The sequence below is a fragment of the Corynebacterium kozikiae genome (assembly GCF_024580965.1).
Taxonomy (GTDB): Bacteria; Actinomycetota; Actinomycetes; order Mycobacteriales; family Mycobacteriaceae; genus Corynebacterium; species Corynebacterium kozikiae.
Map to the genome: position 1 here is coordinate 1 of NZ_JANIKJ010000004.1, position 57,671 is coordinate 57,671.

Genomic DNA, 57,671 nt, shown 5'->3' on the forward strand with positions numbered 1-57,671 from the left:
AGATTCTCCGCCAGAATACGATCCTCAACCAAGCGGACCACACGGTCCTTCGCATCCTGATCAAACTTCTTTGGCATGTTCCAGATTTTCCCATCTACTCAAACGGAACAAAACCCGGGACACTTCAAAACACCACAGACAAAAACGCTAAAAGGCGTCGATATTTCACCATCGTTTTCACAACTTTCCCCAAATTAAATGCGAGACAATGCCCTGCCTCCTGCCATTAGCCAGTGACCTTAACCGACCTACACAAATCCTGCTCGGCGAGGAAGAAAAAAATTACAGGCCCTACCTAAAACGGAGGTAATCCCCGGTTCCGGCAGCGCTCCGCAGAGAGGAGCTGCAGCAGGGGTCCTGGATCAAATGCAGGGAAGCCGAACGGGGGCAATATTCAACCACCCCCATAAGGGTGAGTAAAACCCTCGTGAACTGGCCAAATAAAGTGTGTGATCACTCACCTATCATATGACCGAATTTATCCTTGTTTCTTTTGAGATTTTGGCTCTATACTTTCGCTCAACCTCAACGGTTTTTCACTCAATAACTTCCCTGGAAAGGCAGACGGTATTGCACCTCTTCCGCTCCAGCACCCGGCACGTCTCTGACCGCCCACCGGTGCTGTAAAGAACTCCCCATCACTCCTCGCCACCGTGTCCATGAGTGCCCATCGGCATTGCCGATGGGCAACATCCGGTAGAGCGCGGAGCCGCGGCGGCATGTTCGAGCGCAGCCAAAATCCAGGCAGCCATTCAGGAAGCAAACGAAGCAGCAAATCAGGCAGTACCTCTTGCTGCTCGTCACTGCACGCTCATGTTCACCACCTTAGGTGGCCCTTCTGGCACGCCTTACGCAGCGCTGCCCACATTTGCTGCAGCTCTCCTATCCCCCGCGGCAACCCCTTTCATTGAAGTTTTTTCCCAAGGAGTTCCCCATGAATGCTCACACCCCACAGAACCCACAGAGCCCACAATCCCAAAAGGGCCAAACCAATTCCGCATCCCACACTCCGCTTGCCAATAGCGCTGACGTGGAGGAGGTGCTTTCCGCAGCCATTGCCCGTGCGCACGATTGGCTCGCTGAGACGGACAACGCAGCTTCCAAGAAGGAAGCGAAGAACACCGAGCAGCTCGCCGCACTGGTTCGGGATAAGGATGGCATTGCCTTCACCATGGGTTTTGTGGATAAGGTTGCCCGTCCAGAAGACAACAAGGTGGCGGCGAAGGAGCTCGCCAACCTCGCCTCCCCATTCTCCAAGCACTCCGTGCTGCCTGACTTCATCGGCCTGGTAGACAAGGGCCTGGTCACCGCTGGTTCCCTCGCCGCGCCGGTGCTGCCGGGCGTCGTGATGCCTCTTGCGCGCAAGCGCATGCGCCAGATGGTGGGCCACCTTGTCCTAGACGCCGAAGGCAAGGCGCTCAACGCCAAGCTCGATGAGGCAAAGCGTGAGGGCTTCCAGCTCAATCTGAACCTGCTCGGTGAGGCAGTGTTGGGTGATGACGAGGCGAAGTCCCGCCTTGAGCGCACCCGCCAACTGCTGCAAAACCCACGTGTGACCTATGTTTCCATCAAGGCTTCCTCGGTGTGTGCACAGCTCAACCCTTGGGACATTGAGGGCAACACCGAGCGCCTGAAGGATCGTCTGCGCCCGCTGTACCGCGAGGCCAAGAAGCGCAGCCCACACGCCTTCATCAATATGGACATGGAGGAATACAAAGACCTCACGCTGACCATTCGCTTGTTCAAGGAGCTCATGATTGAAGATGAGTTCCTGGATCTGCAGGTGGGTATTGTGCTGCAGGCCTACCTGCCGGACACCTTCGACGCCCTGGTTGAGCTGGCGGAGTTCGCCAAGGAGCGCCGCGCAGCAGGTGGCGCACCAATCAAGATTCGCCTGGTCAAGGGTGCAAACCTCTCTATGGAGCGTGTGGATGCGGAGATGCACGACTGGGCGCTGGCCACCTACTCCAACAAGGCGGACGTTGATGCGAACTACTACCGCCTGATGGACTACATCCTGCAGCCAGAGCACGCAGACAACGTGCGCATTGGCGTGGCTTCCCACAACCTCTACACCGTGGCTCTTGCTCACGAGCTGGCAACCCGGCGCGGCGTAGCGCACCAGTTGGACATTGAGATGCTGCAGGGCATGGCACCTGCACAGTCCCGTGCTGTGCAAAAGGTTGTGGGTGGGCTGATCCTGTACACCCCAGTGGTCCACGCTGAGGACTTTGACGTTGCCGTTTCTTACCTGGTGCGCCGCCTGGAGGAAAACGGAGAAAAGCAGAACTTCCTGCACGCGCTGTTTGCTCCTGAGGTTGAGGGTCCGGATCACCTCACCCCATTGGAGTCTCAGGAGCAGGCATTCCGCACTGCTGTGGAAAACCGTTGGACAACTGTGGCGGGGCCAAACCGTAAGCAGGACCGGAACAATGAGTCCGGCATCCAAAGCCACGCGACCACCAGCCACTTTGCCGGCGAGCCAGACACCGACCCATCTCTGCAACAAAACCGCGACTGGGCGCTGAAAGTACTGGCCGCCGACCCAGGTGAGCGCGTTTCCCCTGAGATCACGGACCCAGCGCAGATCGACGAGTTCGTGGCGAAGGCCCGCGAGCTGGGTACTGAGTGGGGCGCAACCACCGGCGAAGAGCGCGCGCAGGCACTCGAGGCGATTGCTAACAAGCTGGCGGACCACCGCGGCGAGCTGATGAACGTGATGGTGCATGAGTCCGGTAAGACTGTGGCCGAGGCTGATCCTGAGCTTTCCGAAGGCATCGACTTTGCCATGTACTACGCCCAGTCTGCCCGCGAGCTGGATAAGGCACGCTCCAAGTTCACCCCATACAAGGTTGTGCTGATCACGCCTCCTTGGAACTTCCCAATGGCGATCCCAGTGGGTGGCGTGTTCTCCGCACTCGCGGCGGGTGCGGCTGTGATCATCAAGCCTGCTCCCCAGGTGGTGCGGGTGGCTGAGGTTGCCGTGGACGTCATCCGCGCTGGTCTCAAGGAAGCAGGCCACAACCCTGACCTGGTGCAGTTGGTCAACGCTGATGAGGCAGAGGCCGGTAAGCGTCTGGTGTCTCATGAGGATGTGGACTCCGTGATCCTCACTGGCGCTTCCGATACCGCTCGCCTGTTCCGTTCCTGGAAGCCAAAGATGGTGCTCAACGCGGAGACTTCCGGCAAGAATGCCATCATTGTGACTCCTGCGGCTGACCCGGATCTGGCCGTGGCTGACGTGTACAAGTCTGCATTTGGCCACGCCGGTCAGAAGTGTTCCGCCGCCTCCTTGGTGATCCTGGTGGGTTCCGTGGGAACCTCGGAGCGCTTCATTAACCAGTTGCTGGACGCGGTGCGCACCCTCAAGGTGGGCCCTGGCTCAGACATCTCCACCACCATGAACGGCATCATCGAAGCCCCAGGTGAGAAGCTCAAGCGGGGCCTGACTCAGCTCGAACCAGGCGAAAAGTGGCTCATCCAGCCGCGTCAGCTCAACGACGAAGGCACCTTGTGGAGCCCCGGCGTGCGCGACGGCGTAAAGCCCGGTTCTTGGTACCACACCAACGAGTGCTTCGGCCCAGTTCTCGGCATCATGCGCGCGGACACCCTGGAGGAAGCCATCGAGTGGCAAAACTCCACCGGCTACGGTCTCACCGGCGGCATCCACACGCTCGATCCAGAGGAGATCACGTACTGGCGCGAGCATGTTGAGGTGGGCAACGCCTACATCAACCGCGGCATCACCGGCGCGATCGTGGAACGGCAGTCCTTTGGCGGCTGGAAGGATTCCTCCATCGGTTCCGGCGCCAAGGCTGGCGGCCCGAACTACGTTGCGCAGCAGGGTACATGGGCTGAGGGCAACCTGGATTCCGTCCCAACCGCTTCCCTACGCCCAGAGATCACCCGTGCCCTGCGTGAGGTGGAGCTTTCCGACGCAGACAGCGCCTGGCTGCGCAAGGCTGCCTACCTGGATGCGGCTGCTTGGAACGAGGAGTTCGGCATTGAACACGACCGCACCGGTTTGGTCAGCGAGTCCAACGTGTTCCGCTACCGCCCACTCCTGCAGGCACTGGAGGTTCGCGTCGGCGCGGGCTACAAGGAGCGTGACCTGCTGCGCCTGAAGCTGGCTGCCGCTCTCACAGGCTCCCCTGTACGCTTCAGCGCCGCCGAGGAAATTGCCGCGGTGGCCGGCGTTGAGGCGATCGGGGACGCTGACTTCGCCGCGCACGTCGAAAAGCAGACATCCACCCGTGTCCGCACGATTGGCGAGGTAGACGAGGCGCTCTACGCTGCTGCTGCACAGTCTGGCTCGGTAATCCTGGATCAGGAGGTCCTTGCCGACGGCCGCCGTGAGCTGCTCCCGTTCTTGCTGGAGCAGACCGTGACGGCAACCCGCCACCGCTTTGGTGTGATCTCCCCGGAGCTTGCGCCTGAGAACGTGTAGCCGCTGCGCTCACAACCGCCCCATGGGACACCGGAGTTCCTGTGGGGCGTTTTCTATTTATGCAGCTCCGTTGGCCAATTAGGGCCCGTGTGGCATGATTAAGCGCGATGAACAACATGAACGACCCCAAAGACCTCTCCAATTTGTTAGACCGTGCCGTGGAGGCCTCCGAGCCGCTGGCCGCCAAGCCGCATGAGGAAGACCACCTGACTACCCCACGCCGGGACCGCGCTGACGTGCTCGGTCAGGACGCCCGCTGGGCTGCTGGTTGGGCGCTGCGTTTCATCATCGTGGTCATTGCCTCCGTAATTCTTTGGCGTGGGCTCGCCGCCATTTGGGTGGGCCTGCTGCCAGTGATGTTGGCTATTTTGGTGGCCACCGTGCTGTGGCCGCCGGTGGCGTGGCTGCGCGCGCGAAAGGTGCCACCGGCGCTTGCGGTGATCATTGTGATTGTTGCGTTTTTTGCGCTCATCGCGGGCGTTGTTTCGGCTATTGCGCCGAGCGTGGCTTCGCAGTCACAGGACCTCATCAACCGTGCGAGCGAGGGCATCAACCGTATTCTGCAATGGCTGCAGGGCCCGCCACTGAACCTGGACACCAGCACGTTTGACCAGTACCTGGATCAGGCCCGCGCTTGGGTGCAGGGACAGTCCTCCAACATTGCCTCCAGCGTGTTCTCTGGTGTGTCCGTTGCTGGTTCCATTGTGGTGACTATGGTGCTGGTGCTGGTGCTCACCTTCTTCTTCCTGAAAGACGGCACCAAGTTCCTCCCAATGGTGCGCCGCATGACCGGCCCGAACGTTGGTTGGCACCTTTCTGAGGCCCTAACCCGTGTGTGGAACACCCTGGGTGGATTCATCCGTACTCAGGCGATTGTTTCCTTGGTGGACGCTGTGTTCATCGGCATTGGCTTGGTGGTGCTGAACGTACCTTTGGCCCTGGCGATTGCCGTACTCACCTTCTTTGGTGGCTTCATCCCGATCATCGGTGCGTTCACCGCAGGCACTATTGCCGTGGTGGTGGCATTGGTGAGCAATGGCTTGACCAACGCATTGTTGGTACTTGGTTTGATCATTTTGGTGCAGCAGATCGAAGGCAACGTGCTGCAGCCAATTTTGCAGTCGCGTGCCATGAACCTCCATGCCGCAGTGGTGCTGCTTTCCGTGACGGTAGGTTCCGCCTTGTTCGGCATCATCGGTGCCTTCCTCGCTGTGCCGGTTGCCGCCACCATCGCCGTGTTGATCCGTTACCACTCTGAGCTGGTGGGTCTGCGCGCTGGCGAGATCACCTTGGATGACATTGAGATGGCCACCAACGGCGTGGGTGGCCCACAGACCACTCCCCAGGAGGCGTGGGGTTCCTTCATGGAACGCCTCAACAAACTGAGCTTGCGCAAGCAGAAGAACACCAACGTGGTGGCGGAAAGTAAGCCATTGAGCTCTACTGAGGCCGCGGCGGAGGATTCGGCCGGAGATAAGTAAACCGCGCTTGAGCTGCCGCAGCTGCCGCCTTCACCACTGAACACCCCTCCACTGTTGGGCCACCGATTGACTCCCAACAGCGGAGGGGTTTCGTGCTTACTGAATGCCTTGGCTGGACAGGTTGAGCTGGAGAACCTGAAAGTCATTTACCGCGAGACGGCCCTTAGGTAACTAGGAGGAAAAGCCTCAAACTAACAGCCATTCGGCAGCGAGCGTTCACCGCTCACGCAACCCTGCTAGACATTCGCGGTAGCGTTGCTCCACCACGGGGGCGAGCCGTGCCCCGAGCGGCTCGCCTACCGTGACCCCCTCCAGCTCTGCGTGTATCACCTGGTCGAGTAGCAGACCGTGGGTCACAAACAGCGGAACCACATGGAGGGAACCATGTTGAGCACGTAGCGCCTCCAGGGCTGCCACACCACCCCGGGTGGCCGCCACGGATTCCATACCAAGGCTCGAAGCCAACGCATCCACCGCCTGGTTGGCTTCCTCCACGCTGGAACCCACCGAATACAGCACATTCAGCACACCCGGTTCCGGGGACAGCGTTGGGCGCAGAACCTCCGCAAGCTCAACACCAGTGCCCAAGCCCGCGCTGATATGCAGCGCAAGGCCCAGTGCTTCCTCGGCTTCACGGACCACCCTGGGGACGTCGAAACGCGCATGGAACGCGTGCGTAAACAGCAGCGGCACCACAATGGCTTCGCGGTGCCCCGCCTCGTGCACAAGTCCCGCGGTGTGCTGCAGGTCCTGGCCGGAGAAGTCCAGGTGTGCAACGAATGCTGGTTCCTCCACGGCGGCGGCGAGCGCCTCAACCCCGGCATCCGCGTGGGGGTGTCGGGAGCCGTGGGAGAGCAGGATTAGCGCGGTCATTTAGCGCAGGCGTTTACCCACGAGGCCGGCTGCCAGGGTGTTGCCGCTGGCTTGGTCGATCACGAGGAAGGAGCCCACAGCGCCACGCGCCGCGTAGTCCTCCACCGGCAGCTCTTGGGCCAAGTCAATGCGCACATGGGCAATGTCGTTGAGGCCAAAGCTCTCCGGTGTCTCGTTGTCCGCTACGCCGTCGATGTCCAGCACACGGGACACCTCTGCAATGCGGCCCTTAAGCAAGGAGGTTCCGTAGCGGATCTTTACCATAAGCCCTGGGGTGATGTTGCGCTCGGTGAGGCCCACCACGGTGGCATCGAAGGAACGCACGTCTTCCGGGCGCTTTGGACCGGCAATCAGGTCCCCGCGGGCGAGGTCAATTTCCTCGGCCAGGCGAAGCACCACGGAATCACCAGCTTGAGCTTGGGAAACCTCACCATCGGCGGTGTCAATGCCCACCACTTTGGTGCTACGACCATGTGGCAGGTACACCGTCTGACCAACCTCAACGGAACCAGCGGTGACCAGGCCTGCGTAGCCGCGGTAATCGGTGGCGTGCTCGCGGATCACGTATTGAATCGGCAAACGGAAATCCAGCTCGTGGGCACGGCCATGGGAAACCTCAACAGTTTCCAGCAATTCCAACACGGTGGAACCGGTGTACCACGGCATGTTCTCGCTCGGCTCCACCACGTTGTCACCCTTCAGCGCAGAAATTGGCACCACATGGGTAGCGTCAATCCCCAAGCCGGCGGCAATGGTGTTGAACTCAGCCTCGATAGCGCGGAATGTCTCCTCGGAGTAATCCACCAAGTCGATCTTGTTCACGGCAAGGATCACGGTGCGAACACCCAGTAGGGCTGCAACGGTGAGGTGGCGGCGGGTCTGTTCTACTACGCCGTGGCGGGCGTCGATCAGCAACACCACTACCTGGGAGGTGGAAACGCCGGTGACCGTGTTGCGGGTGTACTGCACGTGACCTGGGGTGTCCGCCAGGATGAAGGTGCGGCGGTCGGTGGCAAAGTAGCGGTAGGCAACGTCGATGGTGATGCCCTGCTCGCGCTCGGCTCGCAGGCCGTCTACCAGCAAGGAAAGGTCCAGGCCGTCAAAGCCGCGGTCCTGGGAGGTGCGCTCCACGGAGGCGAGTTGGTCTGCCAGCACGCTCTTGGTGTCATGCAGCAGGCGGCCCACGAAGGTGGATTTGCCGTCATCCACGCTGCCGGCGGTGCACAGACGCAAAGTCTCACGCTGGGCAAGGCGTTGCGTTGCAGTTTGCTGGTCCTGGTTCAATTGCTGAGTCTCGGCGGTCATCAGAAGTAGCCTTCCTTCTTGCGGTCTTCCATCGCGGATTCGCTCAGGCGATCATCTGCGCGGGTTGCGCCGCGCTCGGTCAAAGTAGAGGTGGAGATCTCAGCGATCACCTGGTCAATGGTGGTGGCGGAGGAAAGGACTGCGCCGGTGCAAGACATATCGCCCACCGTGCGGTAGCGCACTTGCTTGGTCACCAGTTCCTCGCGGTCAGTTGGTCCGCCCCATTCGCCTGGGGTCAGCCACATGCCGTCGCGCTCAAACACTTCACGCTCATGCGCAAAGTAGATTGCTGGCAGCTTGATGCCGCGCGCGCCGATGTACTCCCAAATGTCCGCCTCCGTCCAGTTGGAGATGGGGAACACGCGGATGTTTTCACCCGGCAGGTGACCACCGTTGTAGAGGTTCCACAACTCGGGGCGTTGACGTCGGGGATCCCAGCCACCAAAGGAATCACGCACGGAGAACACGCGCTCCTTTGCGCGGGCGCGCTCTTCATCGCGGCGCGCACCACCGAGCACGGCGTTGTAGCCCTGCTCAGCGATGGTTTCCACCAACGGCACGGTCTGGAGTGGGTTGCGGGTGCCGTCGGGACGCTCCTGCAGCTCGCCGCGGTCAATCCAGTCCTGGACCTTGGCCACACGCAGGCGGGCGCCGGTTTCCGCTACCAGGTTGTCGCGGAACTCAAGCACCTCGGGGAAGTTGTGGCCAGTGTCCACATGCAGCAGTTCAAACGGCACCGCCGCAGGAGCAAAAGCGCGGCGGGCCAGCTCAAACACAACAACGGAGTCTTTGCCGCCGGAGAACAGCAGCGCAACCTTATCAAACTGGCCGGCTACCTCACGCAGGATGTGAATAGACTCGTTTTCCAGTTCCTTGAGGTGCGGGGAAAGTGGGGTGTGATTCATGTGAAAGTGTTTCCTTATGGGTGTGCAGAGCGCAAAATAGGCGGCAATTCAGGCGAACAGGCAAAACCAATCAGGCCAAAAACCTAAGTATGCAACCCACACTCGGTCTTGGTGCTGCCGGCCCAGCGGCCTGCGCGCGGATCTTGCCCCTCCTCCACTGGCAGGGTGCAGGTGGCGCAGCCAATAGATGGGTAGCCCTGTTTGGTCAGCGGGTGGATGATGAGCTGCTCGCGCTCAATGAACTCATCGGTTTCCTCCAGCGTCCAAGTGATGATGGGGGAAATCTTGAGCCTGCCCGTTGCATCCAAGCTCAGCGCTGGGGCTGTGGCGCGCGTGGGGCCGTCGGCACGGCGAAGCCCCGTCACCCAGCCTGCGTAGGGGCTCAGGGCAACGGCGAGCGGTTCAACCTTGCGCATGCGGCAGCAGGCGGTGTTGTTGCGGCTGTACAGCGCGGGGCCGTAAACCTTGTCTTGCTCTTCGCGGCTGAGCAGGGCCTTGGCGCGGACCAGTTGCTGTGGGTAGCGCTGCTCCACTTGGGCGGCTACGTCCATGGTTTCGGGGAAGTGGAACTCAGTGTCCAAGAAGAGGAAGTCAGAGTCCGGCAGGTGGCGGGCGGCGAGCTCCGCAAGCACGGTGTTTTCCATGGAAAGCGTGACCACGAGCTTGCCCGGCGCGTACTCGTGGGCCCACTCGAGGATGTCCTGCGCGGAGGCATCGTAGAGCTTGCCGGCCCACTGTTCCACGAGCTCGGCGTTGCGCGCAGCGACGGCGGGGTCAAGCGGCTCCGAGCTGCGTGGCCCCTCGGGGCTGATCGCTGGGTCGCGGTAGTTTCCGCTGGTCAGTAGGTTCATCGCTTCGCTCCTAGGGAGGCTTTGAGTGCGTCGCTTGCCGACGCCGACGGGGCTGGTCTGTGCTTAGGGTCATCCTGCCCGTGAAACATCACAGAGAATACGCGTAGGCAATCCTGACAGTTCCAGGCGAATTCGGTTTCTTCATCCGGGAACAGTTGCGTACCTGCGCAGTACGGGCAGTACTCGGGGTGGTTCCGGTTGGGGTTGGGTTTGCGGCGCATGCTCACTGCAGGTCAGCCTCATCCGCGCGCAGGACCCACTCACGGAACTGCTCACCTTCGGTGCGCTGCTGTTTGTACTTTTCCACCAGGCGAACCACGTAGTCCCCAACTTCCACGCTGGTCACCTTGTGTCCGCGCAGCTTGCGGCCAAAGTCCGGGTTGAGGCCAAGCGCGCCGCCCAGGTGCACCTGGAAGCCTTCCACGCGGTTGCCATCCTCATCGGTCACGGTCTGGCCCTTGAGGCCGATGTCCGCCACCTGGGAGCGGGCGCAGGCGTTGGGGCAGCCGTTGAGGGAAATCTTCAGCGGCACGTCCAGGTCCCCCAGGCGCGCCTCAAGGTCATCCACCAGCTCGATGGCCCGAGCCTTGGTGGTCACGTGTGCGAGCTTGCAGAACTCCAGGCCAGTGCAGGAGATGATGCCGCGGCGGAACTCGCTGGGCTTGGAATACAGGCCGGTGGCGTCCAAAGCTGCGGAGAGCGGCTCGATCTGATCTTCTGGCACGTCCAGGAACAGCAGCTCCTTGTCTGGGGTGGTACGCAGGCGGGTCAGGCCGAAGTCTTCCACTACCTGGGCGATCTCAATGAGCTGCTCGCCGGTTGCATGGCCCACGGTGGGCTTCACGCCAACGTAAAAATTGCCGTCTTTTTGGGGGTGTACTCCCAGGTGATCCCTGGAGCCTGGGTTGATTGGGGCGCTGGGGCCGTCGATAAGCGGCGCTGTGAGGTATTCCGTTTCCAGGACCTCGCGGAACTTCTCAATCCCCCACTGCGCCACCAGGAACTTCAGGCGCGCGCGGTTGCGCAGGCGGCGGAAGCCATAATCACGGAACAGCCCTGCTACGCCGGCCCAGACTTCGGGAACGCGCTCGATTGGCACCCACGCGCCCAGGGACTGGGAGAGCATAGGGTTGGTGGACAGGCCGCCGCCCACAAAGCATTCAAAGCCGGGGCCGTGCTCGGGGTGCTCCACGCCAATGAAGGCGATGTCCTGGATCTCGTGGGTGATGTCCTGGCGGGCGTTGCCCGAGATTGCCGACTTAAACTTGCGCGGCAGATTCACGAACTCCTCACGCATGAGGTAGTTCTCCACGATTTCCTCGATGGCGGGGGTGGCGTCAATGATTTCATCTGCCGCGATACCCGCCACGGGGGAACCCAGGATCACGCGGGGTACGTCGCCGCAGCCCATGAGGGTGGAAAGGCCCACTGCCTCCAGCTTTTCCCAAATGGTGGGCACATCTTCAATGCGGATCCAGTGGAGCTGAATGTTTTGGCGGTCAGTGAAGTCCGCGGTGGAGCGCGCGTAATCGCGGGAGATCTCGCCAACCACACGGAGTTGCTCTGGGGTGACGCGCCCGCCATCAAAGCGCACGCGGAGCATGAAGTACTCATCTTGGAGCTCGGAGTTTTCCAACTGCCCGGTGAGCTCTCCGCCCAGATCTTGGCGGCGCTGGGTGTAGAGGCCCAGCCACTTGAACCTTGGCGCCAGGTCCTCCGCCGGGATGGAGGCGAAGCCCTGCTTGGAGTAAATATCAATCACTCGCTGGCGGGCAGAGAGGCCGTCGTCTTCCTGTTTGATACGCTCATCAGCGTTCAGCGGCTCGGTGCCGTCAATTTTCCACTGGCCTTCCGGCTTGCGTGCGCGGGTTGGGGCTGACATGGCGCTCCTTGCTGGATACTGGGTGTGTAGTTGCTCGTGGTGGCAGCGGTTGCGTACCGACGTCACCAACTTGCCGATTTTGGTTGTGGAATCACTCACCACCAAACTTCTGCAAAACCTATCTGCACCGAGCGGTCTATGCAATTAGACCCACCGGTCTACTCCCCATTTATACAGCTTGCGCGCGTACAAATGTGAATAAAAATGGTAGAAAAGTTTGCAAGGAAGATTTTTTCCACCTAGCTTTTAGACCACTTGGTCTATGAACGGAAATGGAGTTCCAAGAAATGAATGCACCCTTGAAGGTTGCCGTGATTGGCGCCGGCCCCGCCGGTATTTACGCCTCTGACCTGCTGGCAAAGAACGCCGCGGGCGAGATCCACATTGACCTCATCGAGCAGATGCCAGCCCCATTTGGCCTGATCCGCTACGGCGTGGCCCCTGACCACCCACGCATCAAGGGCATCATCACCTCTCTGCACCGCGTGCTGGACACCCCTAACATCCGCCTGCTGGGCAACATCCACATTGGCACGCACCTTACGGTGGAAGAACTCCTTGATCACTATGACGCTGTGGTCTTTGCCACCGGCGCAGTTGCAGACCGCGACCTGAACATCCCAGGCTCCGACCTTGAGGGTAACTTCGGTGCAGCCGAGTTCGTGGGCTTCTACGACGGCAACCCACGCTTTGAACGCTCCTGGGACCTCAGCGCCAAGCAGGTAGCCGTGATTGGTGTGGGCAACGTGGGCCTTGACGTGGCCCGCATTTTGGCCAAGACCGGCGACGAGCTGCTGGTCACCGAAATCCCGGACAATGTGTACGAGTCCCTGAAGCAGAACCAGGCCGAGGAGGTCCACGTGTTCGGCCGCCGCGGCCCAGCACAGGCAAAGTTCACTCCGCAGGAGCTCAAGGAGCTGGACCACTCACCAAACATCAATGTTGTGGTGGACCCAGAGGATATTGACTACGACGCCGCCTCCGAGCAGGCCCGCCGCGACTCCAAGTCCCAGGACCTGGTGTGCCAGATCCTGGAACAGTACGCCATCCGCGAACCCAAGGAAGCACCGCACACCTTGCAGATCCACATGTTTGAAAACCCAGTGGAGATCTTGGGCAAGGACGGCAAGGTTGTGGGCCTTCGCACCGAACGCACGGAGCTGGACGGCAACGGCGGCGTGCGCGGCACCGGCAAGTTCACCGACTGGCCAGTGCAGGCAATTTACCGCGCCGTGGGCTACCGCTCCGACGCCGTGGATAACGTCCCATTTGACCAAGAGCGCGCCGTGATCCCCAACGACGGCGGCCACGTGCTGGACGAAGCAGGCAACATCGTCCCAGGCCTGTACGCCACCGGCTGGATCAAGCGTGGCCCAGTTGGCCTGATTGGCAACACCAAGTCCGACGCCAAGGAAACCACGGACATGCTCTTGCGCGACGCCGCCGAGGGCCGCCTCACCCCAGGCAAGGACGGCGACATCACCACCTTGCTCACCGAGCGCGGCGTGGAATACACCACCTGGGAAGGCTGGCACCAACTCGACGCCGCCGAGCGCGCCTTCGGCGAGGCCGAGGGCCGCGAGCGCAAGAAGGTTGTGGAGTGGGCTGACATGGTGGAGCACTCCCGCAGCTAAGCAGTTCATTGGGGGGGTTCTCGTTCGCGTTGTCGACTCAGTGGGGCAGGCATCTAGGGTGATTGCCCCGCAGGGTTGATTGCTGTGTCGGAGGTGCCAAGTAGCCGGCTGGCGTTTACCAGCCGGCTGGGGTCTAGTGTTCTAGACCACGTTGATGTGGAGTGATACTTTCTCCTGGTAGCACCCGTTGTTGCGCATCATGGCAAATAGGACGTTGAGCCTTCGGCGTGCCAGGGCAACGGCATGTATTCGCGATCGCTGCCGCATGGCCAGGTCCGGAAGATAGCGAACCGTCACACCAGCATCGCAGGCAACGGCGGTGGTGAGGCGTCCGATGTTTGTTGGGTTGCTCGAATACGACCATGACTTTGCTGTCTGGGATGGCGAACAGCCCAAAGTGAGTGCGTGGTTCTGGCGATAAAGGCTGGGGCTGGGCGTTGTCCCTTCACCTGGTCTTGCGTGGCGTCTGCCAGATGGAGGGTCCTTTGAAAAGCTCAGCGGCCAGATCACAAGAAGTGATCCAGCCGCCGGAATTAGCGCGGTACGTGTGTTTCAACGCCGCCACTGCAGGTTTGAGCATAGGAGCGAGAGCTTGATTCCGGCAACCCCGGAAAAGGGGCAGAGGGAAACTTTTTCAATTTTGTCAGCGCGTAGCCTTGCAATTTTAGTAACCACGCTTGGGCAAGGGCGGCAAAGTGTCGAGTGACCTCAGTTCCTCATGAGACCCGAGTTGGCTCAATTGAGTGCGGAAATCATTGATGCAAGATTGAGCCAACTTGATTTTGCTCTGAATGTTGAGAAGTTTGAAATGGTAGCGCCTGAGTGAGTTTCCGATAGTGTCTTTTCACTCAGGGGGTTTGGGGTTTGTTATGCGGGGTGTGTAGTCGCATATGCGGGCCCTCGGGTGCAATGATTTCTGCGCCCGCAACGAGTCGGTTGGGGTTGATCGGAACCAAGGTAAGGCATGCAGTGAGCCCCTCCAACCCAACCCAACCCTCACCCAAGCGCAACAACCACGCACAAGCCGCACGTTGCCAGCGCGCTGAAACACACCAGCTCCGCCGCCGGCTCGTAGCGCCCGCTCAAGATCCCACGTGATTGCCGCAGGTAGCGGCGCATCCAGGTAAGCGCCACAGGCAGCAGCATCGCGAGTGTGAGCACCCCAAACACCCAGGATGCTGCACCAAAACGCAGGTGCAACAGCGCGAGTGTGATCAGTGCAAGCAGCGTGCGATCCCAGGCGAGCAGCGTGCGCTCAGGCTGCCTGCCGGGATCATCATGCGGCGCCCGCACCAACACTCCAGAGAATTACGGCGGCCACGAGCACAGCGGTGCCGACGAGCACAGCGCCCCCAGGCACGGGCAAAGAGCGGCCCTCGCGCATCGCACGTTCCACCCGCACCCACCTGATCAGCGCCGAAGCGGCCACCAGGAAACCGAAAATGGGTAACACCAAAGCAAGGATTTCCCACTGTCTTACCCCTTCCTGCGCCAGTGGGGCGGCAAAGGCATCGGCGGCAATCCCGCCTGCGAGAAGGGCCAATGCGGTACGGATCCACGCCAGGAAGGTGCGCTCGTTGGCTAGGGTGAAGCGGGGGTCGGGGTCACTGCCTTTGGGAAAGAGGAGTTTGCTCAGCGCCCCGCGCTGATCGTCCATGTGGTCCACGAGTTCCTCCTCAAAATTCCCGCAACTGTACAGCTCGGTCTAGAATTTTATTCATATTCACGAGCCAGTGACCAGCATAAACCATGATCCTTCTCCCCACTACAGACTGCTTGGTTCTATACTCACAGACAGCTCAGTCTAGTAATTGGATCAAGGAAAGGATGCACATGCCTCGCAAAGCACCCCGCATAGCAATCGTTGGCGCAAACGCCCGCGGCCTTTACACCTTGGATCTGATCATGCGCTGCAACCCCACCATTGAGGTGGAACTAATCGACTCCCTTCCAGCACCCGTAGGAATCGCAGCACTGCGCACCAGCCACCCACTCGCTCGTAAAATCCGTGTGACCGGCAACGTTTCACTCAGTCCCCAGGAACTCGAAGCGGCGTTTGATGCAGTGCTCACCAGCGAGCGTGACGTCGAAAAGGCTCTTGCTGCCACCTCTCGCCCTCTGCCGGATTTCCACACCTTTCTCCGGGAGCGCGGCGTCCCCTTCACGCCTTGGATCGGCACGCTGGACATTCCCAGCGACCGCACCCTGGCTCAGTGGGAAGAGTTCGTGGCCACGGCGCATGGCGCTCCGGTGTGCTTCTAGTGTCTACTAATACCCATGCCCGTTGAATATCTCATTGGCACCATCGGCCTTGTACTCTCCCTGCCCGCGTGGTGGATCTTCCTCAGCGCCTGTTTGAAGCTCTACCGGACTATCGCTGCGGGTGAGCCCTCACCGGGGCGCACCAACCGCCCGCTGCGCCGCGGCGCGCAGACGCTGAAGGAGGCCTTCTTCCACACGGAACTGATGCGCAAACCCGCTGTTGCCGTGGCGCACTGGTTTGTGATGCTGGGGTTCTTGCTCGGCGTGGTGGTGTGGTTTGAGGCCTATATTCAAACGTTCAACCCCGCCGGCGGCTGGCCGCTGCTCAAAGACTGGGGTGTGTACCACTTCCTTGAGGAAGTGCTCGCCGTGGGCACCACGCTGGGTATTTTGTTCCTCATCGCGGTGCGCCTGGTAAGTGGCGGGAAGGATCGGGTGTCTCGTTTCTACGGCTCGAACGCCCGCGCCGCCTACTTTGTGGAAGCCGTGGTGCTTCTTGAGGCGCTTGGCATGCTGGCCGTGAAGGCAGGCAAGATTGCCACCTTTGGCCACGGCTCCCCGGTCACAGATTTCCTCACCATTCACCTTGCGGCACTGCTGCCGGCAAGCTCTGTGATGGTGAGCGTGTTCGCACTGGTCAAGCTGCTCACCGGCATGCTGTGGCTCGCGGTGGTGGGCCGCCGCATCACCTGGGGAGTGGCCTGGCACCGCATCCTGGCGTTTTTCAACCTCTTCTTCCAACGCAACCCAACGGGCGAAAAGGCCCTGGGTAAGCTCACGCCCATGGTGTCCAAGGGGCGCGAACTCACCTTGGAGACGGTGGATGATGAGGATGTGTTGGGCGTCGGCCTGCGTGAGCACGCGCCGTGGAAGATGCTGCTGGACACCGCAACCTGTACCGAGTGTGGCCGCTGCCAGGACCAGTGCCCCGCGTGGCACACGGAAAAGCCGCTAAGCCCCAAGCTGCTGGTTACGGACCTGCGCGACGTCCTTTTGGACCCCGAGGGCAGCAAGCTCGTCACCAATGAGGACGCCCTGTGGTCCTGCACTAACTGCGGCGCCTGCGTGGAGCAGTGCCCGGTGGACATTGAGCATATTGACCACGTTGCCAACATGCGCCGCTACCAGGTGCTCACCGAATCCGAGTTCCCCGGCGAGCTGGGGAGCCTGTTCAAAAACCTTGAGGTCAAGGGCAACCCTTGGGGCCGCAACCAGGCGGAACGCGCTTCTTGGATCGAGGAGGCTCGCCGCGACGGCATTGAGGTCCCGGAGGTTGGCGACGGTGACTTTGAGTACCTGTTCTGGGTGGGCTGCGCAGGCGCTTTTGACGACGCCGGCCGCCGCACCAGCCGCGCGGTAGTGGAGTTACTACACACCGCGGGCGTGAAGTTTGCTGTGCTCTCCAAGGGTGAAACCTGCACCGGTGACCCCGCCCGCCGCGCTGGCAACGAGTTCCTCTTCCAAATGTTGGCCGCGGAAAACGTGGCAACCCTTGACGAGGCCTTTGCCCAGCACCCCAAGGGGCAGCGCAAGATCATTACCACCTGCCCGCACTGCTTCAACACGCTGCGCAACGAGTACCCCGACTTTGACGGGCACTACGACGTCTTCCACCACACCCAGCTCCTGAACCGCCTGGTCCGCGACGGCCTGCTCACGCCCGTCCCCCGCGGCCCCGAAAATCGCAGGCCAATCACCTACCATGACCCCTGCTTCCTGGGCCGTCACAATAAGGTGTTTGATCCACCACGCGAACTCATCGAGGCCGCCGCAGGCACCGGTGCACTCATCGAGATGCCACGCAACCGCAATGAAGGTTTCTGCTGTGGCGCAGGCGGTGCACGCATGTTCATGGAGGAAAACCTGGGCACGCGCATCAATGAGAATCGCGCAGCTGAAGCCATTGGCACCGGCGCCGCCGAAATCGCCGTGGGCTGCCCATTCTGCAACAGCATGATGGCCGGCGGCGTGAAAGCGGCTGGTGCCGGCACGAGTTCCGACGCCACACCGCAGGTCAAGGACGTTGCACAGATGCTCCGCGACTCCATCCTCACCACCGACGGCACCCTCCCCACCCCACGCACCCCCTCCTACCTTGACGAACCCATCCGCCACGCCCTACCCACCGGGCCTACACAGGAGAAGGGCACCAAAAAGGGCATCGGTCAGGATTCAGCGGGCGGAGCCGGCGCTACTTCGCCGGCAGCGGTAGCAGGAGCGAAGCCGACGGCACCACCTGCGCCCGCAGCGCCTGCTGCTCCTGTACCACCAGTAGCTCCGGTAGCTCCGGCCGTGTCAGTTCCTTCTGTACCAGCGCCTGCTGCACCTGCTGCTCCGGTAGCTCCAGTAGCTCCAGTCGTGTCGGTTCCTTCTGTACCAGCGCCTGCTGCGCCAGCCGCACCGGCAGTGCCCGCTCCTCCAGCTCCCGCAGCTCCTTCAGCTCCCGCTAGCCCGACTGTGCCGATACCTCCGGTTGTTACCGCGCCTCCTGCCCCAGCCGCAGCACCACAAGTACCCGCCGCTCCCCCAGCTCCTGCCGCTCCGGCAGCCCCGGTAGCCCCGGTAGCTCCGGTTGCTCCAGCTGTTTCTGTACCGACCCCACCGGCTCCACCAGCAGCTCCCACGGCGCCACCGGCCCCGGCCAGCCAACCAACACCGGCAGCACCACCGGCGCCACCTACTCCACCGGCAATCTCAGTACCTGGCGCGCCCACAGTATCTGCACCGCCAGTACCTCCAGCACCTCCGTCTTCTCCGGCGCCTGCAGTTCCGGCCGTGCCACCAGTGCCTTCAGCTCCAGCAGCCCCCGCCGCACCTTCTGTTTCAGTACCTGTGCCACCAGCGCCAGCCACACCACCAGCTCCCCCGGCTCCCCCGGCTCCTCCGGCTCCGGGTGTGCCACCGGCACCTGGGGCGTCGGCACCTGCACAGGCACCGATCGCACCACCTAAGCCGGAAGCCACACCCTAAAGGCGCACCGGCACCGGAACCGTCACCAGCACCCCTCTAGTAACCGAGCTTCTATTCCATCAACATGCTGGTCACAAGCTCCGCGATGGCGGAGCGTTCAGAATGGCGGAGGTTGATGTGGGCAAAGAGGGGGTTGCCTTTGAGTTTTTCGATGACGGCTTGGATGCCGTCGTGGCGGCCTACGCGGAGGTTGTCGCGCTGGGCGACGTCGTGGGTGAGCACCACGCGGGAGCCTCGGCCGAGGCGCGAAAGCACGGTGAGAAGGACGGTTCGCTCAAGAGATTGGGCCTCGTCCACGATCACAAAGCTGTCATGCAGGGAGCGTCCGCGGATGTGGGTTAGTGGCAGAACTTCCAGAAGGCCGCGCTGTTCCACCTCGGCGATCACGTTGTCACTCACTATGCCCTCCAGAGTGTCGTAAACCGCCTGGGACCAGGGCGCCATCTTCTCCGATTCACTGCCGGGCAGATAGCCCAAGTCTTGGCCGCCTACCGCGTAGAGCGGGCGGAACACCACAATGCGCCGCTGTGTGCGCTGTTCCAATACGGCGTCCAGGCCGGCGCACAGCGCGAGTGCGGACTTTCCAGTACCCGCCGGCCCGCCGATAGACACGATCCCCACTTGCTCATCGGTGAGCAGGTCAATGGCAATGCGTTGCTCATCGGAACGCCCCCAAACGCCAAACACTTCTTTGTTCGGCACCGGCCGCACACTACCGCCGTGCCCCACACGGGCCAAGGTGCCGTCGGAAAGCTTGAGGCCGCAGTGGATGGGGAGCGTGGCGGGGTCGGTGGGTTCTTCCACAAAGCCGCTGTAGCCGCTGAATTGCACATCTTGGGCGCGGTAATCCTCAGCGGGCAGGCCCACGGCGCCGGCTTTCACGCGCAGCGGGATGTCCTTGGTCACCAGCACCGCGTCCTCAATGCCGAGGGCGCAGGCGAGGATGCGGTGGTCGCCGGAGGGTTCGCGCATCGCGGAGGGCAGCACCTCCATGTTTTGGTTGTTCAGCTCCACCCGTACCGTGCCTTGCTGGTTGTTCGCAGGCACCGGCTGGTGCAACGTGCCATGTTCCACGCGAAGTTCCTCCAGGTGACGCAGCGTTTCGCGGGCAAACCAGCCGAGTTCGGGGTGGTGGCGCTTAGCCTCAAGCTCGTTGATCACCACCAGCGGCAGCACCACCGGGTGCTCGGCAAACTTGGTAAACGCCCAAGGGTCGGACAACAACACGGAGGTATCAAGCACGTAAGTGGTCACAAGTGTGCACACTACGCAGCCGTTCCAGAAGCAATGAGGCCGGGAAGTTGCCTGCCGGTGAATGAGCTGTGAATTTCCTGGGCCCTCCCCTCACGGCCAATTCTCCACTAAAATCTTGAAACCATGACCTCCCCCTACTCCCCAGACTTCCGGATCAGTGACACCGAACGCGAGCAAGCGATCAACGATCTGGGGGCGCACTTTGCCCAGGGGCGGCTCTCCATGGAGGAGTACGAACGCAGGCTTACCGACGCCACCAGCGCCGTCATGCGCTCAGATCTACAGGTGCTGTTCCAGGACCTGCCAAACGGCATCGCGCGGCTCGGGGAGGCAGGGCGCGCTTACACCGCTGGGGAAATTGAGGAGCTGCGCCAACGCGGGCGTCATACCCGCGCAGGCATCATGGGGCTGACCACCGTGGGTGCCTTTGCGGGCAGTATTGCTTTTTCCACGATTCCCCAAGCAGGAATCCTGTTTCCATCACTGATGGCCCTCATCCCCATTGTGTTCATCCTTCTCTACGTGATGAAAGTGGGGCCAGACAACTGGTACACCCCAAGTGCCCGCGCTCTGGAACGTGAACGCATGCGGGAACTGCGCATGATGCAGCAGCGCCAACTCATGGCCAGCCAGGCGGTGTTCGTGCAGCAGCGCGCAGAGCAAAAAGCCATCCGTCAGCAACGGGCTGCAGAGCTGAACAACACCGCGTTGGAGATCACCAACGATCTGCTGAAACGCTTTAAGCGCTAAAGCACAAGCGCGGACGCTAGAATTGGCGGGGTGACTGAGAAAAAGCAGCAGAAGCCAACACGCCAGCAGGCCCGCAGGAGCCGTCGGATCTTCGATCAATCGGAGAAGATGAAAGACGTCCTGTATGAAATCCGTGGCCCCGTGGCGGAGGAAGCTGAGCGCCTTGAGCTTGACGGGCACAGCATCCTCAAACTCAACACCGGCAACCCTGCCCTGTTTGGCTTCGATGCCCCAGACGTGATCATGCGAGACATGATTGCGGCCCTCCCCACCTCCCAGGGGTACTCCACCTCCAAGGGCATTATCCCTGCGCGCCGCGCGATTGTGACCCGCTATGAGGTGATTGAAGGCTTCCCGCAGTTCGACGTTGACGACGTCTACCTGGGCAACGGCGTCTCCGAGTTGATCTCTATGACCACCCAAGCGCTGCTCAACAACGGTGATGAAGTGCTGATCCCCGCACCGGACTACCCGCTGTGGACCGCCGCTACCTCCCTGGCCGGCGGCAAGCCCGTGCACTACCTCTGCGATGAGGAGGACAATTGGAACCCCTCCATTGAGGACATCCGCTCCAAGGTCACGGAAAAAACCAAAGCCATTGTGGTGATCAACCCCAACAACCCAACGGGTGCGGTGTACTCCCGCAAGGTGCTGCAGGAGATTGTAGACATTGCCCGCGAGCATGACCTGTTGATCCTGGCTGATGAGATCTATGACCGCATCTTGTATGACGATGCCGAACACATCAACATCGCCTCCCTGGCACCGGACCTTTTGTGCATCACCTACAACGGCCTATCCAAGGCCTACCGCGTGGCCGGCTACCGCGCTGGGTGGATGGTTGTCACCGGCCCAAAGCAGTACGCCAAGGGCTTCATCCAGGGCCTGGACCTGCTCGCCGGCACTCGCCTTTGCGCAAACGTACCGGCACAGCACGCCATTCAGGTGGCACTCGGTGGGCGCCAGTCCATCTACGAGCTCACCCGCGATGGCGGGCGCCTACTCAAGCAGCGCAACGTCACCTGGGAAAAGCTCAATGAGATCCCCGGCGTGAGCTGCGTCAAGCCCATGGGTGCGCTCTACGCTTTCCCCAAGTTGGACCTCAACTATTACGACATTCACGATGACTCCCAGCTCATGCTGGACCTCCTGCGCGCAGAGAAGATCCTCATGGTGCACGGTTCCGGCTTCAACTGGCCAAAACCGGATCACTTCCGCGTGGTCACGCTGCCGTGGGCCCGCCAACTGGAAGATGCCATCGAGCGCTTGGGGAACTTCCTTAGCAGCTACAAGCAGTAATTCCTATGCTAAGCCGCAGAATCCTCGCAGCGTTTCTACTGCTCAGCGCGCTGGCTACCGTGGTTGGCACCTTCCTGTTGTGGCCGCGCGGTGAGCCGAATGTGAGCCCAAACTTTGCGCAGACTTTCTCCCTGGGCCAAGAACAGGTGCAGGGAGAGGTGGTGGCGGTAACGCCTGGCGCGTGCAATTCCGATGCCGCCGGGAGTACCTTTAGCACCTCACCCAAAGTAAGTCCGGGTGCAGGTACCGAATGCACGTGGAACATCGTGGAGATCGCCCCGGAAACACGCACTCTCATCATCAATCACTCCCAACCCGGCGAACCGGACCTGCAGGTGGGGGACTCAATCAAGATGCTGGTGGGTAGCGCCGAGGATGGCAGCACACGCTACGCATTTGCGGATTACGAGCGAACCTCAGTGTTGCTGATGTGGGGTGCACTGATTGCGGCGGCCCTGGTGGTGTTTGCGCTGTGGCGCGGGGTGCGGGCGCTGGTCGGCCTGGCGGTGACCTTGGCCATCGTGGCGGTGTTTGTACTGCCTGCGATTGTGCGGGGCACTTCCCCGCTGGCCATAGCCATTGTGGGTGGCGCGCTGATCCTCACGGTGGCGGTGCCGCTTGTACATGGGCTGACGTGGAAAGCATGGAGTGCCTTGGGTGGCACACTGATGGCTCTTGGTGTGGCAGCGGTGTTGGCTCATCTGGCCATTGACAGCACGCACCTGCGTGGCCTCGCTGATGAGGACAACCTCCAACTGCTGCTCTATTTGCCGGATGTGTCCATTACCGGCTTGATGCTCTGTGGATTCATCATCGGCGCGTTGGGGGTGATGAACGACGTCACCATCGCCCAAGCCTCCACCGTTGCCGAACTCGCCGAACGCGACCCCCACGCCACCCCCACCGAACTGTTCCGCGGTGCGATGTCCGTGGGGCGCGACCACATCTCCTCAATGGTCTACACCCTGGTTCTCACTTACACCGGCGCATCTCTTCCAATGTTGCTGCTGCTTAGCATCGCGGACCGCCCCCTCGGCCAAACATTGACCAGCGACATCATGTCCACCGAACTCCTCCGCTCAGGGATCGGCGCACTGGCCCTCACATTGGCGGTACCGCTGGCCACTGCCTTGGCGGCATTCACGGTGCCAGAACGCGCAACGCGTACCGACGCCCCCAGCGTCCCACACCCCAAGACTGCTAGGGGGAGGCACCGCAGCAGGGGTTAAAAGGTGCGACCCAACGCCTTGTAATCCCAGCCCGCTTCTGCCCAGCGGGAGGAGTCTAGGGCGTTGCGGCCGTCGATCAGCACTGGGGTGCGCACCCAGCCGCGGACCTGTGTGGGATCCAGCTGCACGAACTCATCCCACTCAGTGGCAAGAATCACCAGGTCAGCACCCTGGAGTGCTGCCTCGGCGGATTCAGCGTAGTGCAGGGTGGGGAAGATTTTCCGGGCGTTGTCCATTGCTTGGGGGTCAAACACCGTTACCTGGGCACCCTTGAGGGAGAGTTGACCCGCCACGTTGAGGGCGGGGGAATCGCGCACATCGTCCGAGTTTGGCTTAAACGCGCATCCCAGCACCGTGATGGAGGCACCAATCAAGTGGCCACCTACGGCACGTTTTGCCAGATTCACCATGTGCTCGCGGCGGCGCATGTTGATGGCGTCCACCTCCCGGAGGAAGGTCAAGGCCTCAGTGGCGCCCAGCTCACCGGCGCGGGCTATGTATGCGCGGATGTCTTTGGGGAGGCAGCCGCCGCCAAAGCCCAATCCGGCGCCCAGGAACTTGTGGCCAATGCGATCGTCGTAGCCGATGGCACGCGCCACCTGGGTGACGTCGGCACCCGCTGCCTCGCACACCTCACTGACCGCATTGATGAAGGAAATCTTGGTGGCCAGGAACGCGTTGGCAGAAACTTTCACCAGCTCAGCCGTGGCCAAATTGGAAACCAGGAAAGGAATCCCCTGCTCAAGTGGGGTGGCGTACACTTCCCGCGCCACCTGCTCCGCTATGCCGCCAGGGCGCACACCGAGCATAATGCGGTCCGGGGTGATGGTGTCTTTCACCGCGTAGCCCTCACGGAGAAACTCAGGGTTCCACGCAATCTCCACGCTCGCCCCTGGCCGGGCTAAAGAATCCGCCAGTTCCTGAAGTTCGGCGGCAGTACCGACGGGCACCGTAGACTTCCCCAAGATCACATGGTGGCCCTCAAGGTGCGGCACCAACTGCTCAACCGCAGAGCGCACATAGCGCAAATCCGCAGCGTATGAACCTTTTTGCTGCGGGGTTCCCACACCCAGGAAGTGCACGTTTGCGAACTGCGCCGCCTGCGCAAAATCCGTGCTGAACGCAAGGCGTCCGGCCTCCCGGCCTCTGCTGAGTACCTCCGGCAAACCAGGTTCGTAGAACGGCACCTCCCCCTTGGCAAGCTGGGCAATTTTGTGTTCGTCTACGTCAATCCCCAGCACTTCGTGCCCAAGTTCCGCCATACATGCTGCATGGGTTGCACCGAGATAACCGGTGCCAATCACGGTCATTCGCATAGTTACAACAACTAAAGGCCTCACATGAACAGAGGCGAAACAGAAGCCAAAACTACCGGAAATTCAAATATGCCTTGGACGGCGTAGGGCCGCGCTGCCCCTGGTACTTCGAACCCAATGCCCCAGAACCATAAGGCGTTTCCGCCGGCGAAGTCATCTTAAACAGGGCCAACTGCCCCACCTTCATGCCAGGCCACAGTGTGATTGGCAGATTAGCCACATTGGAAAGCTCCAAGGTGATGTACCCCGAGAACCCTGGATCAATGAAGCCCGCCGTAGAGTGCGTGAGCAGGCCAAGGCGCCCTAACGACGACTTCCCCTCCAGACGGCCAGCCATATGCGGCGGCAACGTGAACTTCTCCAGGGTGGAACCCAGCACAAACTCACCAGGGTGCAGCACAAACGGCTCGCCCTCTTCCACTTCCACCAGGCTCGTCAGCTCGTCTTGCTGCAGCTTCGGATCAATGTGGGTGTACCGAGAGTTGTTGAACACCCGGAAGAAACGATCCATCCGCACATCCACGCTGGAAGGCTGGATGAGGGCGGGATCGTAAGGCTCAATCACGAGCTCATTGGCATCAATGGCTTGGCGAATATCGCGGTCTGAATACAGCACGTTCACAAGTGTAACAACAACCGTGCTAAGCTTGATCGCGGCTTCAGAATTGTTGCCATGCCGATGTAGTTCAATGGTAGAACTCCTGCTTCCCAAGCAGGCGGCGCGGGTTCGATTCCCGTCATCGGCTCCATTAGAACGTCACTCTGGACACAAAGAGTCCTGGCTTGGACGAGAAGCGTCCGGGGTGGCGTTTTTGTTGTTCTGCAGCGGTTTTCAGGGTGTTGGGCTGGGTGCGTTGCGCTGTGGAGTGGCTCCCCACCGGGGTGGATCAGAGCCTCGGAGGGGTGTCTCAGAGGCTCGCTCGGTGCGTCAAGGCAGGAAGCGTCAAAAATTATGGCCTAGCGTCAAAAGGTTCAGCCCCGCGTCAAAAAGTATGGGGCTTGCGTCAAAAGGTATCGAACAAGCGTCGAAAGGTACGACGGTGAACGTGTCCTCTCCACCACAAACACAGAAGGGCCACGTTCACACTTAGTCGCGGTCCTCAGAAGCTAGATGTTCGGCTTGTTCGATCACAAGCTGCACGGCTTGCTCACGCTTGTCCGGCGGGTACTTGTACTTGGCGAGCAGTCGTTTGATGCGCGAACGCATGCGAGCCCGCACTGATTCTTTGACCGTCCAGTCCAAGGTGGCCGATGAGCGGATCGTGGCCACCAGTTCCCGAGCGATGGTCTTGAGGGTGTCATCGCCCATTTCGAGGATGGCCGAGTCGTTCTGGATGATGGCGTCGTAGAGGGCGATCTCCGCCTCGCTCAGCCCCAGCTTCTGGGCGCGTTCTTTGTCCGCCCGCATCTCCTTGGCCAGGTTGACCAGCTCAGCGATGATCTCTGCCGTGGTGAGAGACCGGTTCGTGTAGCGGGCCAACGCGTCATTAAGCATCTCGGAGAACTTGCGGCCCTTGACCAGGTTCTTCCTGCTGACAGTGCGAATCTGGTCCCCCAGCAGTCGCCTCAGCAGTCCCAGCTGAAGGTTAGGAGTCTTGGACTCTGCGATCGAGTCCAAGAACTCATCGGAGAGCAGGGACAGTTCCGGGGATTCCATGCCAGCGAAATGGAAGACGTCAATGACCTGGTCTGCTGTGACCGCGTCATTGAGCATCTGCCCGAGGACGGTATCGAGGTTGCTGCCCCCTCGCCGTGATTCACCTGAGTCGGGGTTGAGGATCTTCAGTACTGCGGCACGCACATCGGTGAACAGGCGGACGTCGTTGCGGATGGCCTCAGCCTCGGGGCGTGAGGCCACGAGCGCGAAAGCCTTTGCCAGTGCGAGCACTAGGTCGTTGTACCTGGCGGTGAGGTCCGGGGCAGAGAGCACGTGGTCAAGCACGGCGGCGTACTGTGCCAGACGCTCCTTGGCTGGCAGGTCCGGGGAGGAATCGAAGGTGACGCCGTGGAGCATGCCGCGTACCACGTCATGCTTTTCCAGCATGACGTCTACGAGCTCTTGGATGGGCACGCCCGACTGTTCACGGTCTGAGGGTGAGTACACGCTCAGTGCCTGCTGGAGGGAGGCGAACAGGCCGATGTAGTCGACGATGAGTCCACCGGGCTTGTCCTTGAAGCGCCGGTTGACCCGAGCGATGGCCTGCATGAGACCCGCGCCCTGCATCGGCTTGTCCACGTACATGGTGTGCAAGGAGGGCGCGTCAAAGCCGGTGAGCCACATGTAGCGCACGATCACGATCTCCAGCTCGTCATCAGGGTTCTTCGCGCGGAGCTTGAGGTCACGCCGTTCATCCTTGGAGTGGATGTGCGGTTGGAACTCGGCGGGGTCAGCAGCAGAGCCTGTCATCACGACCTTGATACGGCCTTTGTCGATCTCATCAGAGTGCCATTCGGGGCGCAGGACTGTGATCTTGTTGTACAGAGCGACGGCAATACGCCGGCTCATCGTCACGATCATCGCCTTGCCGGCCATGGAGGAACGGCGCTTCTCCCAGTGGGCGACGATGTCGGCGGCAATCGCATCCAGCCGCGCTTCCGCGCCGACGAGAGCCTCCAAGCGAGACCACTTGCTCTTGGCCTGCTCCGACTCTGTCTCGCTCGCCTCACTGGTCTCGTCCACCAGTGCCTTCCAAAGAGCGCGGTTGTCAACGATGTCTCGACTGACCTATCACCCATCACGATTAAAGTCCCAGGAACGCCGTGTCAACTATGTCATGACTTCAGACACCGTCATCGGCTCCACTATGACCTCGGATTTGATAAGGCTGGGGTTACGTTTGGCGAGTATGCCCTTGGGGGGTCTAATTTTCGGCGAGCGTTGGCTAGTTTACGTTTTCCCTGGTCAGAGCGTTGGAGAGTTGAGCAACAGCTAACTCTGGGCATGAAAATGCCCGCCCTCAAGTGAGGCGGGCTCGGCTAGGCGGAACAGTCAGATAGGTCGATGGTGGAGTGCCTCAGGTGTTTAGGCCCAGGTGACTTGAGTGCTGTCCGTTGATGCCCTGCCAGGTGGGTGGGGAGAATGGATCAATGGTGAAGGAGTTTAGTGAACACCCTTCTGATCAGATTGTTCGCAAGCTTGATATGACTCGCGAACTCAGAGAATCAGGGCCGACCACCGCTCAGATCTTGACCTAGCTGGGTAGTAGCGAAGCACGTTGAACAGGTGGCAGGCGACGCATGGGGTGATGAGCAGGCCCGGCTACTCGTTCATCAGTGGTCACGACGCTACAATAACTTCCATCCGCACTCTTCCCTGGGCTACCTCATCCCACGGCAATACGCGGACCAATGGAAACAAGAAAAACACGGTCAACTCTTCAACCAAGTGGACCTCATGCTTAGGCTACCCCACACTGACAAGTCTTTTGAGAGTAGAAGTAGTGAGAATTTTCCGAACCTCATCCCACTGGATAGCCACGAGCGCCCTGGCGCTGAGCGTGATGCTGGGTGGTGCCACCGTGGCGACCGCGCAGCCGGCTACCGAACCAACCGATAGCGCCACTGCCGCCGGGCCGATCCTGGCCTACCCGAACTCGGTTGAGGCGACCGCGGCCAACCCCTACCCCGGCGATGTCACGGACGTCATCTTCGATGACGGCAAGGACTATTCCGCCGACTACGCACCCGAGATTCGCGAGAGGCTGCGCCCGGATAACAACCGGGACATCCTGGTTCCCTTACGCGATGGCCGGGTGGTAAACCTCACCCGCACTCTTGACCGTGTGCACAAGCAGGTTCAGGCCGCGATTGCCGATCCGGCCACCCCGGAGCCGGTGCGCAACCTTTTGCAAAGCGAACTGTATACATCGCTAACCCAGCCACAGATTCTCGCCGAGGGGCGCCAATTTGGCTACCAGGTGACGTGGAACCTGCGGGAAAACCCTAAAACCGGCGAAGTTAAGTTGCTCGTGCCTTCCCACTACGATGGCCAGGCGGCAGCGATGAACGCCGAGCCGGGCGATATCCTGTACCGTGCGAGTCTGCTGACCGTGACTGCCTTCGAGGACAAGTTGGACCCGCAGCCCTTCGACCCGAACTTCCGCCTAACTGGCATTCGCCGAGCGTGGATCTCCCCAACCTTGTACTCGCGCACCATCGTCACTGACCCCGCAACCGGGGAGACCGAGGTGGGGCCGTACGAGGACATCGGCATCCGGGACCTGAAGCTGGACGGTAAAACCGTCACTGGCAATGGCTCCTTTGGAGATAAATGCTCCAACACGGATCAGGGGTCCGATTGCTTCTACTTCTGGGAGCGCAACGCCGATAGTTCCAACCTGAACAAGCAGTACGTGATGACGTACTCGGCCACCGTGCCGGAACACAACAAGTTCATTTTGCTGCAGTACCGCCAGGCCTCCGGCACGGTCGGCGGAAACTCGGTCTCCGCGTTTGTTTCCCGCGATACGATCAAGCCTTACGCCAACGTGGTCGTCCACCCGGTGTACGAAAAGAACTACCGCCAGGCGATGGGATATTCCCTGACCGATCCGGCCGGCGACCCCATCGTGGAGCGCCTAGACAAGAAGTACCCGGCGGCCGATCCGGCGCAGGCGGGCTTCCACACGCGCACCCAGAAGCGCGACGATCTGTACACGCCGCTGGAGGGGCTGAAGGAATTCGACAGGCAGTTCTTAACCCGCGACGCCCACGAGTGGCCGGCTTACGGCCCGATTGAGAACGTGCGAGAGGACGGCATCGTTGAGGCCGCAAAGACTTTCCCGCTGGCCGGCTTCAGGGCTGGGCTGTGTGCGGAAGGCAACCCAACGTTCGCGGAAACCTGTGCCCGCGGCGAGCGCATGCGTGACCGGCACATCGACCTGCGCTACCCGGCCTTCGAACCCGTGCAGTCCCAAGAGACGTGGGATGCGCAGATCTCCACGGTACCGGAGGGCTATATCCTGACAGCCACCGACTTGCCAAAGGATCCGTTTACCACCTCTTACCTGCTGAACCCCGAGGTGGCGCCGGATAACCAGATCCTGGATACCAAGCATTACTACCGCATGATCCGCCCGATTCCGGCTGATTTGAAGGTAACGAAGACCGACGACACCGATGAGGGCAAGAAGCTGCCCGGGGCCCAATTCCAGATGTTCGCCTCCCGGGATGCAGTAGAACCGTCGATCGACGAGACGTTCACCACGGGTGCTGACGGCACAGTCACGCTGTCCGGCGAGGCGGACCCGGCTGAGTTGCTCACGGACGACAAGATCAAGGCGATGCCCTTCGCCGACAACAACGGTGTGATCACCCTGGCCAAGCCAGCCGAGGGAACCCGTGGAAGCTACTTGCTAACGCCGGGTGAGTACTGGCTGAAGGAGACGAAGGCTCCGGAGGGTTTTACGCTGCCTGAAGATGTGTGGACCAAGGTGGAGGTGGCGCCGCGCACGGCTGCGAATCGCGCTCAGGCGCTGGAGGTGCGGGTGGTGAACAATCCGGATACGCCGCCAACAACCCCGCCGAGCACGCCACCGGTGACCCCACCGCCGAGCACGCCACCGGTAGCCCCACCACCTGGCACGCCACCGGTAGCCCCACCACCTGGCACGCCACCGGTGACCCCACCCGCAGCGCCCCCGACCGGTGGTGTTCCCCCGTCGCAGCCGGTCTCGCAACCACACCTGGCCCGGACCGGCGCGAGTGTGGGTGGCGTGCTGCTGGTGGCACTCGCCCTGCTGGCATCGGGTGCCGTACTGATTGGGCGGCATCGGGAAGCTAGGAACTAGCCCGCGGCTGACCCCGCCCCGCCCCCGGATCATTTCCAGACAGGGACAGAAATAGGCCATACCGAAGCCAGCGACTAGTTCCTTTGCCTTGGATGTTCAAAGGCGTGGGGAACGGAACTAAACATAACGTGCTTCTCGTGAAGGGGAAGCGGTGATGAGTGTTCGGTTCCCTGGTTTGGAACTGCTCACAACGTAATGGGCTAATCGGCCAAAGTCTGTGCGGTACTGACCTGTGCGCGGCGGCGGTGAGAATCGGCCCGCGATGGTGGGCGGGACAACGGAATATACAGTATTCACCTTGATTCACTAGCATTTATGCGCGTTCATTGAGTGATAAAAGACATATCGCGCGCCTGTGATCAATTCTCCGATCATCGCAGCTAGAGTGCCATTTTACGAGTGGCCCGAGCGCGCTTCGCAGACCAACTCTTACACTTACTCCTACACTCTTACACTTACTCTTGCACTCATACATTGTAAGAGTTAGTGTGAGTGTGTGACTTGGAATCCAAAAAGGCTTCACCAAACCCTTGAAGAGCTACGCGCACGCGGGGGCGATAAGACGGATGTTGAAGTCAAGTCTGGGCACAACGGGCTACCAGAATTGGGGGATACCCTCGCAGCCTTCGGCAACATGCCGGATGGGGGCACGATAATCATCGGAGTCGCTGAACGGGACAACTTCTCAATCGTTGGGATCAGCGGTCAGGTGGCGGATTTCGAGGCTGGCCTAGCAAGCCTTGCTCGCGATTGCATTGAGCCTCCGCTTCACGTCGACTTTCATTCCCTCTCACTTCCCGAAGGCGACGTTGTTATCGCCGAGGTACTCGGGCTTCCGCTGAGCCACCGGCCGGCACGCTACAAGAACAAGGCCTACCTCCGCCAAGCTGATGGCGATTATGAGCTCAGTGAGCAAGAGCTCCAACATCTTGAGATCCTTAAGGCCCAGCATGTCCTCCGCACCCAGCCGGACAAAAAGGTAATAGCGGGCACTTCGTTGGATGATCTCGATCCAGAACTCGTAGCAATGTATATCAAGACGTGCCGCGAGCGCTCTCGTACGGCGGCAAAGTGGACCGATGAGCAGGTTCTGTACAACACTGCGGTGACGAGCAAAGAAGGTGAGATCACACTCGCTGGTCTTTACGCGCTCGGCATTGCACCGCAGAGGGAACTGCCCCAGCTTTCCATCACCGCCGCGGTCCAACTTCCCTTTGACGGATCGGGAAGGCGCACCCGGGATCTTGCGCACTTCACCGGACCAATTCCAGACCTGCTCTACCAAGCTGAAGAGTGGGTACGCCGCAACACTCGGCCCTTCCTGGTCTACTCCGATGATGGGCATGCCCGTGACAAGGATGAACTCCCGATGGCGGCCATCCGAGAGATCATCGCCAACGCACTGGTCCACCGCAATCTTGACCCGATCACGGATACTAAAATGGTCGAAATCAGGCTGCGAAATGATGTCCTAACTATCACAAGCCCCGGCGGTCTCTGGGGGGTTACGGAGTCGCAGCTCGGCCATCCCGGAGCAAAGAGCGCCGTCAATCCAGTGCTGTATCAAATCTGCAAGAATACCCGCGGGTCGGATGGGATCCGCGTCATTGAGGGCGAAGGGGGTGGAATCATTGAAGCGGTCAATGTTCTTCGCGCAGCTCACCTTCGAACTCCTCGCTTTATCGACAAGGGGATTGCGTTTACAGTTCTCATCTCTAGGCACACGTTGCTCAACAATGAGCAACTCGAGTGGATACAGAATCAAGAAGTCCAGCCGGAAGCCTCAAGTGAAGCACTCGCGGTGCTGGCGTCGATGAGGGAAGGCAACGAGTGGAACAAGGCTCGAATTCGCAGTCACTTCTCACTTTCTCCGGATGAAGCAGGCCGAATCCTTGACCAAGTGCGCGCGCATCCCGAGGTTCTCGCCAAGGGGCAAGGACGTGCTCGAGTCTATTACATGGCTGTCTCCCCCACGGCCACTGAACAACCGATGACCAAGAATGGACCACTTGTTCTGGATGCCCTCGACCGGGGACCTCTCATGGCCAGGGAAATTACGGCAATGACTGCGCTTAGCCCGCGCGCTGTCCAGTATGCCCTGAACTTCCTCATGGAACACGACTTGGTGGAGATGATTGGCGGTCAGGGGGACCCCAAGACGCGCTATGGGAAGAAGCAGCACTAGGCGTGATTGTTGGCGTGAGCTGCGGTGCCGCCACGCGACCGAAAGGCCCCAATCGCGGGGCCGCAACCCCAATTCCCTGTGGGTTTCGGGTGGGTTTCGGGTATGCGTGCGTCAAATTTGGAAGCATGAGCCCAAGCAATAACACCCGCTGCCGGACTGTGGATCGGGAAGTAGCCGTGCGCGCGCTCACCGAGGCCCTCGGCGTGAGGCAGCTCAACGTCGCCGTGTTTGATGAGCGCGCCCACAAGGCATATGAGGCGGTGTATCAGCACGAGCTGATCGAACTGGTCGCGGACCTTGTCGTGCCGGGCGAGACCTTCTTCGCCCAGCTCTTGGGCGTCGGCAATGCGCGGTCCGCGGAACCGGCCAGCCAAGTTCCTCGATCACCTGGTGGCAGTGGGTCCTGGTGATCTTCGCCGGGTTCGGGGGGCTTCGGCTCAATCCTGATTGCTTTTGACGGCGGCTACGAGTCCTCCTGGCTGCTCGCCCTGGGCTGCCTACTACCCGTGGCCAACCTGTTCTACCAAGAGAAGCGCGCCGCAAAGGGGGCATCGGCCTCCTCCATCAAGCAGTCCTGGGGCATCGTGACCATCATTAGCGTCATCGCCCTCGGCGTGGGGCTGGCACTATCCCCCTCCCACCTAACCCGCACGCCAATAACCCCGCTACCGGGGGTTTTGTCATCTGTCGCCCGGAGGCGTATGTGTGCGGCCACCGTTCGGGTGCTTACCGACGATCACCGCCTCCTCCTTAACGGTGGTACCACCCGCAGCAGGTTCCTGATGGTCGGCCAGCGGCGAGGAACCGATGCATGTTTTGCCCGTCGGCGGTGGCAATTCACCCGTGATAGCGAGTCAAATAAGGAAACATACAAAGTTATCTCGGAAATAGACATTCAATTCGCTTGCGCAATCGCAATCCCCATAACCGCAGTTAGAGTGCCTATTTTCGACGGCGGTGAACGTCGCTGCCCCTTGAACTCTTACACTCAATTCCTACAGTCTTACATTGTAAGAGTAGGCGCAGATTGTAAGAGTTGGCCCAAGTGTGTGGGTTGGGATCCGCGTTGGTGGCGCTATCCCCTCGGTAAGCGTTGCTGAACTGCTGCGGTGCCCGATCACTGCATTCGATGCCGATGTTTGTGGCCGCCGTGAAGATCTACTTCTCCGGCGCGCATTCCGTATTACCGCCGGTAGGCATGGGTTTGTACGAGAGCCAGCCTCATGCCCCGCAACATGAGCGGTTCTTCATTGCATCGTGGTGAGCGCTGCCCTCCGCCTGGCCGACGCCAATCAATCAGGTGGAGGGCTAACTTTTACGCTGCGAAGTGGGATAGCTTTTCGGCATGGGATTCGATGTCGTTGACGTCGACGTAGTCAATGCGGAGCTCGTCCCAACGGTGGTTCATGGTTGAAAGCAGCTTTTGTTCTTCTTTCGTTTCCGGCGGCCATAGTGTTGCCACGATGGGGGTCTGGTTATCGATCTCAAACGAATCACCATTGGGAAGTGTGAGGCGCGCACCTGATAATCGCAGTGTGGACATTTTCCAGGTCCAAGCCTGGATGCGATTCTCGGTTTGCCTTCGGTCGTTTGAGTGCATCGAAAATGCTTCATTCAATTCGTAAACCGTGGTATCGCGAATGACGCCAAGGTCGAAGCGTTCTCCCAAGTCGTTGTCAATCGTGAGCAACGGCCGTTTAACCATCAACTCGCGAAGCGACTCTTTGCTTTCGTAGGCAAAGCGAACCAGTCGGCAAACTTGTGTAACTCGATTGTCTCTGTTCACGCTTTCGCCGTGGGAGATCAGCTTTTGGAACAGCAAGTCGACAGCATCCTGGACCGAGTCGGCAGGCACGTATTGCTTGTGATTGACCGTGACAAGGTTGTTCCAGCGGCGCACCATCGTGTCAAGTAAGCCAGCGGTGACGAACCGCTCGTCAATTTCGAGTGAAATTGGTGTGTCGGATGCCTTGGTGAGCCAACGATCAAGGTCTTTGATGAGGCGAGCTGTGAAGTCAGAATCGGAGTAGCCTGACAGCAGAGTTTGTGGCTTATCGACGAACCGATAAGACAGCGCTCCCGTCATGGAATCCTCGACAATGACGCCTACGCCAATGTTTGAGATGCTGGTTGGGGTCGGGCGGACTTGGATCCTGTGCGCTGGCATACCCGGCTTCCTCGCCGTAGTTCTCTAGCCACACCTTTGTGGTAACAAACTGCTCACTGCGGTCAATACCGCTCTAACGAATCCCCTCCCCCACAGTCTCTTCATTGAAGTAAGACTGAGCGGTATCAATGTGCCGGTACCCAGCTTCAATTGCTTGAGCTACTGCCTCGGCGGTTTGTGCTGCGGGGATTTGAAATACCCCAAACCCTTGGGCAGGGATCAAATTGCCGTCAGACATCTTGAATGGATCGAGCAAGTTGGACTCCTTCTCAAATCAACTTAGGAACATCCTCATTGAACAACTTGGGAATTACTCCCAAGCAAGTCCAATGGGGCAATCTTTCAGCCCAACTCTGATGCCATTGGTCGCAGCAATTTCAGCGAGCACAGCGAACCCGCGAGCTCCCAGATCCACAAAACCCACGAGCCCACAAAACCCACACCCCACGCACAAAAACCTAAGCCCTAGCCTCCACAAACTCCACGATGAGGCGCTCAGCTTCCGCGCGGGTGGCGGCCTCATTGTGCACCTCGTGGCGCGAACCGGTGAATACACGGGTGGTCACATCATCCACACCGCCCCGGCGCAGGGCGTTTGCCAGGGCATATGCACCTTCGCCGTAGTTGGTCACGGGGTCTTGGTCGCCGGCCAAGATCAGCACCCCAAGGTCCTTTGGGAGATCCTGTTCCCAGCCAGGGTCGTTGGCCTGTGCATAGATGTCCAGGAAGTCCCGGAGGAATCGGGTCGTCATCTGGGCCGCAAAGTTGTTCAGGGGGTCCGCAAGGTGGTCGGCAACAACATCGGGGTCTGCGGCCACCCAGTCAGTTGGGCCGGCGCCTTCACCAAAGCGATCATTCATGCCGGCAAACACTGGGCCGGCCAGCTCGCCTGCGGCGCCGGCAGGGTCCGCGGCGGCGAGTTCCGCAGCAAAAGGGTACTGCTCTACGCCCTGCATCCCGGCTGGGACACCGCCGAGGATGAGCCCTGCGAGCGTCGTTCCGTGTGCGCGGGCGTATGCACGCGCAATGAGCGAACCCCAAGAGTGGCCGTACATGAAGAACGGCACACCGGGTACCAGCTCCTGGGCGCGCTGGGCAAGGGTGTGCTCGTCGGCTACGTACACCTGCCAACCGCCTTCACCGGTGTCCTGCCAAATGCCGCTCGCGGCACCGGTTGCGCCGTGGCCCACGTGGTCGGTAGCGGCAACTGCGAAGCCGTGGTCCAACAGGGTGCTGATGAGATGCAGGTAGCGTCGGGAGTGCTCACCGAGGCCATGGACAACCTGGACAATGCCCCGGGGTGTTCCGACGGGCACATATACCCAGGCACAGACGTCATCGCGCCCGTTCGCGGAGGCAAGAGTAAATTCATGCAAAGCCATGTTGGAAACTCCTTCACAATCAGCGGATCGGCGCAAGCACACATGGGCACACCCGCACATGTACTTCAATTGCGCGCGTTGCCGCTCATGCTACGCCGAATGAGGGCGCCAGGAAGGCAAAAATAAAGGCAAAGCAGAGGTATTGAGATGATTACCTCCGCTTTGCCCACATGGAATGCAGGAGCTATGCCCTGTTAGGCGCAGCGCACGATCGGCGATGGGTCATAGACCGTGGTTTGGGTTTCCCGGCTGATCTCATTGCCAGCGAGGTCCCTGATGATGCGCGTGTCTGAGGTGGTGAAGCCCTGTGCGCCACCGGAGGGGCTGCAGTTTTCATCGGTCACGGTGACGGTGTTGGGGCTGGTGTACGCCCAACGGCCACCATTGATGGATTCCACCTGCACGGTTTTTACGCCCATGAGGGTAACTGTCACGGACCCGCCACCAGCGGACGCCAGGATGCGCACCGGGTACTGGGAGGTGTTCTTAAACTGCAGGTCAATTGCGCCTTCGAACACCGTTGCCTCGCGGCCCGCCGGGTAGCGGGAAATGTAATAGGAGTGCGGCGTATGCGCCACATCTTGCATGCCTGCAAAGTAGGCGGCGTTGTACAAAGTGGTGGCGAACTGGCTGATGCCGCCGCCCACGGCGGTGTCTGCGCGGCCGTTCAAGATGATGCCGGACTCCACAAAACCCTGGGCGCTACCGCGGGGGCCGGTGTAGCTGTTGAGGGAGAAGGTGTCACCGGGAGCCACGATCGCACCATTAACCATTTGCGCCACTCTTGCAATGTTTACCCCGGATGCGGCGCTGTAGCCAGAGGTGGTGAACTCGCCAACCACCTCATCAAAGGTTGCACTCTGGGCCATCTCGGTGGTGAAGGTGGCGGGTTCGTCCTTGTACACCGCCTCAAACACATGGTCTTCCCGGTTTGCGGAAACGATGCGTTGCTCCACACCGGCCAGGGTTTCCTCCCATTGGATGGAAACGCCGTCGCTGGAGGGGGTCACGGAACCATCAAAGGAAATGGTGGCGTTGTGCTTTGGCCTTTCGGTTTGGCCCAGGCCCTCGTTGAGGATTTCCCGCGCGCGGTCCACGTTGATCTCAGTGCGCAGCGCGTTGCCTTCGGGCACAAAGCTCACAACCTCGCCCATCCGGTCTGGGGCGATGATGCCGTCCACTCCGTCGCGGCCGTGCACTGTCAGCGGGAGCGCTACGGCATTGGCGGCGTCGCCCTCCGCCGCTGCTTTCACCGCATCCTCCCCCACCTCGGGTTCGCTGACCTGCGCATCCACTCGCACGCCCTGGGGGTCAATCCAGTTGTGCAGGAGGACATCAGCGAGCTGCGCGCGATCAACGGTTTGGCCGTTCAAAGGTTGCGGCTCAATGTTCACGGTGCCTCCGGTGAGCGTCACGCCACCATTGACTGGGGCGGGGCTGAGCTCGGTGGCCAGGCGTTCCAGTTCGGAGTCGAAGCGCGGCTGGTCTACCTCGGAGGAAACACCGGCCTCATAGGTGCGGAAGAAGCTCATGAGGCGGGTGATGGGGTTCAGTCCGTCAGAGCCAATCCCCTCAACGGTTGCCTCCCAGTTGGGCTCAATGCCTGCGGCGGCGGGGACGATTGTTGCCGTGAGAGCCTCTGCGGTGACGGTGACAGGCTGGCTGGAACGGCTGCCGAGCTCGCGTTCCAGGGTGGCGGTGGCGTCGGCTTTCGTCATGCCGCCGATTTCCACTCCGCCTACGGTTGCCCCGCGCGGGACGTTGTTCTGATTCAGCGCCACGTCGATCCCCCACACGCCTGCGAGGATCACAAACAGACCGCCAATCAGGCCCAGCGCAAACTTCACTCTCTTGCTCACCCGCACTACGTTACTATTTACGCTTCGCGGATGCGACGAGCTGCTCCAACGGGTATTCACCACTTTCCACGCTGCGCACCACCGCATCAATTGCAGGAACGAGGTCCTGGGTACTCACCCACAGGGCGCGGTCTGCCCCGGCGCGCAGCGAGGCCACCACTGCCTGCTCCACCGGCAGGATGTCACTGATCGCTCGCATTCCGGAGAGGTCATCGGTGTACACCACACCTCCGAAACCCTTGCCTTCACGCAGAAGCTGGTAGGCAACGGGGTTGAGGGTGGATGGGGTGGGATCGCCCAGGCCGGGGACCACCATGTGCCCCATCATGACGCCGGAACCGGGGATGAACAGGTCTTTGGTGTAGGGGCGCAGGTCCAAGTTTTCTAGCTCGGATAGCGGCGGTGTGACCACCTCCCCGGTGTGGGAATCACCGTTGGCGCGGCCGTGGCCTGGGAAATGTTTGAACACCGGTTGCACGCCGGCATCCACCATGCCTTGGGCGAAGGCTTTGGCGTAGCGGGCGGCAACCTCGGGGTCATCGGAGAAGGCGCGGTCACCCACCACATCAAGGTTGGCGCCGTCCACGTCTACTACGGGGGCAAAGTTGATGGTGATGCCGTGCGCCGCAAGGCGTTTGCCGGTATCAAAGGCAAGTCCTTGCACCTGCTCCGGGCTCATGGTTGCAGCCATGTCCCGTGGTGAAGGGATGGGCCCCAAAATGTGCGAGTGCCGCTGTACTCTCCCACCTTCATAATCAATCGCAACATCAAAATCGCGCCCCACCTCCGCACGAAGGGCGGGGATTTGGGTGAGCAGCTCTGGGTTGGAATCGGAGCGGATGAAGATGCCACCCACACCTTGACGCAGGGCAAACAGGGCGTCCGCATAATCGGCAACACCAACCACCATGAGGCTCGCCGCGGTAGCGCGGATGTCTACTGGTTCCGGTTCTGGTACGGCGCTGCTCGGCGCGGAGCTCAAGCTCGCCGAAGCGCTGCCTGCAGCTTCCGACGTCCCCATTCCTACCTCAGCCGCATGAGCTCCCCCCTGCTCTGGTGTTGGCTGCGCGCAAGCCGCGCTCGTACCAATTACTGCCACCAGAATTGCCGCTACTCCGTGTTTCATACTGCTAGCTAGTAAACCACACCCACCTGATAGGGTTGTGCTCATGGCGTATGAATCTGACTCCCTGACCCGCCGTACGCTGGGTCCCACGCTGGCCAGCGCGGTAATCGGCATTGCCTTGGGGCTTGTGGCTGTGGTGGGAATCAGTGCCCTGCAAAGTGATGATCAAATTGCCGGTGGCTCCACCGTGAGCGCAGATAATGCCGTGTTGGGCGACCCGGAGTATGGCTCCCGCTAGTACTAGTGCCAGAACCCCCCACATTATTGGCTGGCTCTGCGCCGCGCTGATGTGTTTCCTGCCGCAACCAGGCAGGATAGCCGCTGATACCAAGCTGGATTTAAGCGTTGATCCGCTGGGCTTTTTGGCCCAGGCTGCACACGCCTGGACGGACGCTTTTCCCATGGGCCAACTCCAAAACCAGGCCTATGGGTACTTCTTCCCGCAGGGCCTATTTTTCGCGCTCACTCAACCGCTGCCCGACTGGGTGGCGCAGCGCCTGTGGTGGACAATCGTGCTGGGTGTGGGCTTTTCCGGGTTCCTGTTACTGGTGCAGCGTGCGCGCATTGGCTCGCAGGCGCCGGTGTTGCAGGTGCTCGCTGCTGCCTTGTTTGCACTTTCGCCGCGCACGCTTTCCACGCTGACCACGATTTCCAGTGAGACGTGGCCGATCATGCTGGTGCCGTGGACCCTGCTGCCGCTGCTGGAGCGTAGGCCGCGCGTGGGGGCGTCGGTACTTGCTGTTGCCATGATGGGCGCGGTGAACGCCACCGCCACCCTGAGCGCCTGCCTACCTGCGGCAATCTTGCTACTGTGGCGCCGGGCACCGCGGGCGTTGGCGCTGTGGTTGGCCGGATGCGCGCTGGTGAGCCTTTGGTGGCTGGTGCCGCTGGTGGTGCTGGGCAGGTATGCCCCACCGTTTTTGGAATACATCGAGTCCGCCTATGTGACCACGCGCTGGCTGAACCTGCCGGAGATTCTGCGCGGCACCACAAGCTGGGTGCCGTTTGTGGAAGTGGAACGTCAGGCCGGGCATCTGCTGGTAACCGAGCCCACGTTTGTGGTGCTCACGCTCGCTGTTGCCACGCTCGGCATGATTGGTCTGGTGCGTGTGCGCTACCGCGGCCTGTGGCTCTCGTTGCTCGCGGTGGGGCTGCTGATTCTGGCTACCGGCCCGCTGCTCACCTCTTTTTACGACGGCCCCGCCGCCGCCCTGCGCAACCTCCACAAATTCGATTCGCTGGTTCGGCTGCCGCTCATGGTGGGGGTGGCGGCGCTGCCGGTGCACAGGCTGCGGGAAATGGGGCGTGCTGCGGGTTCTGCGGGTGCTGCGGGTGCGGTGGGTGCTGCGGGTGCCGACGCTGCCCGGCGCCAGCGAGCAGCAGTGCTGCTGTGCGTGTTGCTGGGGCTTGGGGCAACGGCACCGGCTTGGTCGGGGCGTCTGATGCCCACGGGCACGTGGACTGCACTGAGTGCCGATTGGCAAGCGGCCGCAGATTATGTGAACCAGAATGCAAGCCCTGATACCCGCACGCTGATCTGGCCGGGGCGCAGCTTTGCAAGGGAGGACTGGGGCTGGACCCGCGACGAACCCGCCCAGGTGCTGTTGAACGGCCCGTGGTTGGTGCGTGACGCGATCCCGCTGGTGCCGCCTGAGGCCATTCGGGCGCTCGACGCAATTTCCTTGCCAGATTCGCTGCTCAACCGCGCCGCGTTGGACCGCTTGGGGGTGGGGGCGGTGATTGTGCGGGAGATGCCGGAGGAATCGGACTTGAGCTTGGGCCTGGACTTGAGCTTGGACGAGCCGGCCGTGCAATTCGGGGAGCTTCGCGTTGTACTGCTTGATGATCCGCACAGTATGCAGATCACCAGCACCCCACCCGTGGCGGTGGCAGGTAGCGGGGAAATCATGGCAGAACTCCCCAGCGGCATGTACCAGCTCAGCGCACAAAACCCGGAGATCTTCACAGACACTCCCCTTTTGATTGCGCGCAATTATGGTGCCGTGGAACGGGCAACCTCCGCGCCGCTCGCGAGCCTGGACGAGGCTTCGGACGTGCACAATACAAAGAAAAACTACGCCACCACACTTGAGCCGATTCCGGTCACGGAAGTGGGCGGCACGGTGCGCGCGAGCAGCCAGGCCTCCGACGCCACCAGCATCGGCGGCGCAAACCCGGAGGAGTCAGTGAGTGCCGCCGTGGATGACCAGCGCCGAACCGCCTGGTACCCCACGCCGGGCACAGGTGCGGGCCAATGGCTGGAACTGCAACCAAACGCGCCTGTGCAGGATCCCGTGCTGTTGCTGGAGACCACAGGAAACCCGGTGGAAGTCACCATTTCCAACGGGCAGGCGGAACTCACTCGCCGCATGGAACCCAAAACACCCGTGCGCATCCGAGTGCCCGGCGCGAGCGCCACCGCCGTGCGAATCACGCTGCACGGGCGCGCAGGAGTGACAAACGCGCAACTGGAGGGCGCGGAGATACGCCGGATTATTGACCTCGGCGTGGTCCCACCATCCACCAAACAAATCATCTTGCATGGCGAGCGCACCCTCAGGCTGACCCGCCCAATGGACATCGGCACCACCACGCTTGCCGCCGGCACACACACATTGGGGCCTGGTGTATATACGGAGGTGGGCTTCGAGGTGCCGTCGGTACGCCCCACCGGCACCAGCATTGCAGCCGCAGCTAGCGAGCGCACCCTCAACACCACGCGCGCCTTCAACAAGGGCCTACGCGGCTACCTAGACAACACCGAGCTGCAAGCTGTTGAGGTAAACGCAGCTCAACAGGGGTTTGTGATTCCCGCTGGGGCGAGCGGCGAGTTCCGCATGGAGTTCGCGGGCAACACGGCGTACCGGATTGGGCTGATCGGCGGCGGGCTGCTGGCGCTGGGCACGGTACTGGTGCTGCTGGCGCTGTTGGTGCGGGGAAGGGGGTACCGACGCGACCCGATGGAAGATTCCCCATCAGTGTGGATTCGGCGTTGGGCTCTGCGGCGAACCCTCATCACACCAGCCGGTTTGATCGTAGCGTCGATGGGGATTGTGGCCATGTGGTGTGCACGGGGGCCGTGGCCGAGCGCCCAATACGTCGGCGATTCCCCCACCGCTGCCGCAATGTGCCTGCTTGCGCTCGCAGCACTTTATGGCGCTGGAAGCGGAGCCGGAGCGGAGGATGCGGAGCAGTAGAACAGGCTGGCTGGTGGGTCGGTCTCGGGCACGGGCTCGGGGGTAGACGGCGGCTTTGTTGCGGAAAACCGAGGCTCAGGATTTGTAGAGATTCTGGATCAGCTCGAACGTGAACTCTTACCACCACCACGTCCGCAAGATTCCTTGACTACTTTCCGCCTTGAGTTTAAGCGCCGCAGCCCAACCAACGCCGAGCGCCAAGCCTCAGTACCTGGCGCCTCCAAAACCCGGATTTTGGACTACTTGGCAAGCCATCCTTCGGGAACCAGCAAAGAACTTGCCGCTGCCGCCGGAGTATCAACGGGCGGCGTTCGCCGGATCCTGAGCGAGATGGTCGCCGAGGGAGCGATCGAGCGCACAGAGCCATTGACCAGCCCAAAACAGCGCTATCGTCTGCGCACGCAATAGGGAGGCATTGGAATCGGTGGCGCGGAGCGGCAACCCCGGACCGCGTGCGCAAAAACATTCACTCCGCTGCTACAGAAGCAACAAAAGAACAATGCCCGCGTCCTCAACCTTGGGGAGCGGGCATTGTTCTGGAGCCACTAGAGTACAGCCGTTGTGCCCACGCCGCCTGCACCTCACGGAGCTGCAAAGAACTCCCGGAGTTGCTCGGTGCCCACTACGTCAGTGTTCATGAGGGGGCGCGTCATGGTGGGCACCCCGGGTAGGGCCTCGCGCAGCATTGCCAGGTATGCCTGGTCGCGCTCGGCACGTTCGGCAAGGAACTTGCCTTGGTTTGTTGGGGCCATTCGGTTTATCACAAGCCCAGCAACATTCATTCCAACGGCTTCAAGCTGCCGGTGCACCTCGATGGTCTCCAGCACGGGTAGTCGCTCGGGCAGTAGCACCAGATAGAAGGCGCAGTCATCGCCGGTGAGAACCTCGCGCAAGGCGGCAAAGCGTTCCCTGCGCCGCAACAGCGTCTGCCGAATCAGGTTGTTACGGCGATCTACGGAAGTCTCTACCTCACCGCCTAGACCGCGAACCACTTGGGAAAAGCGATCCGATTGGTCCCTGCGATTAAGCAGGCCCTCCGTCCACGCCTGCATCAACTCCGGCAGCTCCATGAGGCGCACGGTGTGCCCGGAGGGGGCTGTATCAAAAACTATGTGGTCATAATGTTCGGCTTGCTCGATGATTTCCGTGATACGTTCCAGCACCGCCGCCTCATGAGCCCCAGGGGAGTTTTCTGCAAGCTGAAGATGCTTGCGGATCTCCCCCTTGAGGTGTTCTGGCATTGTTTGGCGCAGTTGCGCCTCCACCTGATGAAGGTGAGCCTTTGTGGCGGCGGCTGGATCAATTTCCACCACCTCCAACCCCGGCACCTCTGGCACCAGGGTCGGGGTGTCCGTGAACTGCATCCCCCACAGATGCCCCAGGTTGTGCGCGGGGTCTGTGGAAACCAGCAGCACACGCCGCCCCTCACCTGCACTGGCAGCCTGTACCGCTGCGGCGGCTGCGCACGTCGTTTTCCCTACTCCCCCTTTGCCACCAAAGAAGGAAATCTTGTGTGCTAGCAGCATGAAATGTTCTCCAAAGGGGAATGTTCCATACCCATCCGGCGGTGCCAGGCATGGAAGTCCTCATACACCAAAGGCAGTAGCTCAAGGGTGTAAAAGTTCACGGGATTGGGCACCCCAAGGGCCTCGGAGAGCACCAGGAGCATAAAGAGGTCATCCTCCTCGCGCTGCGCCTTGGCCATGGTGGCGCGGTAGGGCGCAACGTAGAACTCGTTGAGCCCTTTGAGGAATTTGGACAACTTGGGTGCCAGTTTAGGTTCGCGCATCTGCTTTCACTTCTGTGGAGTGCTCTGGGGTGTCGCGGTCCCCGAACTCGATGGCGGGCAGCTCGCGCGCCTTGCGCAGCGCAGCCAGGGCCTCAATGGACACCCAGATGGCTGCAACCAAGATGATGACGTCGAGAACGAGCAGCAGCCAGTTCCCCGCCGCGTAGAACTGCCCGAGCTGCACCACCAGCGCCCAGATGGACATCAGCATCACGAACACGAGCGGCACCAAGATTGGCAGGTAGCTGCGGCGCAGGCGAGACAGGATCACGCAGATAATTGCCAAGGTCAGCGCAGCCATGAGCTGGTTGGTGGTGCCGAACAATGGCCAGATCAGCATGCCACCTGAGCCGTCGGCACCCGCGGAGAATGTCAGCGCCAAGGCCACGATCACCGCGATGAGCGTGGCAGCCGTTGCTCCGAGCTTCATGCCCACAATCTCACCGATTTCCTGCACCACCATGCGCTGCAGGCGGATTCCGGTATCCATGGTGGTGGCCGCAAACAGCACCGCCATGGTGGCCAGGATGGTTGCTGAAAGCGAGGTGGAAATTCCCAAGCCCTGGTTGAGGAGGTTGCCGCCGCCTTGCACAAAGGCCGCCACGCCGCCCTTTCCAAAGGCACTGTAGATTTCCTCCCACTCGGCTACGGTGCGGTAGCCGGCAGTGGTGGAGATGATGGCGCCGAGTGCGAGCAGGCCCTCGCCAACTGCACCGAAATAGCCCACAAAGCGCTCGTCGGTTTCCTTATCAATCTGCTTGGAGGAGGTGCCGGAGGCAACCACGCCATGGAACCCAGAGATCGCGCCGCAGGCGATAGTCACAAACAGCAGCGGCACCATGGAAGGCGCGCCCTCAGGCATTGCGCGGTTCACCATTGGCGCCACCAACGTTGGTGCGGTGAACAGGAAGGATGCGTACAGGATGCCGAGGCCCACGAAGAGCTGCAGGCCATTGATGTAGTCACGCGGCTGCAGCAGCACCCACACCGGCAGCAGGGAGGCAATCGCGCCATAGATAAACAGCGCCAGGATCCAGAACGCCTGCGGGCCGATGCCCAGGAAATCCTCCGGGAGGACCACCGGGTAGCGGTCACCAAGCAGCATCAGCGAATACAGCGCCACCACACCCACCACGGACACCAAGGGAAGGTTCCACTTGAGGCGGTAGATAGCCTGCCCAATCAGAAGCGCCACCACGATCGCGCCCCACGTTGGGATCACCGCCGTTGGGGTGGACACCAACAGACCCGTGATCACCACAGCAAACGCCGCAACCACCATGAGCAACAGCAGGAAGATCACCACGAGGAAAAGGTTGCGCCCGCGGGAACCAATGTACTTGCCGCTGAGGGTGCCAATTGATTGGCCTTTATGCCTTGTAGAGGCCCACAGCGCCCCCAAATCATGCATACCAGCGATGAACACGGTGCCAATGGTCACCCACAAAAAATGCCGGCAGCCAACCCCAGATCACGGCAATCGCGGGGCCCACAATTGGTGCCGCGCCCGCAACGGAAGTGAAGTGGTGGCCCCAAAGGACAAACTTGTTGGTGGGAACGTAATCCACACCGTCCCTCATAGAGTGCGCCGGGGTTTCATACCCCGCTCGCAGTTGAAATACTTTGGAACTCAAGTACTTGGAGTACAGGAGGTATCCGGTTGCCATCATGGCCAGGCCAATAGCCAAAAGAATGAGCGCGTTCATTGTTATGAACTCCTTGGTTATCGTGGCTGGCAGGCGAGGTTTTCTACCTGCGCAAGTTGTGCATAAATGTGTATTTTGCGAACCCACAACTGCGAATAAATGTTGATTCTTATGTTATGGGGGTCACAAAAGTTGGTTCACACACTACCTAAAACCGCGCCCCTGTGAGGAAATTCTTTCAAAACTTTTGGCACGCCCGCACGATCTCTGGGCATCATCACCGGCGTCATCACTGGGCATCATCACCGGGCATTATTTCTGGGCATTATTTCTGGGCGGCACTCACAGCACCCACAGCACCCACATCCTTAGCGGTTCGCCCCAACCGCTTACGCCACATTGGGTGCACACCAGGCATGAACCACACAATGCCCGCAGCAAGCAGTGCGCAAAGTGCAGCCCACCAGCCACTCAGTGCCTGCCACCAAGCAACGCCCACCACAAGCGCCACCAACACCCAGCCGGCCAGCAGCGCCAAGGGCAATTTCACCCTGGCTATCTGGGTGTGTTCGGCCCATTGCTCACCGGGGAATCGCCCGCGGGCTTCTACCCTGACTCGCCGGTTGGTCTGGTGCGACTGCATGAGGCTTGCCGCCATCACCATGGCAACCCCCGCGCCCAGCACAACGAGATCTTGCACAATTCCGCCGTAGGCGAGCACACCTATTGCCACGGTGAGGGCCATCCGCTCCGGCAGGGTGAGGGGTAGGCCATTAGCGGGGTCAATCTCGGGGTAAAGCATCCGGAAACTCTGGGTGGCTAGCTGGGACATTTGAGTCCTTTCTGAAAAACATCGGGGGTAATAGTTTCATTAGGTTAGGCAAGCCTCTTTTATCCTAACCTAAGTTAGTATAGGCTACCCTCCGTCCCGCAGTTGGTGAAGAACCCGTAAAGGAGCAACCACACCGTGCCCGCCCTACTCTCCGGAACCACCCGCCCGCACTGGCGGCGTCGAAAAGCCTCCCTCTTGGCTGCATCCCTGCTGGCCACAGCGATTTCAATTCCCGCGCTCTCCACGCCCGCCCAGGCACAGACCTGCGAGTTCCGCTGGGGAATCAGGGAAAGCTACCGCAGCTACATTCAAGGGCCCGTTGCCCGTGGCGGCTGGGGAGCAGACGGAATTGGCTTCAGCGGATCAGAAACCGGCCCCGATGGCACATTTGTGTTTACCCCCGCTTCCGCACCAAATGTGCAAGACGGTGCGTTCAGCGTGAACCTCGGCGGTGTGCTGCGGTTCCGCGGCCACAACTACGGTGGCGATGATTTGCTGGACATGACCCTCAGTGATTTCAAGATCCGCGCCTCCGGCAACCAAGCCGAAATCCTCGTGGATTATGTGTCCTACGAGTCCGATATGGTGAACAAAACTGCCCGCGGCCCGCAAATCACCGGCGATGACGTAGCAATTGCCACCATCAACCTCAACACCCCCGTGGATGCGCAGGCAGGATCCGTAGACCTCTCCGGCACCACCACCTTGACCGGAGGCGGCGCCAAACTCTTCCTCGCCTACAATGCAGGCGCTGCCATGGACCCAACCAGCGGCCAAATCTCCACCTCATGCGGTGCCACCTCATCCGGAACCACCTCCGGCAACACCCGCACGCTCACTTCAATCAGCGGCAACTTCACCGGCTTCAACAAAGAAGCCATGGCAATCCTCAGCGAAACCAATGACACCATGAATGCCTTCACAAAGTTCATGGGCAACTCCGAGGCATTCATGGACGCCTACGAATCCTTCACCCGCCGCACCGGCGCGGGCAATGGCTCGGGCTCTGGCGCTGGTGCGGGAAACATTGCCGACGCCCCCAGCACAGCAGCCAGCAACGGTACTGCGGGCGGAACGGTCACTGGAACAGGCACGGGAGCTGCCAGCGGAAGCGCCGCTAGCGCAGGAAATGCTCCGGGAACCGCAAGCAACTTAGGAACTGGCGGTGTAAGCGGTCAGTGTATTCCCGCTACCGGGGTGCAGCGCACGAACGCCTCTTGGGGTATCAAGGCCTCGTTCCAGTCCTACATCACCGGCTCCATTGCCAAGGGCAAATGGGAATTGCAGGGTGTAGGCCATTCTGGTGGCGCCTTCCAATTCAGCGGCAACACCGGCAACGTGGATGTGGCCTCAAAGAAGGGCAACCTGCGGTACAGCGGAGCGGTGCACTTCACCGGCCACAACGGCGTACTGGACCTCAGGATTTCAGACCTCGAAGTGAGCTTTGCGGGTTCCCAAGGCCAGCTCATTGCAAACGTCACCTCCTCCAATATGGAAGGTGTGCGCACGGACTTTGGCCGTGTGGCCATTGCCAATCTGAACGTGAATACCTTGGACATCAACACAGGTTCACTCAGTGGTTCCGCAAGCACCGCCCTCACGGCTGAAGGCGCAAAGGCTTTTGCAGACTTTTATCAGCCCGGTTTGGCCCTTGACCCCGTGACCTTCACCGCCACCCTCGGCGCAGAAGGAACTGGAAGCTGCGATGCAGCAACTTCCACTGGTGCACAAGGTGGAGCAGCCGGAATTGGAGACGCAACCGGCGATGCTACAGGCGCAAACGCTGATTCAAGCACGGGATACACCGATGGTTCCAACAATTTCCGGGTGAAGTCCGCAGCCGCGCAAGCATCCACTGATCCCGCCACCTACTTGGCGTTATTAGCAATCGGCCTGGCTGTTGCAGCAGGCAGTATGAGCCGCCTGATCCTCCAGCATCCCGCCTAGTACTCATCCCACAATATAAGGACCACCAAACATGTACTCTGTAGCTCAAAACCACGCGCTCGCGCGTGTGATGCATCGCAGCATTCACGCCGCGGCCGCCGCTGCACTCGCGGTCATACTCGCCGCTTGCGGGGTGCAAGGCAGCTACACCAACACCTTGCCCGCCGCCACTGAGGTGGGAGATCCCCGCTCCATTCAAGGGGTGCGCCACGTTGGCGAGTTTGCGGATATTGAGCCCGTAACCACCACGCCAAAGCCAGCGCTACCGGTGGAGCTTACTGATGCCGATGGCTACGAGGTTGTGGTAGAAGACACCTCCCGCATCCTTGCCCTGGACCTGTACGGAACCTACACCAAAACCCTCACTGGCCTGGGACTTGCCCCGAACATTATTGGGCGCACGGTTTCCTCAACAGAAACGGTGTTGGCGGATTTACCGGTGGTAACGCAAGGTGGGCACAACATCAACGTGGAGGCAGTGCTGGACCTGCGTCCAAGTTTGGTAATTGTGGATCACTCCATTGGCCCGCGGGAAGCTATTGATCAGATCCGCGCCGCTGGTGTGCCCACCGTGGTCATGCAACCTGAGCGCACCATCGCTTCCGTTGCGCAGGACATTGAGCAGCTCGGCGCCGTGGTTGGCTTGCCTCAAGAGGCGGAAAAGTTGGCACAGCGTTCGGTGGAAGAAATTGAGCGCGATATGTCCGCCATTAAAGAGATCGCACCGGCTGATCCATTGAGGGTGATCTTCCTCTACGCCCGAGGCAATGGCGGGGTGTTCTTCATCATGGGTGAAGGCACCGGTGCGAAAGACCTCATTGAGGGCGTAGGTGCAGTAGACCTGGCTTCCGAACACAACCTCTCCTATGCAGAGCCTGCAAACGCGGAGGCACTGGCCAAACTCAACCCTGAGGCCATCATCATGATGTCCGGCGGCTTGGAATCCACCGGAGGAATAGAGGGCTTGCTGCAACGCCCCGGTATTGCCCAAACCATCGCGGGCCAGAACCAAAGAATCATCACTATTCCAGATGGCCAATCCCTGGCATTTGGCCCTTTGACCGGCCAAACCCTCATTGAATTAGCAAAGGCACTCTATGCTCCAGACCAAGCCTGATATCCGCCGCAGGCGCCGCGTTCAGGTTGCCGCCAGCTTGGCCGTTTCGCTGGTGCTGGCTTGCCTGGCCAATGTGGTGCTTGGCCAGTTTGCCCTGCCTATTTCACAGCTTTTCGCCATCCTCACAGACGGCGGCCATCAAGACGTGCTGGCCGCGAGCGTGGTGTGGGATATCCGCCTGCCACGAATTGTGCTGGGTTGCATTGTGGGTGCAGCACTCGGTGTGGCTGGCACCCTCATGCAGGCGGTGTTTGCAAACCCCTTGGCGGAGCCATCCGTGATTGGTGTGACCGCCGGGGCCGGCGTGGGTGCAGCCACAGCAATTGTATTTGCCATTGATTGGTTGGGTGCCTTCACCGTGCCAGCTGCGGCGTTTGTGACTGCATTGGCGGTCACGGCATTCATCTACCGTTTGGCGCGCCACCGCGGCACCGTTGCGGTGGTAAACCTCATCCTCACTGGCATTGCGGTAAACGCCGTGTGCGGCGCAATCATTTCCTTCTTGGTGTACTTGGCCCCTACGGCAAACAGGGAACAGATCATTTTCTGGCAAATGGGTTCCCTCAATGGTGCTCAGTGGAAACATGTTTGGGTGGTACTGCCAATCGTGGTGCTCGGCGTAATTGTTGCCTTGCGCCTGGGCGAGCGTCTGGATGTGCTGGCGCTGGGTGAACGCGCCGCCGCCCACACCGGCATCAACGTGGCAAACCTGCGGGTGTGCGCGATTCTGGTATCGGCCATTCTCACGGCCGCTGCGGTTTCCTTCGCCGGATTGATTGGCTTCGTGGGATTGATTGTGCCCCACCTTTTGCGCACCGTGTTAGGCCCACAGAATCATGCGCTGCTCCCAACTTCCGCACTGGCAGGGGCGCTGTTGATTTCACTTTCCGACCTCGCCGCGCGCACCACCATTCCCTTCGCGGACCTTCCAATCGGCATTTTCACCGCTCTGGTAGGTGGGCCAACCTTCTTTGTGCTTTTGCGCCGCATGATGCGAAAGGGGGTCCACGCATGATCACCGTTGAACAGGTGGAAATCCAGGTAAACAACCGGCGGCTGCTGCACAACATCACGTTCACAGCACAGCCAGGTCAAGTCACTGGATTGATTGGTCCCAATGGTGCGGGCAAGTCCACGCTGTTGGCGTCGATAAGCGGGGACCTGAAACCCACCGCGGGCCAGATTCGTGTTGCCAACCTTGACCCCTATGCCACGGACCCTGCAACACTTGCGCGCAGCCGTGCAGTGATGCTGCAGGACACGGCGGTAGCCTTTGAATATCTTGCGCGCGACATTGTTGCAATGGGGCAGCGGGTGTGGGCAAGGCCAAATGAAGAGCTTATCGACGCCGCCATGGCCGCCACGGACACAATGCACCTTGGCGCGCGCGAGGTCCCCACGCTCTCCGGGGGTGAAAGGGCTCGCGTGGCACTGGCTCGGGTGCTCGCCCAAAACGCTCCGGTGATCCTCCTGGACGAGCCAACCGCCGCATTGGACATTTCCCACCAACTGCAGGTGCTGCACCTTATCCGTGAGCTCGCGCGCCGCACCCAGGCCACAGTGCTCGTGGTGCTGCATGACCTCAACGCCGCAGCAGCATTTTGTAACCACATTGTGTGCGTATCCAATGGCGGGATTGCCGCCTTAGGCAGCGTGGAGGAGGTCTACACCTCGGAAGTGCTTTCGCAGGTGTACCAATACCCCCTCCAGGTGAGCCGGCAAGAAGGCCACATCCAAGTAATCCCCCAACAACCATCACTGTCAGATTTTCAGTCCATTGAAAGGATCCTCGATTTCCATGCGCATGATCGCAGCACCAACCTCCCTCGCCCTCGCCGCAACCTTGCTCGCCGCCCCAATGGCGCAAGCGCAAACTGAAGTCCCAGCCACCTGCCAGAACGTAGAGACCCGCGTGACCGGTGGCACCGTTGCGTGGGGTGTGAAGGAATCCTGGCGTAAGTACATCTCCGGGCGCATCGCTCAAGGCTCCTGGACCACCAGCGGAACCGTCACCGAAAACGCGGAACCAAAGAGCTCGGCCGCATACCAGTTCCTGTTCGAGGTAGACCCAGCCACCTCCTCCGTGAAGGTTGATGATCAGGGCAACATCACCGAAGCGCTGATTAACACCAAAGAATCCTCCATTGTGTTTGAAGGCCACCACGGCGCCCTGTACTCCCAGGTAATCTCCCCTTACCTCACCACCGCTGGTGACAACGTGAAGCTCGGCTCCTCCTACGTGGGCTACTACGTTCCAGGTAAGGGCATGACCGAATACACTCCAGAGGACCGCGTGCCAGCCAATGAAGTCACCGGCAAAGATACCTTCGCCGCTGCAACCGGTACCTGGGCCACCACCGGCACAACTCACACCCTGAACACCACCGGTGGGCGTTACACCGCAAACCCAGGCACCTCCTACAACCCGACCACCCGCGAGCAGGTTATTGCCGGTGCAGACATTCTGTTCATGGGCATGTACAACGATTCCTACAACCCAGAGATCGACCCCGCTAACGTCACCATCACCACCGAGCAGGTGTGCCTGGATGCTCCAGTCACCTCGGAGCCCCCAGCGCCAGTGACTTCTGAACCGAGCACCTCTGCTCCAGCGCCAGCGCCAGCACCGGCACCGGCACCGGCACCGGCACCGGCTGAGCCAAGCACCTCTACTCCAGCACCAGCTCCAGCGCCAGCGCCAAGTGCTGATGCCGATACTGATGCTGATGCCGCAACCAATTCCGAGAACGGCTCCTTGCTGGGCAAGTTCGGATCCTTCTGGAACAGGCTCCTGGGCTTTGGCTCACTGTTCGGCCTGCTCACCATCTTGTTCCAGACTGCAAACCACCTGGGATGGTTCAAGGGTCTGTTCGGTTTCCTGAGCCGCTAATGCTGCTAATGCTTTAGCACTCAGTAAGCCTCCCCAGCCTTCCACAATCCCCTTATCCAGCCCCGCCTCGCGTTTCGCTCACCCTCATGAACGTTTGAGAAGTCAATACTCGAGAAAAGGAACCCACCATGACGAGCTCCCTGAGCACTCCCCTCCATGAGCCGTTGGCCACCGCACTTCGGGAAGAAACCGCACGAGCACACGAAACCGCAGAACACTCGGTGTTTATGAGCCGCCTCATGGACGGCTCCCTCTCCGCTCAAGCAGTAGCCGACCTCACTGCACAGTTGTGGTGGATTTATCAAGCACTTGAACAAGGCATCCGGCTAAACGCCGAACACCCTACCGTTGCTGCCGTGTACGACCCGCGCCTCGAACGCACCACCAACCTGGAATCGGACCTTAAGGCGATGCTCGGGCAAGATTGGCGCGAACGTATCGCCATCACCCAGGCCACCCAACGCTACGCGGATCACCTGCACAAAATTGCAACCTCCCCGCAGCGCATCGCCGCGCACCACTATGTGCGCTACTTGGGCGATATTTCTGGCGGACAGGTGATCGCCTCCCGCCTTGAAGCTCTCTACGGGCTTACCCCGGAACAAACGTCTTTCTACAACTTTGCCGCCATTGGCAAAATCCCGCCTTACCGCAACGCCTATCGCGAACGCCTCAACAGCCTCCACCTCACCGCGGAGGAACGCCAAGAGTTCATCGCTGAGGCAACGGCAGCTTTTGAGTGGAATACCGCCGTGTTTGCCTCCCTTTCCACCACTGCAAACTAGGGCTTTCTACCAGGGTGTAGCTCACAAACGCCACCGCGATACTCAATGCCGCGGTGGCAAAGAGCACCACAAAAAACTGCCCTTGGAACACTCCAATGCCCATGAGGGGGAACACAAGAGAAAGCACAGGAATGTGCCACAAAAACAGGGAGTAGCTCCATCGCCCCACGGCCTGCATGGGGGCGGTATCCAGCAGGCTAGGTGCCCTTAAAAACACATAGGGGTACAGCACTAAGGCTGCAAAGCCGGTGCCAGCCAACAAACGCAGCGCGAACTGCGGGCCGGTGGGGTGTTCCAAGCCCAGCGGCCCGTACCACTGTTGCCCCGCTACCCAGCACATCAGCAGCGCCAAGCCCCAACACACAGGCCGCAGCCAGCGGGCCCCTGCGCTCAACTTTGCGGCATCCAGGCGCCCCTCCCACGCCGCCGCGTAGAGCCCAACCACAAACCAAGGGAGGTATGAGAATGGGAAAATCTGAAAATTGATCCCGCCCCCATCCGGCTCGAAGGGCCAGGGAATCAGCGCCCAAGCAAAACCGGCCAAGCCCAGCGCCCACCACCAGCGGCGCCAACGTATTATCAGTGGCAACGCCAGATAGAAGGCCACTTCCACGCACAGCGACCACAAGTGCGTCAGCCCACCATGTAACCCGGAGGGCACATAGATTTGGGTAAAGCTCAAGGTGCTGAGCGTTGTTAGCCAGCCTGCCCCGAAAGCCACGGGAAAAAGCGCAAGCGTGAGCAGCACCATCACCCAGTACGCGGGGAGAATACGCACGGCCCGGCGCGCGTAGTAACCCGTTGGGTTGGCGGCGTAGCTACGTGCCAGCAGGAATGCGGAAAGGGAAAAGAAGGTGGCTACAAAGAAGTCGAATCGGGTGAGAACTGCATTCTCCACGCCGGTTTGGAAGGCCACATGCGTGGCGAGTACGCCGAGCGCCGCCACGCCGCGCAGTCCTTGGAGCTGCGGTAGGTACGATGGAGAGGCTGATAGCAACAGGTTTCCTCGAGTTGATAGGTGGGTGGCATGCGCCAAGGCATTATTGCATGTGTGACGGCTGGTGTGCTGTTTCTGTTGTCCGCGCTTGTCCCCGCGCTCACTGCAGGCATGGTGAAGCCGCTGCCAAAGGAAGCGATCTTCGTGCAAGAAACGACGTCACCAAGTGGCGCCCACCTTGTCCGTTCCACTGAACTCACGGAAGATCCGGAGGATTCCGAAGCCGTGAACTCCCACGTCACCTGGGAGGTTGATGGCCAGGTGGTGTTGGAGGAGTTCGTCCCACTGATCCGCGAGTCTTCCTTCCCAGTGTTGCATAATGCTGATGGCCGGCTGGGGCTGTCCTCCTTCTTCCCAGTGGATACGGAACGCCGCAGCTACCTTGTGTTTGACCCCAATTCGGGTGAGGAGTCCCCTGCTGACTACCTGCGTCAGGATGGGCAGTACCTGGTGTTCCAGCAGCCGGCGTCGGGAGCCGAGTTCACCGTTGAGCCGCGCACCGGAACCATAGTCCAGCAGCGCCTCACTTTGGCTGGCCAGGAGTTCACCCTCCAGGCGTCTTCATGGAGTGAGGAGCGGATGAACCGTCATCTGGCGGCGCTGCAGGCTTCGCGGATTTTTGGCTTTGTGGCAAAGTACGCCGGTTTTGCTGCGTTGATTGGTGGCCTATGGCTCCTCGCACGCCCCAAGCGCTCCTAACCCTGAACGCCCTGGTTGCAGGGTTTTGCCTCGCTGCGCTGCTGTGGTGGCTGGCAACTCCTGGCATGTTGGGCCTGCGGGATATGGTGGTGATCCAGCGCCCCGCGCTTTCCCTCGGCGCGTTGGGGTTTGGTGATCTCCCTGCACGCAACGCGCCCCAGGATGGTGCTCTGGCCATCGCCGGGATGCTCTTCCCTGCAACCTGGGTGGCTAAGGCCTGCATCCTCGGGGCTGCGTGCGCTGGGGCCTGGGCTGCTTTTCGCCTCGGGCCAGTGGCGGTGGCGGTAACGTTGTGGAACCCCTTTGTTGTGGAGCGCCTGTTGGCCGGGCATTGGTCTTTGGTGATTTCCGCATGGCTCATCCCCGCGCTGCTGCACCCCAGCACCCTGGTGGTGTTGTTGGCTGCGTGGGCGTGCTCCCTCACTCCCACTGGCACGGTGTTGGCGCTGGTGTTGTTGGTGGTGTGCAGGCGCTGGTTGGCCAGCGCTTTTTGCCTGCTGTGCAGCTTGCCGTGGCTGGTGCCCAGTCTCCTATCCACTCCTCAGACGAGCCCCACCGCCGCCTTTGTGGCGCACCCAACGCTGGCGTGGTTGGGCGGTGGCGGAATATGGAACGCTGAGGTCCGCGCAGAAGCGGGCTTGCTGGCCATTGCCTGCGCCCTTTTGGCAGCCCTGGTGCTGTGGCGCGCACCGAAGCCGCTGGTCTTCCTCGCGCTTTCCGCCCTGGCGCTCACCGCCGTATTAAGCCTTGGCACCTGGTGGCAGATGATCCCCGGCGCGGGAATGTTCCGCGATACCGCCAAGCTCCTCTGGCTGGTACTCCCGGCTCTCATTACCGGTGCGGGTGAATTACGCGTGCGCGGTGTGATCGCTTTGGGCCTCGCCCTCACTTTTGCCCAAGCCCCAACCGCGCCTGCGGCGATGGGTGCGCTGCGAGGCATCCCGGAGCAGGATTGGCCGCGCTCTGCAGGGGACATTCTGATTACCGCTAGCCAGGGTTTGGTGAACTACCAGGGCCGCACCATGGTAGACCCACGCCTCAAAGCCAACCAGGCCATAGAGGCGGGTGCCCTCACCGTGGACGGCAAGCTCATTGATCCCCCAACCCAGCGCTACCTGCAAGCACTCCAGGCCTCCCCGAGTGAACTGCGCGAACAGGGAGTGGGGCTGCGCATCAGTGGGGACACGGTAGAGCACATCGGCGGGGTGTCCCCCAAGGGGTGGCGCTACTGGCTTGGGGTTTCGCTCACTGTTTTCTGGCTGCTATTGCCGTTTGCCACAGCGCTCAAAATCTCCAGGAATTCCTGGCCCGTGCGCTCCCAGGAGTAGCCAGCCGCACGCTCCCGTGCAAGCTCGCCGAGCCTGCGGCGCCGGGGGGCGTCGGTAAGCAATTCCCGCGTTGCCGCGATGAGCTGCTCGGGGGTATCCACGAGGATGCCGGTGTTGCCAACGGAATCACGAAGGCCTCCCGACGTCCGGTACCCCACCGTGGGTACGCCGTGCTGCGCTGCTTCAATCACGGCCAGCCCCCACCCTTCCTTGCGCGAGGGCAGCACATGCACTGCGGCACGGGAGAGCAATTCGTGTTTGCGTTGCTCGCTGACGTACCCGTGGAAGAACACGCGGTGTTCCAGGCCGCGCGCGTAGCTGCGCAGGCGTTGCTCCCACCAGCCGGAACCCACAATGTCCACATGCACGCCTTCGGTGGCGCGGGCCAGGTCAATCACATGCTCAAGCTGCTTGTGCGGCACCAGGCGAGACACAACGATCACACGTTGCTTTTCAAGGTCAGTCTGTGCGGGCACCACGCGTTCCGGGATTGCCGAGATGCCATTGCGCACCACAGCGATCTGATCCGCGCGCACCCCGAGATCCACCAGCTCTTCGCGGGAGGCGCCGCTCACGGTCACATATTGGCTATTGCGGTAAACCCTTGGCGCCACCTTGGATTCCAGCCACCACCCGAGGACCCGCAGCGGCCAACCGGCCACCGGCCACTGCTCGCGGTGGCAATGGTGAGTCAGCAACACCACCGGGGTCCGGGTGAACAACTTGGCAAAGAATGGAATGCCATTTTGGGTATCCACGATCACGTCTGCGTCTTTCGGGAGCGCCGCAAGTGCTCGCAGGTAGACGGTGTATTTGCCGCCCGCTCGCAGGAAACGCACACCGTTGTGGGTGCTTTCAGCTGGGGCGCCGGCATACGCCGCTGTTTGGAAGGTCACCTCATGGCCATGTGAGGCGGCATACTGGGCAACCTGCTCAAGGTAGCGCTCGCTGCCGCCGCCCTGGGGATGGCCAGTATCGCGCCAGCACAGCATGTGAATCTTCATATCGAACCCCCACAGTAATACGATGAGCCCATGTCCGCCGCTTCCCACCCCGTACCCCCCAACGCTCGTAGAAACGCACGCACCACAGCGCGCACCACAGCACGCCCCACAACGGGAACCACCGCATCCTTCCCGCACACGGCCGCCTTTGCCACCCTAAGACGCAGCCTCACACTCCTGACCTCCTTCCGCCACGAGCAGCGCTCACCGGAGGAGTTCTACCGGCCGCTCGCTGCGGATACGGCGGCTCAGATCCACGCGATCGCCGCGGATTTGGGCACCCAGGTGGGCAAGGTGCTGGACGTGGGTGGTGGGCCGGGGTACTTTGCGGCGGAATTTGCAGACTACATTTCCTTGGAACCCGACGCCGGGGAGATGCAGGCCGCAGGCATCTCACTCAGTAACGCGGTTCGCGGCACCGGCGAAGCGCTCCCTTTTGCCGACGCCAGCTTTGACACTGTGTTCTCCTCCAAC

Annotated in this window: 47 protein-coding genes, 1 tRNA gene and 2 pseudogenes (1 of these 50 running past the window's edge); 26 read left to right on the forward strand and 24 right to left on the reverse strand. The window is 60.8% G+C overall.

What is annotated here, in order from left to right:
- From NQ018_RS03935 to NQ018_RS03945, 3 genes are all read left to right on the forward strand, one after another.
- Positions 1-230, forward strand: a 230-nt coding sequence (locus tag NQ018_RS03935) for a hypothetical protein (protein ID WP_257058656.1), incomplete at its 5' end; no start/stop codon positions are given.
- A 704-nt stretch (positions 231-934) separates the two neighbouring features.
- On the forward strand, positions 935-4,447 hold the full coding sequence (locus tag NQ018_RS03940) for a bifunctional proline dehydrogenase/L-glutamate gamma-semialdehyde dehydrogenase (protein ID WP_257058658.1): 3,513 nt from the start codon (positions 935-937) through the stop codon (positions 4,445-4,447).
- A gap of 107 nt (positions 4,448-4,554) precedes the next feature.
- The gene (locus NQ018_RS03945; RefSeq protein ID WP_257038717.1) at positions 4,555-5,928 is read left to right on the forward strand and encodes an AI-2E family transporter; all 1,374 of its coding nucleotides are present in this window, start codon (positions 4,555-4,557) and stop codon (positions 5,926-5,928) included.
- Between the two features lie 216 nt (positions 5,929-6,144).
- On the opposite strand, the gene NQ018_RS03950 is transcribed toward NQ018_RS03945, so the two are convergent.
- The 6 genes from NQ018_RS03950 to NQ018_RS03975 all read right to left on the reverse strand — a co-directional run bounded on the left by NQ018_RS03950 (position 6,145) and on the right by NQ018_RS03975 (position 11,744).
- Complete coding sequence (locus NQ018_RS03950; RefSeq protein ID WP_257054149.1) at positions 6,145-6,801, reverse strand: sirohydrochlorin chelatase; 657 nt, start codon at positions 6,799-6,801, stop codon at positions 6,145-6,147.
- Positions 6,802-8,106 carry a sulfate adenylyltransferase subunit 1 gene (locus NQ018_RS03955; RefSeq protein ID WP_257058660.1) on the reverse strand — a complete coding sequence of 435 codons (1,305 nt, stop codon included), beginning with the start codon at positions 8,104-8,106 and terminating at the stop codon, positions 6,802-6,804.
- Positions 8,106-9,011 (reverse strand): sulfate adenylyltransferase subunit CysD, encoded by a 906-nt coding sequence (gene cysD / locus NQ018_RS03960; RefSeq protein WP_257038714.1) that lies wholly within the window; start codon positions 9,009-9,011, stop codon positions 8,106-8,108. Before cysD ends, NQ018_RS03955 begins: the two co-directional genes overlap by 1 nt.
- Positions 9,012-9,094: 83 nt before the next feature.
- On the reverse strand, positions 9,095-9,862 hold the full coding sequence (locus NQ018_RS03965) for a phosphoadenylyl-sulfate reductase (protein WP_257038713.1): 768 nt from the start codon (positions 9,860-9,862) through the stop codon (positions 9,095-9,097).
- A complete protein-coding gene (locus tag NQ018_RS03970; protein WP_257038711.1) occupies positions 9,859-10,089 on the reverse strand; it encodes a hypothetical protein in 231 nt (76 codons plus the stop codon). Before NQ018_RS03970 ends, NQ018_RS03965 begins: the two co-directional genes overlap by 4 nt.
- Positions 10,086-11,744 (reverse strand): nitrite/sulfite reductase, encoded by a 1,659-nt coding sequence (locus tag NQ018_RS03975; protein WP_257058663.1) that lies wholly within the window; start codon positions 11,742-11,744, stop codon positions 10,086-10,088. Before NQ018_RS03975 ends, NQ018_RS03970 begins: the two co-directional genes overlap by 4 nt.
- 287 nt (positions 11,745-12,031) lie before the next feature.
- Here NQ018_RS03975 and NQ018_RS03980 point away from each other — a divergent pair, with 287 nt between their 5' ends.
- Positions 12,032-13,378 carry an FAD-dependent oxidoreductase gene (locus tag NQ018_RS03980; RefSeq protein ID WP_257058666.1) on the forward strand — a complete coding sequence of 449 codons (1,347 nt, stop codon included), beginning with the start codon at positions 12,032-12,034 and terminating at the stop codon, positions 13,376-13,378.
- A 240-nt stretch (positions 13,379-13,618) separates the two neighbouring features.
- On the opposite strand, the pseudogene NQ018_RS03985 reads toward NQ018_RS03980, so the two are convergent.
- The 3 genes and pseudogenes from NQ018_RS03985 to NQ018_RS03995 form a co-directional block, all read right to left on the reverse strand.
- Positions 13,619-13,757: pseudogene (locus NQ018_RS03985) on the reverse strand (IS110 family transposase); the annotation flags it as partial.
- A gap of 617 nt (positions 13,758-14,374) precedes the next feature.
- Entirely contained in the window at positions 14,375-14,671 is a 297-nt protein-coding gene (locus NQ018_RS03990; protein ID WP_257038708.1) for a DUF202 domain-containing protein, read from the reverse strand.
- On the reverse strand, positions 14,655-15,035 hold the full coding sequence (locus tag NQ018_RS03995; protein ID WP_257038723.1) for a YidH family protein: 381 nt from the start codon (positions 15,033-15,035) through the stop codon (positions 14,655-14,657). The genes NQ018_RS03990 and NQ018_RS03995 overlap by 17 nt, the downstream gene beginning before the upstream one ends.
- A gap of 176 nt (positions 15,036-15,211) precedes the next feature.
- Here NQ018_RS03995 and NQ018_RS04000 point away from each other — a divergent pair, with 176 nt between their 5' ends.
- Both NQ018_RS04000 and NQ018_RS04005 read left to right on the forward strand, forming a co-directional pair.
- The gene (locus tag NQ018_RS04000) at positions 15,212-15,640 is read left to right on the forward strand and encodes an oxidoreductase (RefSeq protein ID WP_257058671.1); all 429 of its coding nucleotides are present in this window, start codon (positions 15,212-15,214) and stop codon (positions 15,638-15,640) included.
- 15 nt (positions 15,641-15,655) lie between these two features.
- Positions 15,656-18,610 carry a (Fe-S)-binding protein gene (locus tag NQ018_RS04005; RefSeq protein ID WP_257058673.1) on the forward strand — a complete coding sequence of 985 codons (2,955 nt, stop codon included), beginning with the start codon at positions 15,656-15,658 and terminating at the stop codon, positions 18,608-18,610.
- Between the two features lie 51 nt (positions 18,611-18,661).
- Here NQ018_RS04005 and NQ018_RS04010 read toward each other — a convergent pair whose 3' ends face one another.
- Positions 18,662-19,876 carry a PhoH family protein gene (locus tag NQ018_RS04010; RefSeq protein WP_373566890.1) on the reverse strand — a complete coding sequence of 405 codons (1,215 nt, stop codon included), beginning with the start codon at positions 19,874-19,876 and terminating at the stop codon, positions 18,662-18,664.
- 111 nt (positions 19,877-19,987) lie between these two features.
- On the opposite strand from NQ018_RS04010, the gene NQ018_RS04015 reads away from it, so the two are divergent.
- The 3 genes from NQ018_RS04015 to NQ018_RS04025 all read left to right on the forward strand — a co-directional run bounded on the left by NQ018_RS04015 (position 19,988) and on the right by NQ018_RS04025 (position 23,142).
- The gene (locus tag NQ018_RS04015; protein WP_257058678.1) at positions 19,988-20,614 is read left to right on the forward strand and encodes a DUF1707 SHOCT-like domain-containing protein; all 627 of its coding nucleotides are present in this window, start codon (positions 19,988-19,990) and stop codon (positions 20,612-20,614) included.
- Between the two features lie 108 nt (positions 20,615-20,722).
- Positions 20,723-21,913, forward strand: coding sequence for a pyridoxal phosphate-dependent aminotransferase (locus NQ018_RS04020; protein WP_257038721.1), 1,191 nt, complete (start codon positions 20,723-20,725; stop codon positions 21,911-21,913).
- A 5-nt stretch (positions 21,914-21,918) separates the two neighbouring features.
- Positions 21,919-23,142 carry a YibE/F family protein gene (locus NQ018_RS04025; RefSeq protein WP_257058682.1) on the forward strand — a complete coding sequence of 408 codons (1,224 nt, stop codon included), beginning with the start codon at positions 21,919-21,921 and terminating at the stop codon, positions 23,140-23,142.
- On the opposite strand, the gene NQ018_RS04030 is transcribed toward NQ018_RS04025, so the two are convergent.
- Positions 23,139-24,458, reverse strand: a complete 1,320-nt coding sequence (locus NQ018_RS04030) for a UDP-glucose dehydrogenase family protein (RefSeq protein WP_257058685.1) — start codon at positions 24,456-24,458, stop codon at positions 23,139-23,141. The two genes, NQ018_RS04025 and NQ018_RS04030, sit on opposite strands and share 4 nt — an antisense overlap.
- Positions 24,459-24,510: 52 nt before the next feature.
- Positions 24,511-25,074 carry a dCTP deaminase gene (gene dcd, locus NQ018_RS04035; protein WP_257058686.1) on the reverse strand — a complete coding sequence of 188 codons (564 nt, stop codon included), beginning with the start codon at positions 25,072-25,074 and terminating at the stop codon, positions 24,511-24,513.
- Between the two features lie 59 nt (positions 25,075-25,133).
- Here dcd and NQ018_RS04040 point away from each other — a divergent pair.
- Positions 25,134-25,207, forward strand: a tRNA-Gly gene (locus tag NQ018_RS04040).
- A 338-nt stretch (positions 25,208-25,545) separates the two neighbouring features.
- Here NQ018_RS04040 and NQ018_RS04045 read toward each other — a convergent pair.
- Positions 25,546-27,138 (reverse strand): type I restriction endonuclease subunit R, encoded by a 1,593-nt coding sequence (locus NQ018_RS04045; RefSeq protein ID WP_257058688.1) that lies wholly within the window; start codon positions 27,136-27,138, stop codon positions 25,546-25,548.
- Between the two features lie 543 nt (positions 27,139-27,681).
- On the opposite strand from NQ018_RS04045, the gene NQ018_RS11580 reads away from it, so the two are divergent.
- The 4 genes from NQ018_RS11580 (at position 27,682) to NQ018_RS04060 (ending at position 32,842) form a co-directional block, all read left to right on the forward strand.
- Positions 27,682-28,014 carry an integrase core domain-containing protein gene (locus tag NQ018_RS11580; protein WP_373566891.1) on the forward strand — a complete coding sequence of 111 codons (333 nt, stop codon included), beginning with the start codon at positions 27,682-27,684 and terminating at the stop codon, positions 28,012-28,014.
- Positions 27,899-30,247, forward strand: coding sequence for an isopeptide-forming domain-containing protein (locus NQ018_RS11585; RefSeq protein ID WP_257058690.1), 2,349 nt, complete (start codon positions 27,899-27,901; stop codon positions 30,245-30,247). The genes NQ018_RS11580 and NQ018_RS11585 overlap by 116 nt, the downstream gene beginning before the upstream one ends.
- A 496-nt stretch (positions 30,248-30,743) precedes the next feature.
- Positions 30,744-32,432 carry an RNA/DNA-binding domain-containing protein gene (locus tag NQ018_RS11590; protein WP_257058693.1) on the forward strand — a complete coding sequence of 563 codons (1,689 nt, stop codon included), beginning with the start codon at positions 30,744-30,746 and terminating at the stop codon, positions 32,430-32,432.
- Positions 32,433-32,557: 125 nt separating this feature from the next.
- Complete coding sequence (locus NQ018_RS04060) at positions 32,558-32,842, forward strand: DUF1707 SHOCT-like domain-containing protein (protein WP_257058696.1); 285 nt, start codon at positions 32,558-32,560, stop codon at positions 32,840-32,842.
- A 905-nt stretch (positions 32,843-33,747) separates the two neighbouring features.
- Here NQ018_RS04060 and NQ018_RS04065 read toward each other — a convergent pair.
- The 5 genes from NQ018_RS04065 to NQ018_RS04085 form a co-directional block, all read right to left on the reverse strand.
- On the reverse strand, positions 33,748-34,599 hold the full coding sequence (locus NQ018_RS04065) for a hypothetical protein (protein WP_257058697.1): 852 nt from the start codon (positions 34,597-34,599) through the stop codon (positions 33,748-33,750).
- 73 nt (positions 34,600-34,672) lie between these two features.
- On the reverse strand, positions 34,673-34,855 hold the full coding sequence (locus NQ018_RS04070; protein ID WP_257058699.1) for an aldo/keto reductase: 183 nt from the start codon (positions 34,853-34,855) through the stop codon (positions 34,673-34,675).
- 202 nt (positions 34,856-35,057) lie between these two features.
- Complete coding sequence (locus NQ018_RS04075; RefSeq protein WP_257058700.1) at positions 35,058-35,981, reverse strand: alpha/beta fold hydrolase; 924 nt, start codon at positions 35,979-35,981, stop codon at positions 35,058-35,060.
- A gap of 194 nt (positions 35,982-36,175) precedes the next feature.
- Positions 36,176-37,846: a VanW family protein gene (locus tag NQ018_RS04080; protein WP_373566892.1), complete on the reverse strand. Its 1,671-nt coding sequence runs from the start codon at positions 37,844-37,846 to the stop codon at positions 36,176-36,178.
- Positions 37,847-37,853: 7 nt separating this feature from the next.
- Positions 37,854-38,966, reverse strand: coding sequence for a glycoside hydrolase family 3 N-terminal domain-containing protein (locus tag NQ018_RS04085; RefSeq protein WP_373566893.1), 1,113 nt, complete (start codon positions 38,964-38,966; stop codon positions 37,854-37,856).
- 43 nt (positions 38,967-39,009) lie between these two features.
- Between NQ018_RS04085 and NQ018_RS04090 the strand changes: the two genes are divergently transcribed.
- The 3 genes from NQ018_RS04090 (at position 39,010) to NQ018_RS04100 (ending at position 42,571) form a co-directional block, all read left to right on the forward strand.
- Positions 39,010-39,204, forward strand: coding sequence for a DUF2613 domain-containing protein (locus tag NQ018_RS04090; RefSeq protein ID WP_257038433.1), 195 nt, complete (start codon positions 39,010-39,012; stop codon positions 39,202-39,204).
- Positions 39,205-39,253: 49 nt separating this feature from the next.
- Positions 39,254-42,163: an alpha-(1->3)-arabinofuranosyltransferase domain-containing protein gene (locus NQ018_RS04095; protein ID WP_257058704.1), complete on the forward strand. Its 2,910-nt coding sequence runs from the start codon at positions 39,254-39,256 to the stop codon at positions 42,161-42,163.
- A gap of 144 nt (positions 42,164-42,307) precedes the next feature.
- The gene (locus NQ018_RS04100) at positions 42,308-42,571 is read left to right on the forward strand and encodes a helix-turn-helix domain-containing protein (protein ID WP_257058706.1); all 264 of its coding nucleotides are present in this window, start codon (positions 42,308-42,310) and stop codon (positions 42,569-42,571) included.
- 173 nt (positions 42,572-42,744) lie between these two features.
- On the opposite strand, the gene NQ018_RS04105 is transcribed toward NQ018_RS04100, so the two are convergent.
- From NQ018_RS04105 to NQ018_RS04120, 4 genes and pseudogenes are all read right to left on the reverse strand, one after another.
- The gene (locus NQ018_RS04105) at positions 42,745-43,689 is read right to left on the reverse strand and encodes an ArsA family ATPase (protein ID WP_257058708.1); all 945 of its coding nucleotides are present in this window, start codon (positions 43,687-43,689) and stop codon (positions 42,745-42,747) included.
- Positions 43,680-43,952, reverse strand: a complete 273-nt coding sequence (locus NQ018_RS04110; RefSeq protein WP_257038437.1) for a cory-CC-star protein — start codon at positions 43,950-43,952, stop codon at positions 43,680-43,682. The genes NQ018_RS04105 and NQ018_RS04110 overlap by 10 nt, the downstream gene beginning before the upstream one ends.
- Positions 43,939-45,658: pseudogene (locus NQ018_RS04115) on the reverse strand (carbon starvation CstA family protein). Before NQ018_RS04115 ends, NQ018_RS04110 begins: the two are co-directional and overlap by 14 nt.
- A gap of 265 nt (positions 45,659-45,923) precedes the next feature.
- Complete coding sequence (locus tag NQ018_RS04120) at positions 45,924-46,430, reverse strand: hypothetical protein (RefSeq protein WP_257058710.1); 507 nt, start codon at positions 46,428-46,430, stop codon at positions 45,924-45,926.
- A 135-nt stretch (positions 46,431-46,565) separates the two neighbouring features.
- Between NQ018_RS04120 and NQ018_RS04125 the strand changes: the two genes are divergently transcribed.
- The 6 genes from NQ018_RS04125 to NQ018_RS04150 all read left to right on the forward strand — a co-directional run bounded on the left by NQ018_RS04125 (position 46,566) and on the right by NQ018_RS04150 (position 53,169).
- The gene (locus tag NQ018_RS04125) at positions 46,566-48,377 is read left to right on the forward strand and encodes an HtaA domain-containing protein (protein WP_257058712.1); all 1,812 of its coding nucleotides are present in this window, start codon (positions 46,566-46,568) and stop codon (positions 48,375-48,377) included.
- A gap of 70 nt (positions 48,378-48,447) precedes the next feature.
- Positions 48,448-49,494 (forward strand): heme/hemin ABC transporter substrate-binding protein, encoded by a 1,047-nt coding sequence (locus NQ018_RS04130; protein ID WP_257058930.1) that lies wholly within the window; start codon positions 48,448-48,450, stop codon positions 49,492-49,494.
- Positions 49,475-50,509, forward strand: a complete 1,035-nt coding sequence (locus NQ018_RS04135; protein WP_257058714.1) for a FecCD family ABC transporter permease — start codon at positions 49,475-49,477, stop codon at positions 50,507-50,509. Before NQ018_RS04130 ends, NQ018_RS04135 begins: the two co-directional genes overlap by 20 nt.
- On the forward strand, positions 50,506-51,372 hold the full coding sequence (locus NQ018_RS04140) for a heme ABC transporter ATP-binding protein (RefSeq protein WP_257038442.1): 867 nt from the start codon (positions 50,506-50,508) through the stop codon (positions 51,370-51,372). Before NQ018_RS04135 ends, NQ018_RS04140 begins: the two co-directional genes overlap by 4 nt.
- Positions 51,293-52,384 carry an HtaA domain-containing protein gene (locus tag NQ018_RS04145; RefSeq protein WP_257058716.1) on the forward strand — a complete coding sequence of 364 codons (1,092 nt, stop codon included), beginning with the start codon at positions 51,293-51,295 and terminating at the stop codon, positions 52,382-52,384. The genes NQ018_RS04140 and NQ018_RS04145 overlap by 80 nt, the downstream gene beginning before the upstream one ends.
- A gap of 128 nt (positions 52,385-52,512) precedes the next feature.
- On the forward strand, positions 52,513-53,169 hold the full coding sequence (locus tag NQ018_RS04150; protein ID WP_257058718.1) for a biliverdin-producing heme oxygenase: 657 nt from the start codon (positions 52,513-52,515) through the stop codon (positions 53,167-53,169).
- Here the strand turns inward: NQ018_RS04150 and NQ018_RS04155 are convergent.
- Positions 53,096-54,166 (reverse strand): acyltransferase family protein, encoded by a 1,071-nt coding sequence (locus tag NQ018_RS04155; RefSeq protein ID WP_257058721.1) that lies wholly within the window; start codon positions 54,164-54,166, stop codon positions 53,096-53,098. The two genes, NQ018_RS04150 and NQ018_RS04155, sit on opposite strands and share 74 nt — an antisense overlap.
- Before the next feature lie 30 nt (positions 54,167-54,196).
- On the opposite strand from NQ018_RS04155, the gene NQ018_RS04160 reads away from it, so the two are divergent.
- A complete protein-coding gene (locus NQ018_RS04160; protein WP_257058724.1) occupies positions 54,197-54,865 on the forward strand; it encodes a DUF3068 domain-containing protein in 669 nt (222 codons plus the stop codon).
- Complete coding sequence (locus NQ018_RS04165; RefSeq protein WP_257058726.1) at positions 54,835-56,193, forward strand: MmpA family trehalose lipid delivery protein; 1,359 nt, start codon at positions 54,835-54,837, stop codon at positions 56,191-56,193. The genes NQ018_RS04160 and NQ018_RS04165 overlap by 31 nt, the downstream gene beginning before the upstream one ends.
- On the opposite strand, the gene NQ018_RS04170 is transcribed toward NQ018_RS04165, so the two are convergent.
- The gene (locus tag NQ018_RS04170; RefSeq protein WP_257058731.1) at positions 56,091-57,197 is read right to left on the reverse strand and encodes a glycosyltransferase family 4 protein; all 1,107 of its coding nucleotides are present in this window, start codon (positions 57,195-57,197) and stop codon (positions 56,091-56,093) included. The genes NQ018_RS04165 and NQ018_RS04170 overlap by 103 nt on opposite strands.
- Before the next feature lie 30 nt (positions 57,198-57,227).
- On the opposite strand from NQ018_RS04170, the gene NQ018_RS04175 reads away from it, so the two are divergent.
- Positions 57,228-57,671, forward strand: the 5' portion of a protein-coding gene (locus NQ018_RS04175) for a class I SAM-dependent methyltransferase (protein ID WP_257058735.1). 387 nt of this gene lie beyond the right edge of the window; 444 of the gene's 831 nt are visible here — the first part of the coding sequence; it begins with the start codon at positions 57,228-57,230; its stop codon lies off the right edge, out of view.

Excerpts from the sequence above, each read along its gene's own strand:
- NQ018_RS03940 (WP_257058658.1), top strand. The coding sequence starts at position 935 with ATGAATGCTCACACCCCACAGAACCCACAGAGCCCACAATCCCAAAAG.
- NQ018_RS03945 (WP_257038717.1), top strand. The coding sequence starts at position 4,555 with ATGAACAACATGAACGACCCCAAAGACCTCTCCAATTTGTTAGACCGT.
- NQ018_RS03950 (WP_257054149.1), bottom strand. The coding sequence starts at position 6,801 with ATGACCGCGCTAATCCTGCTCTCCCACGGCTCCCGACACCCCCACGCG.
- NQ018_RS03955 (WP_257058660.1), bottom strand. The coding sequence starts at position 8,106 with ATGACCGCCGAGACTCAGCAATTGAACCAGGACCAGCAAACTGCAACG.
- cysD (WP_257038714.1), bottom strand. The coding sequence starts at position 9,011 with ATGAATCACACCCCACTTTCCCCGCACCTCAAGGAACTGGAAAACGAG.
- NQ018_RS03965 (WP_257038713.1), bottom strand. The coding sequence starts at position 9,862 with ATGAACCTACTGACCAGCGGAAACTACCGCGACCCAGCGATCAGCCCC.
- NQ018_RS03975 (WP_257058663.1), bottom strand. The coding sequence starts at position 11,744 with ATGTCAGCCCCAACCCGCGCACGCAAGCCGGAAGGCCAGTGGAAAATT.
- NQ018_RS03980 (WP_257058666.1), top strand. The coding sequence starts at position 12,032 with ATGAATGCACCCTTGAAGGTTGCCGTGATTGGCGCCGGCCCCGCCGGT.
- NQ018_RS03995 (WP_257038723.1), bottom strand. The coding sequence starts at position 15,035 with ATGGACGATCAGCGCGGGGCGCTGAGCAAACTCCTCTTTCCCAAAGGC.
- NQ018_RS04000 (WP_257058671.1), top strand. The coding sequence starts at position 15,212 with ATGCCTCGCAAAGCACCCCGCATAGCAATCGTTGGCGCAAACGCCCGC.
- NQ018_RS04005 (WP_257058673.1), top strand. The coding sequence starts at position 15,656 with ATGCCCGTTGAATATCTCATTGGCACCATCGGCCTTGTACTCTCCCTG.
- NQ018_RS04015 (WP_257058678.1), top strand. The coding sequence starts at position 19,988 with ATGACCTCCCCCTACTCCCCAGACTTCCGGATCAGTGACACCGAACGC.
- NQ018_RS04020 (WP_257038721.1), top strand. The coding sequence starts at position 20,723 with ATGAAAGACGTCCTGTATGAAATCCGTGGCCCCGTGGCGGAGGAAGCT.
- NQ018_RS04025 (WP_257058682.1), top strand. The coding sequence starts at position 21,919 with ATGCTAAGCCGCAGAATCCTCGCAGCGTTTCTACTGCTCAGCGCGCTG.
- NQ018_RS04030 (WP_257058685.1), bottom strand. The coding sequence starts at position 24,458 with ATGCGAATGACCGTGATTGGCACCGGTTATCTCGGTGCAACCCATGCA.
- NQ018_RS04060 (WP_257058696.1), top strand. The coding sequence starts at position 32,558 with ATGAGCCCAAGCAATAACACCCGCTGCCGGACTGTGGATCGGGAAGTA.
- NQ018_RS04065 (WP_257058697.1), bottom strand. The coding sequence starts at position 34,599 with ATGCCAGCGCACAGGATCCAAGTCCGCCCGACCCCAACCAGCATCTCA.
- NQ018_RS04075 (WP_257058700.1), bottom strand. The coding sequence starts at position 35,981 with ATGGCTTTGCATGAATTTACTCTTGCCTCCGCGAACGGGCGCGATGAC.
- NQ018_RS04085 (WP_373566893.1), bottom strand. The coding sequence starts at position 38,966 with ATGAAACACGGAGTAGCGGCAATTCTGGTGGCAGTAATTGGTACGAGC.
- NQ018_RS04090 (WP_257038433.1), top strand. The coding sequence starts at position 39,010 with ATGGCGTATGAATCTGACTCCCTGACCCGCCGTACGCTGGGTCCCACG.
- NQ018_RS04095 (WP_257058704.1), top strand. The coding sequence starts at position 39,254 with ATGTGTTTCCTGCCGCAACCAGGCAGGATAGCCGCTGATACCAAGCTG.
- NQ018_RS04105 (WP_257058708.1), bottom strand. The coding sequence starts at position 43,689 with ATGCTGCTAGCACACAAGATTTCCTTCTTTGGTGGCAAAGGGGGAGTA.
- NQ018_RS04110 (WP_257038437.1), bottom strand. The coding sequence starts at position 43,952 with ATGCGCGAACCTAAACTGGCACCCAAGTTGTCCAAATTCCTCAAAGGG.
- NQ018_RS04120 (WP_257058710.1), bottom strand. The coding sequence starts at position 46,430 with ATGTCCCAGCTAGCCACCCAGAGTTTCCGGATGCTTTACCCCGAGATT.
- NQ018_RS04130 (WP_257058930.1), top strand. The coding sequence starts at position 48,448 with ATGCATCGCAGCATTCACGCCGCGGCCGCCGCTGCACTCGCGGTCATA.
- NQ018_RS04135 (WP_257058714.1), top strand. The coding sequence starts at position 49,475 with ATGCTCCAGACCAAGCCTGATATCCGCCGCAGGCGCCGCGTTCAGGTT.
- NQ018_RS04140 (WP_257038442.1), top strand. The coding sequence starts at position 50,506 with ATGATCACCGTTGAACAGGTGGAAATCCAGGTAAACAACCGGCGGCTG.
- NQ018_RS04145 (WP_257058716.1), top strand. The coding sequence starts at position 51,293 with ATGCGCATGATCGCAGCACCAACCTCCCTCGCCCTCGCCGCAACCTTG.
- NQ018_RS04150 (WP_257058718.1), top strand. The coding sequence starts at position 52,513 with ATGACGAGCTCCCTGAGCACTCCCCTCCATGAGCCGTTGGCCACCGCA.
- NQ018_RS04160 (WP_257058724.1), top strand. The coding sequence starts at position 54,197 with ATGCGCCAAGGCATTATTGCATGTGTGACGGCTGGTGTGCTGTTTCTG.
- NQ018_RS04165 (WP_257058726.1), top strand. The coding sequence starts at position 54,835 with ATGGCTCCTCGCACGCCCCAAGCGCTCCTAACCCTGAACGCCCTGGTT.
- NQ018_RS04170 (WP_257058731.1), bottom strand. The coding sequence starts at position 57,197 with ATGAAGATTCACATGCTGTGCTGGCGCGATACTGGCCATCCCCAGGGC.